This window comes from Nostoc sp. (assembly GCF_036917315.1).
GTDB lineage: Bacteria > Cyanobacteriota > Cyanobacteriia > Cyanobacteriales > Nostocaceae > Nostoc.
Genome location: NZ_JBALDR010000067.1, coordinates 1 through 57671, shown reverse-complemented (window position 1 = coordinate 57671; position 57671 = coordinate 1). Strand labels below are relative to the sequence as shown.

Below are 57671 nucleotides of genomic sequence, written 5' to 3'. Positions count from 1 at the left end.
TGACATTAGCCAACTAGATAGATGCGGGTATATTTGCTGAAATTCGTTGAGAAAAGCTGGTTTTGATGTCGCAAAAGCTGGTTTTGAAGTCACAAAAGCTGGTTTTGAAGTCGCAAAAGCTGGTTTTGAAGTCGCAAAAGCTGGTTTTAAAGTCGCAAAAGCTGGTTTTAAAGTCGCAAAAGCTGGTTTTGATGTCGCAAAAGCTAGTTTTGATGTCGCAAAAGCTGGTTTTGATGTCGCAAAAGCTGGTTTTGATGTCGCAAAAGCTGGTTTTGATGTCGCGGAGCTTTATCTCATGTAGAGACGCGATAAATCGCGTTTAAAAGACTGACACGTTAGAGAGACGCGATAAATCGTCGTCTCTACAATGAATGTAATCGCCAATTATTCTTTGACAGACTACTAACTAATAGTAACAACAGCTACCATTGCATCGGCTAGAGAGGGATGAGAAGAAGCACACTAAAAATTTATTTTTATAACTGAAAATTTTATTTTATTTATGTGTTAAGTAGCTTTCAGGATGTTATCTGTATAATCTATCATTCAATTTAAATTATCGAATGTATAATCTATCATTCAGCCTTATTGGTTATTTACCTCTGTTACTTATTGATAGGTTGAAATTTGGGAATTAGGGTATCTCTTTTTAAGACAGAACATACCACTCACCTAGTAGTTATTTATTAACGGAATTTCAGAAGTTATGTAGGCATCCCCTATCCTAGACATGACCTAAACTTGTGCTTCAAAAATCATGAGCCATTATATGAATAGTTAGCACGTTAACAGCACTATCCAATGTCTCAAGACTTATTAAACTCCTTTCAAGAAGCATACAGCAATCTCGAACTGTTTCCGTTGATGGAACGGAACGAAATGGAAAGATTTCGAGTCGAATATGGTGATGATTTGATTGCAGACCTAAACCAATTAGTAGAAGATAGTCCTAATGGAGATGGCAAAATTGTCTTTACAGGACATCGGGGATGTGGTAAGTCTACTTTGTTGGCTGAATTTAGCCGACAAATTCAAGATAAATATTTTGTAGTTCTGTTTTCTATTGCTGACAAAATTGAAATGTCGGCTGTTAATCATATTAATATACTGTTTGCGATCGCAGTTAATTTAATGACAGAGGCAGAAGCACGCAAAGTTGATATTCCTCAATCTACGAAAGAAGCTCTTTATAAGTGGTTCGCTACCCGTACTCGCACTGAAGAATCCAATTTGCAAGCAGAAGTTAGTATAGGTTTTGACCTTTTAAAGTTGATTAGCTCTAAATTAAAAGCTGATGCTAGCGTTCGGGATGAAATTAAGCAAGAATTTGAACGCAAGTTATCAGATTTAGTTGCCAGAATTAACGAAATCGCTGCTCTAATTCAAGCTGCAACTAAACAAAACGTTTTAGTAATTATTGATGATTTAGATAAACTTGACTTAGGCAGAGTGAACGAAATTTATCGAGATAACATTAAAGCTCTTTGCCAACCTAACTTTCAAATTATTTACACTATCCCGATCGCAGTCCTTCGGGAAACATTTATCAGCACAATAATTGCCACTGAAACTAACGATCAAGTTGTGGCAATGCCTGTCTTAAAAATATTTGACAAAGGTAAAAATCGCTTCCCAAATGCCCACCCTCGCCCGGAAGCAACAAAGATTCTCGGTGAAGTTTTACAAAAGCGGATTCCCAGTGAATTAATCGCGGCAGAAACTGCTGAAAAAATTGTAATTTACAGTGGTGGCGTATTGCGAGAATTAATTCGGATTTCTAAGGAATGTTGCCGTATATGTTTGCGAACTATCCGGCGAAACCCTTCAGCCGAAGTTATTATTGATGATAAAATTCTTCTGCAAGCAATCAATAAAATACGCAATGATTTTTCCATACGCTTAGGAAAAACTGATATCGATATTTTGCAGAGTGTGTATGAACAATTTATGCCCAATGACCCCAAACAAGCAGAGTTTTTAGATTTGTTACATGGGCTATATGTTCTAGAATATCGCACTGATGAAACTTGGTATGATGTTCATCCAATTATTATCGAAAGCTTAAAAAGACAGGGAGCCATTAATGTTAAATGAGGAATTATTAGATGATGAAGGAAAAAATCAAGATGCGTATGATGATTTAATTGTTTCTATTGAAGCTCAAAAGCGGGGATTAAATTTACTAATTGCGGTTTGCGATGATGCTAGCTTTCGCGATGAAATTATTGCTCAATATGAAGCTGAACTACAACCCGCCTTCGGTGCATATCGAGTAACTTTAGCACGTCAAGAACCAAGCCTGAAAGCTGCTCTTAATCAACTGGTACAACAAGAAGAATATCTCCGTCAGCAAAACCCGGCGGTAATCACTGTGACGGGTGCTGAACAATTGTATTTTCTCAGGTTGGGAAATGAGCAATCGGAACAGGAGAAATTTTTTGGTTACTTACAGTGGACAAGGGAAGGATTGCGCGAATTTCCATTTGCGATCGTGCTTTGGGTAACTAATCAAATTTTAGTCAACCTAATTAAAAAAGCTCCTGATTTTTGGAGTTGGCGCAATGGTGTATTTCGGTTTGAATCTCAAAAGACAAATGCTATTCCTGGTAAAGAATTAGAAAATATCCGCTTTGTTTTTCGAGATACAGAATTAGCTAGTACAGATACTAATGAAACTAATCGCTTTTCCTTACCCATTCAAGATTTACAAAGGTTAATCGAGAAAGTAGAACAAGAACGGGGAACTAAAGACCCCACCTTGGCTACTTTATACTCAAGATTGGGCGATATTTACCACAGCAGATTAGATCGGGGTGAATCTCAAAATTATCAAGAAGAACAGGAATTAGCAATTAAATATTGGCGTCAAGCGAGTGAGTTACAAAATGAATTGGGTTTGCAGATAGACTTAGCTAATAGCCTCAACAATTTAGCAGGAATATATCGTGCAACGGGAAACTACAGCGAAGCCGAACCTTTATATAAACAAGCTTTAGAACTGAGAAAACGCCTGTTAGGAGAAAATCATCCTGCTTTTGCTACTAGCCTGAATAATTTGGCAGGACTTTACAAATCTACTGGACAATATAGTAAAGCAGAACTCCTATATCAACAAGCTTTAGAACTGAGGAAAGGATTGTTAGGAGAACACCATGCTGATGTTGCTGCCAGTCTGAACAATTTGGCATTACTATATGATGAACAAGGACGTTATGACGAAGCAGAACCTCTGTATTTGCAATCATTAGAACTCGAAAAACGTCTGCTGGGTGAAAATCATCTTTCTTTTGCTCTTATACTGAATAACTTAGCGCTACTTTATTATCATCAAGGACGTTACAGTGAAGCTGAACCTTTGTCGCAACAAGCAATAGAATTAGATAAGCGATTTTTGGGAGAAGAAAATCCTGATGTTGCCACAGATTTGCACAATTTAGGTTTAATATACCGCGCTCAAGGACGTTACAGTGAAGCGGAATCTTTGTTTTTGGAATCATTAGAACTCAAGCAGCGTGTATTACAAAAAGCGCATCCGCTATTAGCAGATACGATCTATGCTCTTGGTTATATGTACAGAGAGCAGGGACGTTACAATGAAGCGGAACCCTTATGTATAAAAGCCTTAGAACTTGATAAGCACCTATTGGGAGAAAATCATCCCAATGTTGCCGAAAGTCTGAATAATCTGGCAGAAATTTATCGTGCAACGGGGCGTTACGGTGAAGCCGAAGCGCTGTATTTGCAAGCTTTAGATATTTGTGAACGAGTTTGGGGTGTAAATCATCATCGTAGTATTACTGTTCGTCAAAATTTAGAGAAACTTGCCACAGCAATGCAGAATAATGGAGAGTGCGATGTCTTGTCTACGACACGCTGCGCGAACGACAACCCCTTTGGGGAACGCACTGCATAGAGCAAAAATCTAATTTTGGGTTCAGCTAAACGCTAAAATATCATAAAAATCGAATATTTTCATTTTGAGACTCTAATCTAGAGATAGCAAAATGGCTAAAGATGTTTTCCATCAACAGGTAAAAAAAGCATTAATCAAAGATGGGTGGATAATTACTCACGACCCTTTTACAATTCGTGTTAGTGAGGCGATTAAACTACAAATAGACTTAGCCGCTGAAAATGCCATTGCCGCAGAACGGAATACAGAGAAAATAGCTGTTTAAATTAAGAGTTTTATTGCAGATTCAGATATCAGTGAATTTCATACTGCACTCGGACAATATCTCAATTACTGCCAAGCTATTGAAGAGAAAGAAGCAGACAGAGTGCTTTATTTAGCTGTTCCTATCGAAACATATCAAGACTTTTTCCAACTTTCTTTTGTCCAACGCACCCTTCATCGTTACCAAATTAAGTTGATAATTTACGACCCAAAACGTGAGGAAATTCGGCTATGGATAAAATAGAACGCTATCGACAATTTATCAAACAAATTCTCAGCGAACATCAACAAATCGCGTCTAACACCGATACTGTCAAATCACAATTAATTTTAGACAACGAAAACAACCATTATCAACTAGCTTACGTTGGCTGGCAAGAAGATAAGCGGGTGTTTGGCCCGGTCATGCATTTTGATATTCAAGATGGGAAAATATGGATTCAGTATAACGGTACAGAAGAGTCTGTTGCTGAACGATTGGTTAAATTAGGTGTACCCCCTTCTGATATTGTTATTGGGTTCCATTCTCCTTTTAAGCGCCAGTTTACTTCTTATGCTGTCGAATGAAGAGTGCTGAGTGCTGATACCAATTCTGTATGAAGATGCGCTTATGGTGCAAGAAATAAAGAACGAACCGCCATCGCGCAGCGTCTCGTTAGAGAAGAGCGCCAAGTACGCCAATAAATAAGAAATTAAGAGATTTGGCGCAGCTTCACAAAGAAACGGTATGAGTTGAAAAACCGCACACAAGGGCCGGGCTTCTAACAAGTAAATAATTATTGAGTAATTCTTAATTCACTCAAAACTCAGTATTCAATACTCAGCATTAAGTAGGGATAACTTCAACTCAAGTGATGAATAAATGAATATTGAACAAGCAGTGAATAAATAGAAAAGCGATCGCTTCGCTTCCCCTAGATCCCCGACTTCTTAAATAAGTCAGGGTATCTGTGGGAAAGGAAGCCTGATTGTCCTTCAAATCTACTAGGGAACGCCAACAAAACCAGCTTGCTCAATTGCTCTTTGCCCTTGGTCAGTTAATAAAAGGTTGGCATAAGCATTTCCAATCTGCTGTTCCCTACCTTTATTCTGCTTAATAATCACAAACAAATTAGCAATCATCGGATAGCTGCCATTTTTGATTGCCTGAGTATTTAGCTGGTTGCGCTGACGCGGACATTGCTCAGGCGCAACCATCGGTTCCCGATAAGCGGGAATTAGCTGACCAGAAGTGTTACCCAATGGCAAAGCCTTCACACTACATTGAAAGACTACCGAGCGGGCAGAAGCGTAATACACGCCACCAGGGGTTTTACTGAGTTGGCGCACTGCCTCTGTAGCAGAGTAGACATATTGCACATTAGAGCCAAATGCTTGCCCTTTTAACTCGCTATTGCTAGGGAATATTACTGTATCTGCGTCCTCTGGGCGTTGCGAAAAAGCTGTGATGGGTAGATTTGGCCCGCCGACTTGATTCCAGTTTGTAATTTTCCCCAAATAAATCTGCTGTAATTGATCGACAGTTAAACCAGGCACATTGAGTGATGGGTTGACTACCACTGCTATCCCATCCATACCCACTTGACGTTGCTCAAGGGTGAAGCCTCGCTCTTTTGCCGTAGCTTTTTCTTCATCTGTGAGGGGACGGGAAGATTGAGCAAAGTCTAGTTTCCCATCAAGCAACATCCGAATGCCGGAGCTAGAACCAGGACTAGCATTAACAGGGTTTACATAGCGTAATTGTAGTTCCGGGCGATCGCTCTGGATCTGAGAATCTACCAATTGCCGAATAGATGCCCAAGCCGTACTACCTCCGTAGTTGAATGAGGCAGGGGGAACATCAGCAACTGTCTGAAAAGTTGATGCATTATTAGACGAGACGCGATTGAAATTTTGATTGGAGGAATTAACGCTGTTGCGGGACAATAAATTTGGCTTCAATAACCACCAAAGTAATCCGCCAATAACCATAAGTGTGAGAACTTTACCAATAATCAAACCTCTGAGAAAGAGGGAGATTTCGCTGTTAATTAAAGCTCTTCTCTGATTTGTATTGTCCATATTTTTAAATTTTCTTTAGTTGTATTTATCTTACAGGAATATCTAAGTATTTATCCTACAGTAATCTTGAAATATTTAAATTTACAGTAAATTTGTAATAGCTAGTTAATAGCCAGTCTGATGATTGCTGCTAGATGATTAACTTTTCTAATTTAGTGAGATTAAATTTGCTATTTAGTTGTTTTTGTAATGGTGCAATTTCTTTGACACATTCTTCTGTTAGGTGCTGATTTAGCTAGTAGACTACTTGTATTAGTTAATAACGGGAACTCAACCTTTCTATAAAACTCTTTAGTGGAGTAGGTTGATTTGGAAGCGATGTCCCCGTATTAATAAATGTGTAGATTAAAACTATTACTATTAAACTAGTGGTTGCACCTAGACCAATGCCCAGCAGCAAAATAAAGTTTCTATAAGTTAGCAAGTAGGTATCATCAGCCTTGTGGTTGATGTCAGCAGATTGTGAAGACTGTGACAACGCTACATCAGAATTAAGTGCTTGAAAAGCTTCTGTGGCAGACTGATAACGCTGGTTGTAGCGATCGCGAACCATTGTATCTAAAATATTTGCCAGAGCATCACTTACCTCTGCCTTGTCGCGCCAGATAACTTCTCCAGTACTGGAATCTTCTGGTAATTGCTCAGGCATTAAACCTGTTAAAGCTTGAATGCCAATCATCCCGACTGCATAAATATCGCTGCAAAGTTTTGGCTTTCCCTTACCCTGTTCGCTTGGCATATAGCCAGGAGTCCCAACCGCAATTGTTAAGCCTGCTCCCAAAGCACCAATTCTCTTAATACTCCCGAAATCAATTAGCACAATCTTTTGATCGGAGTACCGCCGCATTAAGTTTTGAGGCTTAATATCTCGGTGAATAATATCGTGTTGATGAACGAAAGCCAGTACTTCTAGGATGTCTTTTAATAAATTTAAGACTGTATTCTCGTTAAGACGCTGACCTGGGAGAATTTCTTGAGTCAACGCATGACCGTCAATAAATTCCTGGACTAAATAGAAATCCCCATCTTCATCAAAATGGGCAAACAGTCTCGGAATTTGATCGTGGTCGTTGCCTAGCTGGTATAAAACTTCCGCTTCTCGATCGAATAGCTTTTTAGCGATGGGTAGAACAGCAGGGTTGGAATCTTTCGGGTGGAAATGTTTAACGACACAATGAGGTTGTCCTGGTAAATCCAAGTCAATAGCCAAGTAAGTATCACCAGAACCGCCACTTCCTAAGTGTTTGACAATCTCAAAGCGATTCCGAAGTGTTTTTCTGTTGAGAGAGTATCTATGTCTGTTACGTATAGCACCCCCTACTAAGTAAGTATTACCAGATTCTCCGCTTCCCATCACTTTGACAGTTTCAAAGCGACTTCGGAGTGTTTTTCTGACTAGAGGGTTTTGGCTCATGTGGCGTATACTACTTCTTAATTTACTGACCATTCAGAGCTTGAGTGAGGTTATGGATAACTGCTTGCTGCTAGATTTACTGATATTTGCGGCAGTTAGCCATCGCGCGACCTATGCTTTAGATACGTTTGTTGCTTAGTTGCTTGATTGCTTTGTTTAATACCCTTATAAGTATCTTAATACAAAATTAATTTATGAAATACTTCTGTAATATTATCACTTAAGTAAATTTAACACTAGTCCACAGGATTTAAACTGTGGGCAGAGAATAATTGATATTGTATGAGTCAGTATGGTTATTTGTTTTAACTGTTAAGTCTGATTACTGACAAAACCTTGAAGAGTGAAATTTAAAGGCAGAAATACCCTTATAGTGTTCGCCACAGTTTTGTTACCATATTTGAGTCATCGCCAACTGCGATCGCGTTGTCAGATCAATGTGAGTTTGACGAAAAAACTAAAAAATATCGGGTAAGTTTTTGAGTTAAATATCGAGTGATGGTTTTTGAGATAATACCAATTTAATGTGAAGTTGCACATATCTTCATCCCCCTAAATCCCCCCGATATTTTGGGGGGAAACAAGAAATTTAGTTCCCTCACGCCACATGCTTTAAGTCGGGCGTTGCCCGCCCAACGCAGTGGCTCCCCAATATATCGGGGAGGGTTAGGGTAGGGTAAAACCTTGGTTAATCAGCTATTTCAAACTTGTGTGTACACCGTAGCTTATTAAGGGGGGCTAGGGGGGATCGAATTCTATGCAGCTTTATAAAAAATTGGTATAAATTAGGTGTAACTTTCCAATCACTCACACATTTTACGATCTCGATCTACTCATAATTCTGGCAAACCTGTAATGCGTATTCGCTTCAACGAAATACCACAATTAACACGTGTGATACCAATTGTTAAAAAAGAACCCATCCCCACCTACCCTTAGGAAGGCGAGGGTACGCGTCAGCACTGGTTGGGTTATCTGTCGCAAACATTTTTTGAATTGGTATCAATTACTTAAATGAGAAAGCAAAATTGCGAATTACAATACTTGCAATCTCTTCAATAACTTCAAGTTTCTACTTTTATGACTAGAGGAAATATTAGGACTGCATTTCCTTAAATTAAATCCGCATAAATTTGCGAACTTTCTTTATTTATTGGTTTACTCAGTCCTTAGGATATCAATTTACAGTATATTAACTGGTTCTTCAATACTTTCTCCAAAACATCCTACTTTTCCGACCTTTCCCACCTTTTACTTTACTTGCCTCAATATCACTTCCAATAAATTAATTGCATCTAGCAAAAGTAATAGTGGGAATAGTCTTAGCTTGTTTTTATATATTTTTTATTTAACTTTTTTAGGAAAGCGATAAATATGCATTATCTGTAACCATTGTATTAAGAATAGCACTGCTACGTCCCTACAATCTTTTTCACTGAGATTTTTATTCTGTTAATTAAAAAAGCCCCCTAGTGGGGGCTTATTAAGTTGTCCGCGTGGATTGAACAACTAATTAATTAATACTCACAGTAGATACAGTAATCCGAACAAAATAATCCAAATCACGTCAACGAAGTGCCAGTAGATTTCGGCTGCTTCAATACCAAAGTGCTTTTCGTTACTATAGTGACCCGGAACGCGCGATCGCCACAACACAGCAACAATTGCCAAAACGCCGATAGTAACGTGTAATCCGTGGAAACCAGTCAAAACGTAAAATGCACTAGCAAATAAATTGGTAGTTAAACCAAATTCTAAATGGGTATATTCATATACTTGACCCACCAAGAAAATAGCACCCATTGCTGCGGTAATTGCTAACCAGATTTGCGCACCCCGCGCATCGTTCTTTTTAATAGCAGTGTCGGCATTGTGCATGACAAAACTACTAGAAATTAGATTGATGGTGTTGACTCCAGGTAACAAAAGTTCTAATTCTGGAGTACCTGCTGGCGGCCATGCAGGTAAGGTAGCACGGAAAGCCAAATAGGCTCCGAACAACCCCATAAAAATCATCCCTTCAGCAACCAAGAAGACAATTAGCCCAAACATCCGATGGTCTGGATGTTCTTCGTGATGACCGACGGACGCTTCCGCTGCATGGTGATGATTTAGTTCGGTTTTAGCTGGGTCAATAGTTTGACTTTGCATGAATTTTTATAAGTGGGGAGTGGGGAATGGGGAATGGGGAGTTAGAAGTTAGGAGTTAGGAATTGTCATAACTCATAACTCTTCGCTCCTAACTCATAACTCTATTTACGATCTTCGGGATTAGCAGCAACCGCTGGATCGGGTTCTGCTCTTAATACTGAGTTCGGCCCGCCAGATAAGATGGGATTGGGGTCGGATAAGGGTACACCTTGATTAGCATTTTCCAAACCGTAGTCGTAGGGGCCTGTAGCCAGTACTGGGGTTCGATCGAAATTCTCGATCGCTGGTGGTGAGGTTGTCATCCACTCTAAGGTAAGTGCCCTCCAAGGATTATTACCAGCTTTTTCGCCGTATAACCAACTCCAAATCGCATTGATGATGAAGGGGAATGTCGAAACTGCTAGTATGTAAGCGCCATAAGTGCAGATTTCGTTGAGAAAGGTAAATTTGGGGTCATACTGGGCGATACGGCGGTTCATGCCCATTAATCCCAGCTTGTGCATTGGTAAGAAGGTCATATTTAGACCAACTATTGTTAAGGCAAAGTGAACCTTACCCCAAAATTCGTTTACCATCCGTCCCGTCATTTTCGGGAACCAGTGGTAAATCGCCGCATAAATGCCGAGAACACTACCACCAAAAAGAACGTAGTGCAAGTGTGCCACCACAAAATAGGTGTCGTGAACGTGAATATCAAAGGGCACTGCTGCCAACATCACGCCACTGATCCCGCCAATTACAAAGGTGCCAACAAAGCCGATGGCGAACAGCATGGCGCTGTTAAGCCGGATTTTCCCGCCCCACATGGTTGCTAACCAACTGAATATTTTAATTCCCGTGGGTACGGCAATGATCATGGTGGTGATCATAAAGAACATCCGCAACCAACCGGGAATACCGCTGGTAAACATGTGGTGCGCCCAAACAATTAGCCCCAAAAAGCTAATGGCAAGAGACGAATAAGCGATCGCTTTATAGCCAAAAATCGGCTTGCGGGAATGCACGGGGATAATTTCTGAAATTGCGCCAAAGAAGGGCAAAATCATGATGTAAACCGCTGGGTGGGAGTAAAACCAGAACATGTGCTGGTATACCACTGGGTCGCCACCGCCAGTCGGGTTAAAAAATGTTGTCCCGGCAATTAAATCAAAGGCAAGCAGAATCAGACCTGCTGCTAGCACTGGTGTAGATACCAGAGTTAGTGCCGAGGTAGCAAACATCGCCCAGCAGAACAAGGGCATTTGATGAACCCCCATACCAGGGATACGCATCTTGAGCAATGTGACGAGGAAATTGATTGCTCCTAAAATCGATGACGTACCTAGTAGGAGGACGCTCATAATCCAAATTCCCTCACCTACTTGACCTGTTACCAAGCTCAGGGGAGGGTAGGAAGTCCAACCCGCATCCGGTGCATCGCCTACCACTAAACTAGCGATCAACAATAAACCAGCTGGGGGAATCATCCAAAAGGCAACAGCATTCAAGCGCGGAAATGCCATATCCTTTGCCCCAATCATCAAAGGGATGAGGAAGTTAGCAAAACCCGCACCAGCTGGCACGATCCACAAGAAAATCATGATCGTGGCGTGCAGCGTAAATAAGCTGTTGTACACTTCAGGGGTGACGAAATCGACTTCTGGAGTTCGCAGTTCTGTACGAACCAAGTCAGCCATCACCCCACCGATACAGTAAAAAATGAATGTAGTGACTAGGTATTGAATCCCAATCACCTTATGGTCGGTGTTGAAACTAAAGTAGTCTTGCCATTTTCTGATCCCTGGCTCCTCAACAAGAGCAGGGGCGTTGGCAGTTTCTTGCACTTGAGCTTGGGTCATAGTCGTTAGTTATCTTTTGTCATTTGTCCCTTGTCAGTTGTCCTTTGTCATTTGTCATTTATTTAGACCAATGACTAATGACTAATGACTAATGACCAATGACTAATGGTGAACTTGATGAAGGATTTCTGGCTTAATTCCCATATCCTTGGTGTAAGGAGCAAGAAATTCATTTGGGGATAGATCGGCAGGGTTAACAGCGATCGCTTGATTTAATGTTTCTTTGCTGGCAACTAGCTGTTCTTGCATCCATTTGTCAAAGGCTTCTTGTGGCTCAACAACTACTGGCGCTCTCATTGCACCGTGGTAGGGGCCACAAAGTTCAGCACAGATTAGGGTATAATCTCCTGCTTTTTGGGGGGTGAAGCGGATTTCGCTTTGCCTACCGGGGATCGCATCTTGTTTCAAGCGGAATTCTGGCACCCAGAAAGCGTGGATGACATCGTTGGCTGTCATACTGATTTGCACTTCTCGCCCGATGGGGACGTGCATTTCACCTGTAGTTATACCAGTTTCAGGATAGGTGAAAATCCAGGCATATTGTAGACCAGTGACGTTGACTTGTAATTCAGCTGGTTTGCCTGCTTTATCAGGAGTTCCCCCAATTGTCGGAGCTACAATACCTACACCTGGGGCATTCCGCAGTTGGGGAATTTGGTCAGCATTGCGGACTTCTGCCGTAGCTGGATCTTGCATTGCCTCATCAGATTTTTCTTGATTGAGGTTGGGTTCAGTGCTGGGAGGAGTATCGCTTAAAGTTGCCGCGATCGCACTTCCAGGCATTGCCATTGACTCCTGACTCATCGGTGCTTCATGGATAGCATGGGGATCAAAGCCACCGATTTCGTTGTAGACATCAAAGCTGTAAACAGAAATACCGATAACGATAATTGCTGGGATCGCCGTCCAGAGAATTTCTAGAGGTACATTGCCCTCAACTGGGGGGCCGTCTTCATTGTCACCTGCACGCCGACGATATCTAAATGCAGAGTAAATTAAAATACCTTCAACGAGCAGAAATATACCCGTAGAAACGATCATCATCGCGTTGAACAGACCATCCACTAAGACGGCTTCATCCGTGGCTGCTGCTGGCAACAGACCGTGATTTTGACCGTACCAAAGGCTGGCGAGCGTTAGCACGATGCCAATGAGTAATGTCCAGATTGAACTTGGAATCTTCACGGCTTACTTAATTGAATTTACTACGTTATCTTAAAGCTGCTCACTTACTAAGGTAGTCTAGGCTGTCAGACATGGGGGACAAAGGTCTGAAATTTTTATTAATTTTTTTGCCTATTTCACTAATTTTGAGTATGAGTTTACTATCATACAACGCCAAAAATAGATGCAAATCAGTAAAAAAATTTAAGGAAAAATTTAGGATGTTTAAATTAATTGCCATTAATCAATTTTTCACATCTTGAAAAATACCTAAAGCTTCAGGCAAAACCTTGTTGAAGTGATTCAAAGTATAAGTGAGTGCTAATCTATAAACCCTTAGCCTATACGCTAGGGTGGAGATGGGACACTAAAAGAAAATTGAAAATTTTAAGAGATCCACCAAAAGCGGGCAGAAGGTATCCTTCATGAGCGAATTTGTCCTACAACAACAAAATGAAGCGGCGCTTCAGCAGCAAAAACCCAAGGAAATGATTCGTCGCTTGGTGTGGAAAATATGCATAGCCACCTTAATTTTGATGGCAATAGGCAGCGCCACCCGCGTGATGAATGCTGGACTTGCTTGCCCAGACTGGCCCTTATGCTATGGCGAACTGGTGCCAGCCAAGCAAATGAATCTCCAAGTGTTTTTGGAGTGGTTTCACAGATTGGATGCAGCTTTAATTGGTTTAAGCGCGATCGCACTTTTCGGTTTGTCCTGGTGGCGTCGTCGCTTCTTACCCTCTTGGCTGCCTTGGGCATCTACATTTGCCCTATTTCTAATCGTCTTCCAAGGTATTTTAGGGGGACTCACCGTTACCGAATTATTGCGGTTTGATATTGTTACCGCCCATTTGGGAACGGCGCTGTTGTTTTTTACCACCCTCCTGATTATCGGCACAGCACTCATGCCCTATCAGGGAAATGGAACTGTTGGTAAGTTGCCTTGGGTTGGTTTAACTGCCGCTGTTCTGGTTTACCTGCAAAGTTTGCTAGGTGCTTTGGTAGGCTCTCGCTGGGCGCTACACCAATGCCTCGGCGGTTCTCAACTTTGTACTGTGATGTACAGCCATATTGCTGGTTTGGTGCCGCCAACAGTGGCAACCTTGGCAATGGTATTTATCTGTTGGCGGACACCAGCACTACATCCAGCCTTACGGCGACTGGCAAATATGGCTGGTGCGTTGTTGACCTTACAAATATTGTTGGGATTTGCCACCTTCAAATTACACCTCCAAGTCGAACCTCTCACCGTCTCTCACCAAGCTATAGGAGCTACTTTGCTAGGTACTTTGGTGGCTTTCACAGTTTTATCACTACGTGACTCAGTGAGTCACGAGTGCTGAGTAGGGAGTGGAGGAAATGAGGGAGCAGGAAAAGAACTCCTAACTCCTAACTTTTGTACAGACGCGATTAATCGCGTCTCTACTCTTAACTCAGCACTCAGCACTGATGATGCGTCTGTGTTTTTGTTTGCCTAAAAGAGCCAGCTTGAGCGGGGGCTGCATATACAGCGGATTTCAAGGAAAGTGAGGTACACAAGCTCGCGTCTCAAAGCCAGGTATAAAGCCTGTTTACTTCTGTTAGCGCAGCGGGGCGCAGCCCATTCTGACTCCTGAATTCTGAATTCTGCTGTAAGTTGTTGAAAAATAAGGAACCAGAGCCAAAATGATTGAGACTAATGTCTCTCGCCACCACGAAACATTTTTCCAGGTAGTTCAAAGTTACTACCAGCTAACCAAGCCTCGGATTATTCCGTTGCTTTTGATTACCACGGCTGGAAGTATGTGGATTGCTGCTAAGGGAGAAGTAGACCCATTGTTGTTACTAGTAACTCTCACTGGTGGCACTTTGGCTGCTGCAAGTGCCCAGACGATTAACTGTGTCTACGATCGGGATATTGATTATGACATGGAGCGGACGCGCCATCGTCCGATACCTTCGGGTAAGGTACAGCCGCGTGATGCTCTAATTTTTGCGATCGCACTGGCGACGATTTCTTTTACACTCCTAGCAGTATTTGCCAATTTGTTAGCCGCTCTATTAGCATTCTCTGGCATCGTCTTTTATATTTTGGTCTATACACACTGGCTAAAACGCCACACCACCCAGAATATTGTTGTTGGTGGGGCGGCTGGGGCGATTCCGGCGTTAGTGGGTTGGGCAGCTGTCACGGGCACATTAAGCTGGTCAGCATGGTTAATTTTTGCCATCGTCTTTTTGTGGACACCACCCCATTTCTGGGCTTTAGCTCTGATGATTCGGGACGATTACGCAAAGGTGGGGATACCAATGCTACCTGTGATTGAAGGTGACACCGCAACTGTGAAGCAGATTTGGTACTACACGCTGGTGACAGTATTTGCAACCGTGTTATTGGTTTATCCCTTGGGCGCGAGTGGAATTCTTTATGCTGCGATCGCCCTAAGTCTGGGAGGATTATTTATCCACAAATCTTGGCGTTTGTTGCAAAATCCAGAGGATCGCACTGTCGCTAGAGAGTTGTTTCTCTATTCCATCTCCTACATGATGCTGTTGTGTCTGGGGATGGTCGTGGATAGCCTTCCTGTTACCCATAATCTAATTAATGCAGCGATCGATCAGTTGCATTTTATAGCTTAGGGGATGGAAAATTTAGCGATCGCGTTTGGTAAAGGGGCGCGATCGCATTTTCAGAAGTTAAAAAATATACATAATAATTAGAGTTTGGCGGCTTTGTGATTAAAAGTAAAGTTTCAGTCATATAGCAATCCTATTTGAGTTGTGAAAAATATAGATTAGAAAACGAACCGCCAAGGACGCAAAGGACGCAAAGGAAAGAAGAAAGAAAGAGAGATATAATTTTCACGAATGATTTAGGACTGCTATAGACACGAATCAAAAAGCTAAATGAAGTTGTAAGAATCTAAATGTTGACAAATTACATTCGTACAGCATTGCACAAAGCAACCTACGAGTTACTTGAGGATGGAACTTTTTATAGCGAAATTCCAGAATGTCAAGGAGTTTGGGCAAACGCTGCAACACTAGAAGCTTGCCGGGAAGATTTGCAAGATGCTCTTGAAGGATGGATTATTTTAGGATTGCGTTTAGGTCATACTCTACCGATACTCGATGGTGTTGACCTGAATTTCTCCAAAGAGGTCGCCTAATGCCACCCTTTGGTTCAATTAATCGGCGGGATCTTATTCGTTATCTGAAAGATGCAGGTTTTGATGGCCCTTACCCAGGTGGTAAACATCAATACATGGTCAGAGGTGAATTAAAGCTGACAATTCCCAACCCACATCAGGGAGACATCAGCCCAAGCTTATTAAATAGAATATTACGTCAAGCTAATGTAAGCAGAGATGAGTGGGAGGCGTTATAAATTAGATGCTTAATCATCCTAGTTTTGATGTGAGGGCAGAAAGTCTTTTTCTTCTTCCATCCAATCTCATACTCCATATCGCTCTGGGTAGTTGTCCAGCCGGAGCAGTTAATGTAAATGATAGAAATTCATAAGGCTTCCAATTATTTTTAATTCGCCAACCTAGACACTCTCCAAAATATTTCCAAGTTTTAAAATCTAAATCAGGTTTTCCCCCAACGCTGTCCCATATTTGCTTTTGAATACTAAAACCAAAGCGCCCATTACTGTATTTTACCCACAAGCGATCAATAGTTAAGAGGTCTTGACAGGGAAACTTTTCGATATCTTCTACTCTGAGATAACCTTCTTTTTCTCGATGAGATATTTTCAGCATAAGCTTCCAAGTTTCTCGATCGGCTTCTCGCCATTTACCAGATGCTAGTAACTTTTGCAAAATTGTATAATCTATCCCTACTGCTGAATTTAGATTCTCAGCATTAAGAGCTTGTATTACTTTATCAACAGATTGATAGCGTTCCTTTACATAATCCTGAATTAACTTATCTAAAACTTGCCCCAAGTCAGGAGTAATAGTTCTACCTTGTGGTAAGTATTTTCTCCAAATCCAGCAACCCCTGAGCGCATCATAAAGTTCATCAGAACCATCTGCTTTTGGTAAACATTGGGTTAATAGCCGAATACAAGTTACACCCAAACTATAAAGGTCACTTGCAGGGAAAACTTGACCACGCATTTGCTCTAGTGGTGTATATCCAGGCGTTCCTACTGTTGTGCCAACACCTACAAAAGTTTTTGTAATTTGTTTAGAAACACCAAAATCAATTAATATTAACTTGCCATCCAGACGGCGCATGATATTTTCTGGCTTGATATCTCGGTGAATTACACCGCGTTCATGGATAAACTTCAGGATAGGCAATAAGTCAGTTAAAAGCTGTTTTATCTTTTCTTCGCTAAAGGCTCCCTGCTGCTGCAACTCTTGTAATAAATTCTGTCCTTCAATCAACTCTTGCACCAGATACAGCCGTTTATCCTGTTCAAAATAAGCAATTAAACGGGGAATTTGCGAGTGTTCTCCCAAATCATACAGACGCTTTGCCTCTTGCTTAAATAACTCTGTTGCTTTCTCAAGTGCAGCCGTTCCTTCAAATTGAGGGACAAATTGCTTAATTACGCAAGGTTCGTCTATTTTATCTGCATCCCTAGCTTCATAAGTTCTGCTAAATCCACCCTCACCCAAAAGTCGTATTACCCGAAAACGGTTTCTGAATAATGGTGTGAGTATTTTTCCACACTTAATGCAAAACTTATTGTCATCAGGGTTAAAGGGATTTGCACAACTGGAATTAGAACAGTAAAGCATATTTGGGAATATATCAGCAGATAGTCTATATGTTGAGTTTTCCCAATTTCTGCTTCGTAGGTTTTACGAGTCTTTATATTTTTGAGCAGATTTACTTCTAGTGGCGGCTCCAGTCTCAAGTTACTTTTGCTAGCGTAGTCATATAGAGTTTATCGCTCCCCAGCAAGCGCCTGGAAGCAAAAGGATTAATATGGCTCATTTAAATCAGCGTCGTCCCCAAAACGTCAACGGCGATTTTTATGTAGATACTACCTGTATTGATTGTGATACCTGTCGCTGGATGGCTCCGGAAGTATTTTATGATGTTGATGACCAATCGGCTGTTTATCATCAACCAGCGAATGAGGCAGAAAGATTAGCTGCACTTGAAGCACTTTTAGCATGTCCTACTAGTTCTATTGGCACAGTTGATAAACCAAAAGATATCAAAGTTGTTCAAGAAAAGTTTCCAATATTAGTAGCGGAAAATGTTTACCACTGCGGCTATCATTCTGAAAAATCTTATGGTGCTGCTAGCTATTTAATTCAACTTCCAGAAGGTAACATTTTGGTGGATTCTCCCCGGTTTACGCCGCCTTTAGTCAAGCGTTTAGAAGAATTGGGGCCAATTCATTATATGTACCTAACTCATAAGGATGATGTGGCAGATCATCAAAAGTTTGCCGAGCATTTTCAGTGCGATCGCATCCTCCACACTGATGATATTACTGCGGATACTCGCAATGTGGAAATACAGCTAACTGGTTCTGAACCATTTACTTTGACACCAGATTTATTAATTATCCCAGTTCCCGGTCACACCAAAGGACAAACCGTCCTACTTTATAAAAATAAGTTTCTGTTCACTGGCGATCATCTCGCTTGGTCAGAAAGCTTGCACCAATTGGCTGCATTCCGCGATTTCTGCTGGTATTCTTGGTCAGAACAAATTAAATCAATGCGTAACTTGGCTAATTACTCTTTTGAGTGGGTGCTACCAGGTCATGGGCGAAGGTTTCATGCCGATCGGGAAACCATGCGCCAGCAGATGCACAAGTGTATTGACTTAATGGAATCTTTGGATTGACCAAATAATTTGTAATTATTCGGTTATATGGCAAAACCCACGAAAAACCTAACCCCCTAACCCCCTTCCCGCGTCGGGAAGGGGGAAATTTCAAAGTCTCTCTCCTAAAAGGAGAGAGATTTAGAGAGAGGTCAAACTGTATTGCATACAAACCTGAAGCGCTATAACCTAGGTTTTAACACCCTTTTAACCAAACACGGATTATGAAAAAGCTGATCAACAAGCCAGAAGACTTTGTGCGGGAAAGTCTAGAAGGTATGGCGGCGGCTCATTCCGATTTAATTAAACTGAACCACGATCCGACTTTTGTCTATCGAGCCAATGCACCTATTCCGGGTAAAGTAGCAATTATTTCAGGTGGTGGCAGTGGACATGAACCAATGCACGCTGGCTTCGTGGGCAAAGGAATGCTGGATGCAGCTTGTCCTGGCGAGGTTTTCACTTCACCAACTCCAGACCAAATGCTAGAAGCAGCAAAGCTTGTAGATGGAGGCTCAGGTATCCTTTATATCGTCAAAAATTACAGTGGCGATGTGATGAACTTTGAGATGGCAACAGAGTTAGCCCGTAGTGAGGGCATTCGATCGCTAAATATTTTGATTGATGACGATGTAGCAGTGAAAGATAGTCTCTATACCCAAGGACGGCGGGGTGTGGGAACAACAATACTGGCAGAAAAAATTTGTGGCGCCGCGGCTGAGGCTGGGTATGATTTGCCACAAATAGCAAATTTATGTCGCCGAGTAAATCTGAATGGGCGGAGTATGGGAATTGCTCTAACATCTTGTACAGTGCCCGCTAATGGAACCCCAACATTTGAATTGAGCGATCGCGAAATTGAATTAGGTATCGGTATCCACGGTGAACCGGGAACAGAACGTACAGCTATTAAATCAGTAGATGAGATTACCGAAATTTTAACGCGATCGCTCATTGAGGATGCAGCATACAGCCGCATACTGCGCGAGTGGGATGAAGATAAAGGAGAATGGGTAGATGTAGAATTAACAAATCTACCATTTGCCAAAGGCGATCGCTTATTAGCTTTTGTCAATAGTATGGGTGGAACCCCGATTTCTGAGCTGTATATTGTTTACCGCAAACTCGCCCAAATCTGCGAACAGCAAGAATTGCAAATTGTGCGAAACTTGATAGGCCCTTACATCACATCTCTAGAAATGCAAGGTTGTTCTATTACTTTGCTGAAATTAGATGATGAGATGATCCGGCTTTGGGATGCACCAGTAAAAACGCCGAGTTGGCGTTGGGGAATTTCATAATTAAGAATTATTTTAATATGGTGAGTCAGGCACAAATATTACAATGGTTGCAGGCTTATGCAACCGAGATAGAGCAGAATAAAGCATATTTGACAGAATTAGATGCTGCGATCGGAGATGCTGACCACGGGATCAATATGGATCGCGGTTTCAAAAAAATAAGCGCTCAGTTACCAACTCTTACAGACAAGGACATCAGTAGCATTCTTAAAGCTGTGAGTATGACCTTAATTTCTTCTATTGGCGGTGCTAGTGGCCCTCTTTATGGCACTTGGTTTTTACGAGCCAGTACAGCAGTAGTTGGTAAGCAAGAATTAACAGAACAAGATGTTTTAGGACTACTCCAAGCAGGTTTAGACGGCGTGCTGCAACGTGGCAAAGCGCAACTAGGAGACAAAACGATGGTGGATGTCCTGTCTCCATCTGTAGCCGCTTTTAGGCAAGCTGTAAGAGAAAGTAAGGGAACGCTGGAAGCCATGCGACAGGCTGTAGTAGCAGCTCAAAAAGGGTTGCAGGAAACTATACCAATGCAAGCGAAAAAGGGACGGGCTAGCTACCTGGGGGAACGGAGTATCGGACATCCAGACCCAGGAGGGACTTCTGCTTATTTGATGTTGAAAAGTTTGTTAGAGGTGTTGGAAAGTTCCGGCGAATAAAAAATTATCTGAAATTATTATTCTTTTTCAGGATAATTACATTAAGCTATGTGCCTAGAGTATTGACGGCGCATGAAAATGTCCTTGAGAGGTCAGCCAATATGACATCAAGTGAATCAAATGAAATTAATGCCGTTGAAGTGGATGGCATCCAGTTTGAAACTCTAGTACCAGAGCGAATGTTGTGCTTGCCAAAAAAAAATCTAGTACAGAAAATTCTGAGTATTTTGAAATTTTTATTACCAATACCGCCAGGATATTTTTCCCCTAAATATTCTGTACAGATTGGTATACGGATTACTAATAGAACCTTAACTCCTCTTAGATTTAGCTTTTATTTCACCTTATTTCCAGAACTAGTGAATGCACACGGGCCAATTCCATTGGAGGGTGGTTGGATTAGCCTTTCATCACCCTTAGAATCTGATTACCCTTTGGCTATGCCAGGAGAGAGCTTGACATTCTTTCCTGATATAAAAATATTTTGGATTTGGGGTAATGGATTTGGAATTAGCATCCCCAGTGGAAATAGTGGTGAATGGATTTTTCATCCTCTCAAGCCAGGTAATTATCAATTCCGATTTCTTTATAACAGTCAAAATGAAAAGGCGACATTGTACAGTTCTGTGAGTAGAGATATGAACTTAATAGAAGGGATTTGGACAGGTGAAGTATTAACTCCTTTTGTAGAGTTAAATTTAGCCCAGCTTTGAGCTAAAGCTTTTTTGCAGATTATCACCTAAAAATCCAAACTTATCTAATTATCTGATTCACAACAGAGGTACTCTGAATACGCCATTTACCTCGTTGTCTAATCAAATCATACCGAACTCGTAAATTATCGTTAGAAGAGTTTTTATACTGACCATTTTCATATAACTGCGTCGCTTCCTTCACCGTAGCTACCACTGCGGCACGATCTGCGAACAAATCAATTTTCTCTACAGATTCCACCTTCAGACTATGGTCGTACTTGCGGTAGCGGTTGTCAGACCTAGCTTGTTGAGCGATCGCCCGCCATTGAGACAAAGCTGAACCAGTTAAAATCTGCTCTAAATTATTAATCTCATGATTCGGTCCTAAAGCTTGGGCTTTAGTAGATAGCCAAGTGCGAATGATTTGCTCTGCCGCTGCATCTGTTAAAGAACCATCTAATCCTTCTGGTGGACTATTTGGAGGGGGAATAGATATTGGTGGTTGATTTATTTGTACAAACAACTGTGAAGGAGGTGCAGGTCGTGTCGGAAAAAACAGATTTTTTAACCATCCAAAAGTTGTTGTGGCTAACACCCAGAAAACTAAAATACTCACTAAAGAAATAAATACTCTCCATACCAACCGTGTTTTCCCTTCGATGGTGTTAGCAAAAGTTCGCCGCCGCCGAGGACGACGAGAATGGGGGCGATTATCCGGTACACGCTCCCGGATAGTAGATGGAGTAGGTTTTCTGCGCCGACGCTTTTGGTTATGAGCAGGTGTAGCACTTTTAGCTGAACCGTTCAAATTCTGATTAGTGCCTCTGCTCGTTCGTTCAGCAGCAGGAATCTCTGATTTTACACTTCCAGATGAATTCCACATCGGTGGTGAGAAGTTTAAATGTTCTGATGTTTCTGGTAAATCTAGGTCAGGTGGTCTGCTGTGGTTAAATTGCTTTGGAGTCCTAGTTGAATTTTTAGGGAAAGGCGAATTATTTGTCTGTGGCTGGGGAAAATTTTGGGGGTTAATTACAGCCCACTCATTAGTTGTTTCTGCATCCGTTGGCAGTGCTTCTAAATAAGCTTGTACCTGTTGGTTAGCAAAGTAATCTTTTAGAAAAGCTTGCTGGTTGGCTAAATCTCGAAAATGGGGAAATACTTCGTGTTGCAACCACTGTTCTGCATATAGACACAGCCCTGGTAGCAAATCGGGAGAGTCTTGAGATTTTTCGCGAATAAAAGCTAAAGCTTCGTACTCTTGACTAAGTTCTAAAACACGAGTCGCTTCTTCAGTTTGTCCTAAGAGTAAAGCACATAGCGACTGTTCTAAATGTACATCTTGACGCTTACCCAGACGTATGAGCATTTGCCTTGCTTGACGGATTAAAGCCGGTTGCCGTTGAGCAAATCCCCGTGCTATCAAAGCATAAACAGCTAAGTAAGTGGCAACAGCAGAATTACGTTTGCTTTGGGCTTCAAATAACTTGTGCTGTTCGGCGACTGTTAAGTGGTTGCGTAACTGCTGAATAAACCGCAGAAAGTCATCTATATTTAAACCAGAGTCATCATTGTTCGTGCCATCAATTCCGCCACGATCTTCTAAGAGGTTTTGCAATAATTCTAAACCTTGGCTTCGTTCGGCAGTCTTCTCTTGAGGTAGTGCCAACAACTCCAAAATTCGATATGGCCGCAATTTATAAAGATCCGCCTGAATTTCTGCCTGGACACTGGCGAACAATCCTTCGCGTACTAACAGTTCTTGACCAGTTTCTAAAGATATGGCGGCATTTTCATAGTGACCTTGCTGCCACTGTTCGCGACCTAATTCTAGACAAGCAAGGGCGACAGTGAGAACAACATCAGGATGTTCAGCATTTTCGTGTATTTCTTCGTCTGCTAAATTATTGCCCTTTCTTGCACTTGTAGCACCATTTTTATTTACCAGGTACGGGCGACCTAGTTTTAATACAAGTTCGTATTCCCCCAACTCCTGCAAAATTAATAAAGCGCCAACTAATTCGTCTTGGGTAATTTCGATACCCAGACTTTGGGTGTCACTACCCCTTTTAGTGCTTTCTGGACGATTTTCCAGTGCTACTGCGGCAGCAGCAAGGTTATCAGGATCGTAGGCGTGAGCAAGATAAAGCTGATCGTAGGTACTGCGTTGTTTTGGATCTGATAAAACCACGTAAGCTTCTTCTATGAGTTGTTTACGAGAAGAAATTGCTGCCTGAGAATACTCACGTCGCGGCAATTGTACAATGCGATCGCTGTATGCCTGTCGCAATTGTTCTTCACTTGCCGCTAACGGTAGTCCTAAAATTCGGTAGTAATCTAGCGGAATTCGCACAGCCTACTTCCCCTTGCACCGCGATCAACATAATTCACCTAGAGCGTTCCAGGCTTGTAAAACCGTGCCATAAAAATGCCGTATAGAATTTACTCTACAAGTGTATATTGCAACAACTTGTTTTGTACCTTCCCGAAATTTTGAGTCACATTTTAGTACTAATTTTTTGCTTTCGCCTAGAAAGCCTCAATTGTTTGTTTTAATTCTTAGTATTTTTGTTTAACACAACTATTATCAGCCTTCGATACCACAAACCACAACTACCGCTTTTAATCACGGCATAATTGTTGTGGCTGGAAGAATCTATTGATGATTGATTTTTTTGGGACTTTCCCACTAGAGCGGTAACAAAAATACCACTATTGGGGATTTACCCTGATAACAAGAGAATGAAACTATATCATAATTTACCTTTAATTACAATTACCTATTTGGGTATTATAAGTTTTTGTCTCCTTTTTTTTAAATTGTTAATGGATATGCAGAAAGCAGTCTATCTTGATTGCTAGTCTATGAAGGGGAATATTCGGGAGTGCTGAGTTTTGAGTTCTGAGTAAGAAGTAATGAGTAAGAAGTAATGAGTAAGACGTAGTACTTGTGAATCTTTTCCTAAGTACTCACTACTCGTAACTGATTTGATGCCTAATCGGTCTAATTTTACTTTTTACTCAGCACGGGCTAAACGCCCCGCTAACGGTACTCAGTACTGTTTTGGTGAGAGAGAAAAACCCAAAGCGGTAAATATTGCCGTTAGAGTCAAATCCTCACGGGGCATCAGCTGAAAAGTTAAAAATCAAAAATTAAAAATTCAGCTATTCCCTAAGACCCTTTTTTGGTGCATAAATAAAGTTTGTTGAGTCTTACAAACGCTAGCCTGTTAAAAGCTGAGGTGTTATCAGACCAACTTATTTAAGACCGTAACTTTAAGTTGTACAACAGGGATACTCAAAAATAATGGTTCAAGAGCGTACTTTACCCACATTTAATCCTGCTACTACGCATATTACAAAAGAAGAAGGATTACGGTTGTATGAGGACATGGTATTAGGGCGCTTGTTTGAAGACAAGTGCGCTGAAATGTACTACAGGGGCAAAATGTTTGGTTTTGTCCATTTGTACAACGGTCAAGAAGCCGTTTGCAGTGGTGTTGTGCAGTCAATGCGACCGGGTGAAGATTACGTTTGTAGTACTTACCGCGACCACGTTCATGCTCTAAGTGCGGGTGTACCCGCAAGAGAGGTAATGGCAGAATTATTTGGCAAAGCCACAGGTTGCAGCAAAGGGCGCGGTGGTTCTATGCACATGTTTTCTGCCGAACATCGCTTGCTGGGTGGCTATGCTTTTGTGGCTGAGGGAATTCCTGTAGCAGCTGGAGCGGCTTTTCAAAGCAAATACCGCCGCGAAGTGTTGGGAGATAAAAATGCTGACCAAGTGACAGCTTGCTTTTTTGGCGATGGTGCAGCTAATAACGGTCAGTTTTTCGAGACACTAAATATGGCAGCCCTTTGGAAATTGCCAATTCTGTTTGTGGTCGAAAATAATAAGTGGGCCATTGGGATGTCTCACGAACGAGCCACTTCCCAACCAGAGATTTATAAAAAAGCCAGTGTCTTTAACATGGTGGGCGTGGAAGTAGATGGCATGGATGTACTAGCAGTTCGAGCCGTGGCTCAAGAAGCTGTAGCCCGTGCCCGCGCAGGTGAAGGCCCAACATTAATTGAAGCACTTACCTACCGCTTCCGGGGTCATTCCTTGGCTGACCCAGATGAAATGCGAAGCAAAGCTGAAAAAGAATTTTGGTTCGCCCGTGACCCAATTAAGAAGTTGGCAGCTTATTTGCTGGAGCAAAATCTGGCGGATGAGGGAGAAATTAAAGCGATTGATCGTAAAATTCAGGATGTAATCGACGAGGCTGTTAAATTCGCCGAAAGCAGCCCAGAACCAGACCCCAGCGAGTTATATCGTTTCGTGTTTGCAGAAGACGAATAACAAAGTTAGGAGTTAGGAGTTAGGAGTTATGAATTGTTAACTTCTAACTCCTAACTTATAACTCCTAACTATCCCTATACCCAGGACTAAAATTTGTGTTTAGCATTGCAGTTCAAAAGCAACAATACAAGACCTATATTCTTTCGGACGAAGCCGCTGGTTCTCAATTGGAGGTCGTACCCGAACGCGGCGGTATCATCACCCGTTGGCGCATTCAAGGACAAGAAATTTTCTACCTGGATACTGAACGCTTTACTCACCCTGAGTTGAGTGTCAGAGGTGGGAATCCAATTTTGTTTCCCATTTGTGGCAATCTACCAGATAATACTTACACTCATAACGGTCAAAAATATACTCTCAAGCAACACGGTTTTGCTCGTGAATTGCCGTGGAAAGTAACAGAACAAGAAACTGGAGATAAAGCTAGTCTCACTCTTGTTCTTGATAGTAATGAGCAAACTAAGGCTGTTTATCCTTTTGATTTTCAGCTGGCTTTCACCTACAAACTTCAAGGTAATACCCTAGAAGTGCGTCAGCAGTATAAAAACTTGTCATCTACATCAATGCCCTTTTCGGCTGGTTTCCATCCTTACTTTTTGTGTGGTGATAAAACTCAGCTAGAGGTTGAAATTCCCTCTAAGCAGTATCAAGATAATCAAACTAAGGAAATTCACTCTTTTGACGGCAATTTTGACTTTAGCCGTGATGAAATTGATTTTGCCTTTGGACAGCTAACGAGTCAATCAGCCACCGCGATCGATCGTAGTCGGAAGTTAAAACTCACCTTGGATTATGATGATTTCTCTACCTACCTAGTATTTTGGACAGTCAAAGGCAAAGAATTCTACTGTCTAGAACCTTGGAGTGCGACTCGTAACTCTCTCAATACTGGTGATAACCTGACTGTATTAGCGCCAGGAGCTAGCCACACAGCATTTGTAAGGTTGACGGCTAATTTTTTCTAAACCCCTTTACAAATCTACAGATGTATATGCTATGATTGCAAAGTTGCGAAATGCAGCGAAAGGGTCGCTAACTCAACGGTAGAGTACTCGGCTTTTAACCGATTAGTTCCGGGTTCGAATCCCGGGCGACCCATATAAAGGTTTAAGTAACACTCGCCTCTGCTTTTTATATCAAAACCAGAGGCAAGTTTTATTATTAGTAAATTTGTTAGGACTAACGCAAATAATAGCCGAAACCCTAATTTTCAGGTAAGGGCAATACCCTGTAGGAAAGCGCTTTGCGTCTACAACGTTTAGTTTTGCATAAGTCCTATTTGTGAATGCGATCGCTCTGGATGCTCCCAAATTCTCGGATAAGCGATCGCTTATCTTACCCAAGGAAGTGCGATCGCCCATTATAAAATCTGTTAGTTAGCAGATGTATAAATTTGGTCATTTGCCCGCGCTTTGGGTTTTTTTATTAAATTCAAATTTCACATCGGTGAGTTTTTCTGATACCTCCCATAGTTTTTTGGCGATCGCTTGATCTTTGGATAACTCGTTTGATTCGACTTTGATTGGATAGCCGCGGATCTCCATAAACCCATTGGGGCCGAAATATTCTCCACCTTTTAAGCCTGCTTCGAGTGCCGCCCGCAAAGTTGGTAATGCGCCCATCGTGATGTCTTGAGCAACGATGCCGTTGAGATATTTCACAATGCTACCCCCAGTTCTCTGCAATTCGGTTGCTGTCCAGCCCGGATGCGAGGCGGTTACAAGTGTGTCGATACCATTATCTTTTAGTTTTCGGTCGAGTTCGTAGGTAAACAAGAGGTTGGCAAGTTTGCTGTCGCCGTAGGCTTTCCATTTGGCATAACTTCTCTTTTCCCAATTCAAATCATCGAAATCTATTTTGCCTATACTATGTGCGCCGCTCGAAACATTAACAATTCGTGAGCCTTCGGTATCGATCAAACGTTCCAAAAGCTGTCCCGTCAAAGCAAAATGTCCGAGATGATTAGTGCCGAACTGCAATTCAAAACCGTCCGTCGTTTTTGAATACGGCGGAATCATCACACCCGCATTATTAATCAGTAAATCCAGACGCAAATAATTTTTCTGAAAGTTTTCAGCGAAATTTTTAACTGATGCTAAATTCGCCAAATCAAGTTCCATCACCTTTACGTCGGCATCTTGATTCTGTTGAAGAATTTTTGCCAATGCCTTGTTTCCTTTGTCCAAATTGCGAACCGCAATGATTACAGACGCTTGTTTATTAGCTAAAACCCGCCCCGTTTCATAACCAATGCCGCTGCTCGAACCCGTTACAATTGCTACTCTTCCTTTTTGACTCAGAATATTTTCCGCGTTCCATTTTTCATTTTTCATTTTATTTACTCCTAATTAATCGAACGTTCGTTTAATTAATTCTCAAAAAAAGAATTAATTCGTTACTGCATCCCACGCAATTTTATAGGTGGTCTCTAACATTTTTTCATCCAAAATTAAAGCACCACTAAAATGCTCTTTTATCAATCCAGTCAGAGGCGCAAAGGTAAAAGCGGTAAAAATTTCCAGAGAAATATCCTTAAAAACTTTCTCCTCTTTACCGCGATTGAACAAATCTAGCATTGGCTTGAAATAGCTCGAACTTTCATCTTTACAAATGCGGTCAACCATCGGGGAATTAGCAAATTGCTCCGTAAAAGCAAATCTGACTGGATTTTTAATCGCGTATTGATAATAATTATTCCAGACCATTTTAAAGGCTTTCTCGACCGATAGGTTCTGGTTGACACCTTTCAAAATTTCTGCACTCATTTCTTGCTTCACGAACAAATATATTTTATTGAGAAGGTTTTCCTTGTTTTCAAAATAGACATATATTGTCGCAGGCGAAACATTCGCGGTTTTGGCAATTTTCGACATCGAAGTATCAGCAAAACCATTGGCAGTAATCAGTTCGATTGCCGCATCACAGATGGCTTGATTTTTTTTATCGTCTTTGTGCCTCATAAATTCTATAATAAACGAACGTTCGATTATTAATAAGCGAATAATTTTGATGATAGCAATGCCGCCTGCGGTGGTTGCCATATTACCTCCCTGACGCTACGCAAACGTAGAAGCAAGGTGCGCGCAGCCTCTCGTAGAGAAGTGCGGGCTACACCTACACGATCTACGCTATATTGAACGTGAGTCTCCGTTGGACATTCACGTGAATTTATGTAAAGTATGCATAATTTAATCCCAAATGCAATAGTCAAGGAAAACACCCTGATAGTATTTGTCAGTACTTAGTGTGTTTAAGTTGAAGCGATCGCTTTGAGATGACCATTTGGGATACTAGGCTACCAGAGCTACTAGCTGTAGGGTAACTAAATCTACAGCGATACAGAGCAACGATGGTTCATAGTACAGGAGTACAGAACATAGTTATAGTAACGATCGCATAAACTTTTTCAACATAGACACACGACACTAGTTATAATTTCCTATAAGTTGAAAAAACTCTTAAGATTTAGCGTAATCAACACGCTTCTCTCAGACCGACTAGCTGACAACCACATTAGGAGGACTATCTATGGCGCTTGTACCACTGCGGCTGCTGTTGGATCACGCAGCTGAAAACGGTTACGGCATCCCAGCTTTCAACGTTAACAATTTGGAGCAGATTCAGGCGATCCTGAAAGCTGCTGTCGAGACAGATAGCCCCGTAATTTTACAAGCTTCACGCGGCGCTCGTAATTATGCAGGAGAAAACTTTCTCCGCCACCTGATTTTGGCAGCGGTAGAAACCTATCCTCACATTCCCATTGTCATGCACCAAGATCATGGTAATGCGCCTGCTACTTGCTACTCAGCAATTAAGAACAACTTCACCAGCGTGATGATGGATGGTTCTTTAGAAGCTGATGCTAAGACCCCCGCTAGCTTTGAATACAACGTCAATGTTACCCGCGAAGTTGTAAATGTAGCTCATGCTTTGGGTGTCAGTGTTGAAGGTGAACTCGGTTGTTTGGGTTCTCTAGAAACTGGTGCTGGTGAAGCTGAAGATGGTCACGGGTTTGAAGGTACACTCGACCACTCACAACTGCTAACCGACCCCGATGAAGCTGTTGACTTCGTAGAAGCAACCCAAGTAGATGCTTTGGCTGTTGCCATTGGCACAAGCCACGGTGCTTACAAGTTTACCCGCAAGCCGACTGGTGAAATTTTGGCCATCAGCCGCATTGAAGAAATTCACCGCCGTCTGCCTAACACCCACTTGGTAATGCACGGTTCTTCCTCTGTACCTGAAGATTTACTTGCACTGATTAACCAATATGGTGGTGCAATTCCTGAAACCTACGGTGTACCTGTAGAAGAAATCCAAAAAGGTATTAAGAGTGGTGTACGTAAGGTAAATATCGACACCGACAACCGTTTGGCTATTACTGCTGCTGTACGTGAAGCTTTGGCTAAAAAACCAGAGGAGTTTGACCCCCGTCACTTCCTCAAGCCTTCTATTACATACATGCAGAAGGTTTGTGCTGAACGCTATCAGCAATTTGGCACAGCTGGCAACGCAAGCAAGATTAAGCAAATTTCTTTGGAAGATTTTGCTGCTAAGTATGCTAAAGGTGAACTTAACGTTGTTACCAAATCAGCTGCTAAAGTTTAATTTTGACAGCAAATAAATATGGGCATAGTTTTTCTATGCTGCTAAAAAACTGAAGATTTTAATGTTGTCAGAAACCGGGTGTTTACCCGGTTTTTTATTTTATTCATCAGGGTTGGGAATGGGGCATTGGGCATTGGGGCATGGGGCACAAGAGGCAGAGGTGCAAAGGGGCAGAGGGGCAGAGGGGAAAGAACTTGTACAAGAACTCTCCTCTGCTTCTCTGCTTCTCTGCTCCTCTGCTCCCCTGCTCCCCTGCTCCCCTGCTCTCTACTCCCTAGAACACCCGATGTTGTAAAGAGGGCATTTGACGCCGGACTTGTTCCAACCTAGTCGGTTTGATTTCTGCGATCGCAATTCCTGGTTTTTCTCCAGCATCGGCTAAAATTACACCCCAAGGGTCGATAATGACCGCGTGACCGTGGGTTAGACGACGGGCGTAGTTATTCCCCGTTTGGGCGGGAGCAATGACGTAGGCGGTATTTTCGATGGCTCTGGCTTGTAGTAGTACTTGCCAGTGGTCCTTACCTGTAAAGGCGGTAAAAGCGGCGGGAATAAAGATAACATCGGCTCCCTTATCTGCCAAATGACGATACAGTTCAGGGAACCGGACATCATAACAAATAGAAAGTCCTAGATTACCGAGTTTTTCTGAAAAATAGACGGGGGGTAATTGCGTACCAGCCACAACAGTGCTGGATTCCCGATAGGTGTTGCCGTCGGGGACATCAACATCGAATAGGTGTACTTTGTAGTAGCGGGAAAGTTCTTGACCGCTGGGGTCGATAAGTAGAGTGGTGTTATAAACTTTGCCTGTATTGTCTACCGGAACTGGAAAGCTGCCGCCCAAGATCGTAATTTGAAAGCGTTGAGCCATTTTTTTGAGAAATTTTTCACTTTCAAGAGCGATCGCATCACCTTGTGCGAGTTTATCTTTTTCTTCTCCCATATAGGAAAAGTTTTCTGGCAAACCTACCAATTCAGCTCCTTGACGCACGGCAAGCTCTATTAATTCTTCTGCCTGTGCCAAATTTTTATGTAAATCGGGCACACTGGTCAATTGAATAGCGGCGGCTAAATAAGACTTCATAGATTCAACAACAAACAGTTGATTTATGGAAGATAGATTATCAAAATATATCGCTACTTCAAAATCTGTGGAACTTAATTAGAAATCCATCAGGGTTCCTTTTCTTTAACAGACTTGTTTTATTGCTGCTGTTAATCTTCCTCTGGGTTCTAGCAAACTGAGCAAGATAAAGATTAGGTTTGCGATCAAACCCTGATAAAGGCTACCTCCTGTGGATATTTCTATTCTCATTCAAACATTTATCGCTGTGTTTGTCTTGGCGGATGCTGTAGGCAATATACCGATTGTTTTAGTTTTGACTAAGGGCATGATGCCAGACCAAAGAAACAAAGTTATAGATAAAGCAATTATCATTGCGATCGCAGTTCTTTTGCTATTTGCCTTTGCAGGGCAAATAATTTTAAATTACTTGGAAATCAGTATCGGCTCTTTGCGAGTAGCAGGGGGAATACTGTTGCTGTTAATTGCTTTGCAAATGCTACGGGGAGAATTAGACCAGCCAATTCTTGAAGAAGGACGCGATGTCGCAATTACTCCACTAGCTTTACCACTGTTAGCAGGACCCGGTACTTTGACAACGGTGATGTTGCTGATGTCGAAATCACAGAGTCCGCATATTGCTGTGGCGGTGGGTATCTTAGGGGCAATGTTTATCACTTGGTTGATTTTGCGTTTAGCAAATCTGATTGACCAGTGGATTGGTGCAGAAGGTGGAGTAATTGTGACTCAACTTTTGGGTTTTCTGTTAGCGGCGCTAGCAGTGGAAATTGGTAGTACTGGAATTAGGGAGTTGTTTTTGAGCTAGAAAACTCCTAAAAATATTCTGAAAGTGTATACAAATGTAAACAAGTTTGATAGACGACAAATTCGCGCCTCTCAAACTTGTTTATGAAAATTAACTTAAAGTTAGAACAAAATGGATAACTCAAGAGGATTTGATTGCCGATTGAGTTTCAAAGATGCTTTTCGAGAGTGGAAGCTAATGTAGTTTTAGGCACAGCGCCAACCACCATATCGACTTTTTGTCCACCCTTAAAAATCATTAATGTGGGAATGCTGCGGATGCCATATTGACTAGCAACATTAGGATTTTCATCTGTGTTGACTTTTACGACCTTTATTTGACCTTTGTACTGTTCGGAGATTTCATCGACAACAGGAGCTACCATACGGCATGGTCCGCACCAGGGTGCCCAAAAGTCAACTAAAACTGGTACATCGCTGTCGAGTACTTCTTGCTTGAAACTAGAATCGGTAACTTGTGCGGCTGTTGACATGCCTAAAACCTTCGCCAATAATATCTGAGCTTGGTGAAAATTCTACCATAGCAAAAACCTCAGCTTGGGAGTGCGAGGATGTACATTTGCAAAGAAGCTCTAGAATTTGTTTATATTATTTATAAACATAAGGAACCGCCCGAACAGTAGTCCGGGCGGAGTGTGGTGTGAGGAGTGAACGGAAACATGCGTCTCCGCTATCTCTATTGTAAGCGACATATCGGATTTTTCCAGCAATTGTTTAGGGGGCCAGAAAAATTTATTGAAGGATTATTGGGGATAAGGGATTAGGAATTAGGATTAAAATAACTCTTTTCCATTACCCAGTCCCCAGTTCCCAGTCGCAAATTCTATTTCCCCATACCTAATTGTTGAGCTTTTTGGTAAACTTTGCCCTCGGTTAATAAAGAAGGTGCGATCACAACTTCCACTTGCTGCATTTCTTTAATATTTTTGGCTCCTAAAGTGCCCATACTCGTCTTTAAAGCTCCTAAAAGATTGTGAGTGCCATCATCTAGTCCTGCTGGGCCAATGAGTATTTGCTCTAAGCTACCAGTGGTGGCAACGCGAATGCGGGTGCCACGAGGCAAGACTGGGCTGGGAGTCGCCATACCCCAATGATAACCTCGTCCTGGGGCTTCTATGGCTCTGGCAAAAGGGGAACCAATCATCACACCATCTGCACCACAGGCGATGCATTTGCAAATGTCGCCACCGGTGATTAAACCGCCATCAGCAATAATGGGGATATAGTTGCCAGTTTCGTTGTAGTAATCATCTCGTGCTGCGGCACAATCTGCGATCGCAGTTGCCTGTGGCACACCCACACCCAATACCCCACGAGAAGTACAAGCCGCACCAGGCCCAATTCCTACCAATACCCCAGCCGCCCCAGCTTTCAACAAATTCAACGTGACTTCGTAAGTCACGCAATTCCCCAACACCACGGGGATGGGCATGGAACGACAAAATTCTGCTAAATCGAGTGGTACTAAAGACTCTGGTGACAGATGTGCAGTAGAAACTACCGTAGCTTGGACAAAAAATAAATCTGCCCCAGCCTTGGCCACTGCCTCACCGTATTTACTTGCACCGGCTGGAGTCGCACTCACCGCTGCAATGCCACCTTGTTGTTTAATTTCCTGAATACGTTGTTCTATTAATTCCGGTTTTATTGGTTCGGCATAGAGTTCTTGCATGAGGGCAACAAATTCATCTTTCCCCACAGAGGCAATCCGATCTAATATTGGCTCTGGGTCGGCATAGCGAGTTTGAATACCCTCTAAATTGAGGACACCTAATGCTCCTAACTGTGACAAACGTACAGCCATACGAACATCTACTACGCCATCCATAGCACTAGCAATTATCGGGATTTCTCGCTCAATATTGCCAATACGCCACTTAGTATCTGCCAAACTGGGGTCTAGTGTTCTATTACCAGGGGCTAGAGCAATTTCATCTATTCCGTAAGCTCTGCGAGCTGTTTTTCCCCGCCCAAGTTGAATTTCCACGCTTTAACTTTACTCAAATCTGTTTAAGCTAGGGTATCAAATTGTGGGGAAATTTGGGGCGTTTTTTTCCCGAACCATATAAGTGACTAGTGACGGTTGTCATTAGTCTTTTGGATTTTGACCGATTAAAAATCCAAAATTAGTTGGATTTACCGTTTATTTTTAGCGGCATCCACACCAGTGTAACCAGTTGCTAACCAAATTATCGCTCTAGCTCCATCACGAACAGATTTTTCGATAGATTCAGGGGGTTTTTCGGAAGGAACTGGCACTGGTTTTAAATAAATACCCCGACTACCTAAAATAATTTCGCCGATGACACAAGCCCGGCGCATGTGGAAGTCGGAAGTAATCAAATAAACGCTCTTAATGCCGCGAGCTTGCAAATCATCTACCAAAGTAGTAAAATTAGTAACTGTATCTACTGCTTCATAATCCAAGTGTAAACGTTGAGGATCAACACCAGCTTTGGTAAACACTCTTTGGGTGAATGTACGTGGACTGCCGCCTGTAATCCAAATGGGTATATTTGGATGCTCCCGAACGAATTTTGCTGTAAATTTTTCTCGCTCTAAATGTCTCGTTGAACCACCTAACACTACAACTGCTTGCGGCTGCACAAATTGGTTTTGTACTTCTTTGTATCCCCACCACATAAATATTGGTAGGACAAAAGCCATAAAACGAAAAGATTTATTTGTAAAGAGTAGCTTATTCAAGGCTCAATAACTTAATTTACTTAGTACACAATTTTCTCTGGCTATAAGAAAAAACAATTGATAGTAGAGTAGCAAACTTCCAAAGAATTTGCCCAAATTCTGCCCAAATATAAATTTGGTTGGTTTTCGTGTAGCAGCGCGATTAAACGTGCCTGGAGTTTTTCCTCTAATTGATGGATTATCCTAACCGATATCGAACGATCCATCAAAGAGTTCTAACCACTTTATATAGTAGTTCTCAATTGCACAGAATCAGCAGCCAGTCGCGTGGACGGATATCCCGACTTGGGCGAACAGGTGTACCACTGTTAGGGGCACAGCAATGCTTTTACCATATTAATTGCTGTATATATGAATTGTCTAAAGATAACGGGACTGGTGCGACTTGAACGCACGACCTGACGCTTAGGAGGCGTCCGCTCTATCCAACTGAGCTACAACCCCAACTGCGAAGCATATATAATTATAGCAGTAGTTTTAGGTAGACTGCCAAAAATTATCCCAAGAGCCGCCGCCTACTTCTAAACCACAAAGAAAACTTTCGGCTTTTAGAATTATTTTAGATTTTCTCCCATTTAGTTCTCGTAACTCTAAATTTAGTTTTCCTTGCATGGTGTCCCGGCAACAGTATCTTAAACCTTCTGCTGTCGGCGCACGTAGAGGTGTACCAGGTAAATCTGTGGTTCCTGTTAATTCAATTTCATAACTAGAGTTGCTAGCTTTCATTTGCCATCTACCCCAAGGCTGAATTTCCCACTCTACTTGGGAATTCCAGGGAACAAATTCATAAAACTTGCCTTGATAGTGCAGTCCAATCATCGCTACAGATTCCATCCACCACAGCACACCCCGCCGTCCACCACCAGCAGTTAATGCTAAGTCGGGTTCGCCCTCGAAGCAATTACAGTTTATCCAAAACCATTTCTGAGGAAAAGCACCACCCCAATTTTTCTCGCCGTAGGCTGGGGCGTTAGTGAATTCGTAGATTTTGCCATTCCAGTCAATCTTCCCACTGGCTAAACCGTGAGCCATCAAAATTTGCCATCCAGGTTCAAAAATCTGCAAGAATGACAGCCAGCCTGCGGTTGATTGCTGAATGCCATTTTGATTACCCCAACCATATACTGGTTGAATTTCATACTGCCAACGGCAATAATTATTGGTGGCGCGTTCGCCCTTGGCGTTGGCGAAGCCATCGCGAATTATTCCCTGATTCAAGGTGGCTGTAGCTTGATATCCCTCTTGAACGTGATACTCAAACTCTGCTGGCAGGAGGTATAGGGGAGAAACTTGCAAATTATTTTTACCCCAATGACCTAAACCCAAAACATCCCGACTACCCCAAAATTTGTTGACATCAGGAAAAGTACGGCAGAGGTACTCATCATCAGGGCCGAGGATTTGGGCTGCACCGCCGCTGTAAGGTTTACCGCCGATGGGATCTTCAATGGAGTACATAAAGGCGAATGTTTGCCCAATTTCCGGCAACGTGACGCGGTAATACCAGCCTTCAAAGAAACGACGGCTACTGCCATCCCAGTGATAACCAGAATGGGGCGTTTGGGTTGATTGGAGAGGATTTATGGGAATAGTTAACATAGATTTATCTAATTGCCGATTTTTTCAGTATGCGCGATGTCTTTGATATCAATGATGCTTATGAAATTCTTGGGCTGAAACCCGGTGCTTCTCAAGCACAGGTGAAGCGAAGTTACCGTAAACTGGTGAAAATTTGGCATCCCGATCGCTTTGTCGATCAAAAGCAAAAACAGGAAGCTGAGGAAAAAATCAAATCAATCAACGCAGCTTACAACAGGCTCAAATCTGAAAATCCATCTGAGCCTCCTATTCCTGAAAATCCATCTTCATCTTCGCCTAAAAATCCCCCAAAAATATCTGTCAATCGTTGGGATGCAGAAACTTTCTATACTTTAGGAGTAGAAAATGCTACACAAGGAAGATATGAAGATGCGATCGCAGATTTTACCCACGCAATTCGTCTCAATCCTCACTATATTGACGCGTATAAATATCGTGGGCTAGTTTGCTCTCAACTAGGATACGAATATAGAGCCGCTTCAGATTTAAATAAAGCTGCACAAATAGAAGAAGAGTTAAGAAATCCGGGGAGTACGCGTAGATCGCGATCGCCTAGATATGTATCAAAACCTAGACCTCTGGTAGAAAGATTTTGTCAAAGGATAAAAAGTTTACTGCGACTAAATCGGCGTTGGAGATAAGCAGCAGATATAGTTTAAGACACTTCAGGCGACGACACCAGACCTAGAGTAACTCCAATATGGTTCGATTAAGGCAAGAGACGCGATGAATCGCCGTAAAGACAAAAGACTGATTATTGTAGAGACGGCGATTTATCGCAATTAAGCTTTGGCGATGCGATATTTAACAACAAATTAAAAATTTAGAAAATTGAAGCAAATTGCTAGATTTTTCGATCGATGCATTAATTGACAGTTTGATAACATCCATCTTTGGGATACTCTTTCTCTTGATTAAGTATTAACTCTCTAAAGATTAAGTATTAACTCCCTGGAGATAGAGCCACTTGTTTGAGGGCAGAGGTTATTCTGATATCACCAACAGTTGAGTAGCAAATAAGACTCAATATTTATCAGCAACATATATTTTCAGTTCATTAAAACCTTTTGTTTTCTACAAAGCTTTAGTTCGTCAATATTTTAATCTGAGGAGTTAAATCAACGGCTATGTCTATTCCCAATGAACGCGAAATCAAAAACAGTGAAGTCAAGCAAGAATCTTACACTGATATTAATGGTAATATTCACACTGACTTGACGCGAACCACTGAAACGGTTAAGAACAATACAACTAATCCCAACTCTTACACTAACGGTTACGTACAAGGTCGAAATGTTGAGCGTAACTACCAGCAAGCAGATTTAGCCCAGCGTGATGAAAACAATGCTAGTGGTGGTTTGTTGTTGGGTATTATCATTACTTCCTTGCTTGGTTTAGTTATAGGTGGGGTTTGGTACTTCAACCAGCAGAATAACGCAGCGGTTAACAATGCTGTGCCGGTCGTGGTTCCTGTTCCGAGTAAGAGTAATCCAACTCCCAGTGCATCTCCTCAACCACAAACGAAGATAATCGAAACCATTAAGGAAGTACCTGTACCTGTTGCTGTTCCTGTTCCCCAACAGCAAGTTACACCTCCCTCTGCACCTCGCCAACCGGATATTAACATTACTATTCCACCCCAGCAGCCTGCGGCAGAAAAACCACCTTCTGTAACCCAGCCAGCCCCTCAAGCTACACAAAGTCCGGCGACGAGTCCAACTACTAATACTCCGGCTTCGCAGAACGATAGTTCTACTAATACTGTTGCTCCTGGTACGAAAAGTGACACTTCTAAAACCACTACACCTCAAGGAGTAGACCAGTCAAACAGTACATCTAATAGCGGTTCTTCTACCGCAGGCGGTTCTGGTCAATAAAGGCTTCTGAACTTTCAGCCCACTTGGTAATGTTGGCGTGAATGCCAATATTACCAAGTGGGACAAATTTTAAGCAATATTTCTGAATTGTTGCGATAAATTAATGGTATTCAAGTTTAGTAAAGGTGTCTTGTAGCTAAACAAACACAATGCTAGATTAAGACCAAGGTACAAACAGGTTAAAAGTTAAACAAAAACTTTCAAGTTAGAGCCTGTGCCTCCTGCTCTAATCTTCTCGCGATCGCTATGATTGGTTGTGGCATCCGTTGAATGTGTTTTTGCCTTAAGTTCAATGAGTTGTTTTGGAGGTTTTAGAACGCACAGCCAGAAAATGCCTGCCTAGTTGGAATGTAAGGATGTGCAATTCTGAGGAAAGCGATCGCGAATACTGTCCACCTTATTTTGAGTTAGTCATTTCTGAATTCTCCAATCTTCAAGAAACCGCCCCAAGCTATTGAGATTTATCCATCGTAGCTTCAGGCGGTTTCTGCTTTTAGTTTATGTATTTAAATTGCACTCTGACCTGTGGGCTGTCATTTGTCTTTTGTCCTTTGTCATTTATTTCGACCAATGACCAATGACTAATGACTAATGACCAATTAAAGTAATTACAGTCACTTCAGGCGGACAAAATAAACGTCCTGGTTTATAAGTTCCTAAACCACGATTGACATATAGTTGATTTTCTTCTACCTTGTGAAACCCTTGCGCCCACTCCCAATATCGGACTACTTTCGAGCAGTCTCCTAATAAAAATGTTACCCAACGCCGTAATTTTTTGGGAATTTGTTTGAGTAGCTTTTTGTAATAGAGTACTAGAGGGCCAATGCCCGGAATGACAATGTGACCACCGTGGGTATGACCAGATAGTTGCAAATCTACGCGCCATTGTTGCAATATCTTGGCTGTATCTGGATTATGAGATAAAACGATGCGCGGTGTAAGCGAGTCTAGTTGATTCATCACTGGTGCGGGGTAAAATTCCCGCGACCAATAATCAGCTAGTCCTACCAATGGTAATTCTTTTCCTAATGGATAGGCGATTTCATTCCAAAGTACGTGAACCCCAATGCTGGTTAACGCTTGTGTAACTTCTGCTTTGGAGTGGCTGTAATAGATATCGTGGTTCCCAAGTACGGCGTAGATACCACAGCGACTTTGCAAATGTTTCAGTCGATGCACCAATTGATGAATTGGTGTGGGATCGTCAGTTACGTAGTCACCAGTTAATAGAATTAAATCTGGTTCAGCTTCATTAGTAAGTGCGATCGCTTTTTCTAACATCTCTTCCGACAGTCGCAAACCATCGTAGTGAAAATCTGACAACTGTACTAACGTTGTACCTTGTAAAGATGCAGGAAGTTCCGCAATCTTAACCGTTATTTTATCTACTCTTAAATGTCCCGTAAACAACCAATGCATAAGTTAACCGATACTCCTCATACCAGCGCTTACAGCTTACCAAAAATAAAAATGTAACTTGATAAAATGCAATAATTTATGTCATCTATTTCAGATACAATTAATTCATTGATTTAAATTTTGGAGATGAAAGTAGCAGGTTATGCCTGAGTTTGCAGGCACTCATTAGTCAGAATACCTGCTGAAATTGCGTTCTTTTTTGTTAAATTTGGAATTACCTACTCACCTTGTAGAGTGATTATAGTAACTTCTGGAGGGCAAAATAAGCGTCCTGGGAGGTAAGTTCCCAAACCACGATTGACATATAGCTGATTTTTACCTAGCCGATGCAAACCCTGCGCCCATTCCCAATGCTTGACTACAGAAACATTTACTTCTAAAAATGGGAATCGACGCCTCACTTTTCTGGGTATTTTTTTTACAAGCTTTTCGTAAAACAACGCCGCAGGGCCAATTCCGGGAATCACGATTTGACCACCGTGAGTATGACCAGATAATTGTAAATCAACTCGCCATGCTTGTAATATCTCCGCAGTATCTGGGTTGTGGGATAAAACAATGCAGGGTGTGTCGGGGTTTAGCTGGTTCATAACTGTTGCGGGGTGGAATTCCCGTGACCAATAATCAGCCAGTCCAACGAGTGGTAATTCTTTTCCTAGTGGATAGACAATTTCGTTCCAAAGGACGTGAATTCCAATATTAGTAAGGGCTTCTGTAACTTCTGCTTTTCCGTGTTTATATATATCGTGATTGCCAAGAATAGCATAGATACCACTGCGACTTTGCAAATGTTTGAGTCGAAGTACCAGTTGGTGAATTGGCGACGGATCGTCAGTTACGTAGTCACCAGTTAATAAAATTAAATCTGGTTTAGCTTCGTTAGTAACTGCGATCGCTTTTTCTAACATCTCTTCCGACAGCCGCAAACCATCGTAGTGAAAATCTGACAACTGCACCAGCTTTTTACCTTGTAACGATGCAGGCAACCCTGCAATGTTAACCGTTAATGCTTCTGTACTCAACGGCCCAGATAACAACCAATGCATAAGACGTTCAATAAAGCTCAATCATAGCGTTTACAAGCTTAACTGAACATTGTTGGTTTGGGTGTAGCAACCAGTGCAACTTGTTGAAAATTTTATGAAAGCTATAGATTTTAGTGTATTTATACTCAGCTAAGTTGAATACAACTTTGCCACGAACTGCTTTTTTGGTTTGAAATTTGATATGGATGCTAAAAAAGGATTGCGTTTATATCAATTACATGTTTGAAATGGGCTGAATTGAATTCTTTTCACTTTAAACAAATTATTTATATTGCAAAACAATCAAAAAAATAACGCCTACCTGTCATTATGGTGGCGCTATTTTTTTAATTTAATTCACAGTTAAAAATAGTTAAATGAATTTGCTAAATCTTTGTCATTGATTTACCGCAATTTTTTATACAGCACTGCGGTTGGTTAATAAATTCCACAAGAAAACTGCGACAATTGCACCAAGAACTGCTACCGCAATACCTGGAATGCTAAGACTAGGAGCTGCTAGAGATAAAGTTCCCGTACTGAAGAATACACCTAAACTCCCGCCAACAAAAGCACCGATGATTCCTAACACAATTGTTCCTAGAATTCCGCCACCTTGATGACCAGGGTAGATAGCTTTTGCGATCGCACCAGCAATCAGACCTAAAACAATCCAAGCAAGAATATTCATTGTTGTTAAGTTGGTAAACGTTTTTGACTTACAAGTACATATTAACGATCTTCATTTCTAACTTAATCTACCATCAGAATTAATTATGAATATCCATTAGGAATAGTTTAATTGCTACTATAGCGTTTCCTAAGGAACTGAGGTACACCCAAATCTTTGTGAGCAAGGTTAGTAGCTTTGAAAACGTACCTCACCAGATCGGGAACCGCTATAAGCTTTTTGATAATATATTGCGGCTAACATCCAGCTTAGGACAAGTCCGTTATGGATAGCTGTGACAGTTGCTCTCTTGCGATTTGCCAATGTCCCAAGCTGTCTGACAACTGCTATATGACCCATTTGAGGCAGATAGTCAATTAAAAAAAAGCTCCTAGTAGGTCTTTAACTAGGGGCTTATATAAACTATTGCTTGGTAATTGCAGTATATGCATTTTTAATTAGCTCTCTCCTCTACTAGAAGAATTAAGCTGAGTTTTTAGAGACTGTCTCTAAAGTAATGTAAAGGAAGCAAAATCAGATAATTGAGACGATCGTCTATCTCTACCAACCTCATATATGGCTTTTAATTTTTAATCGCTTATCCCACGATCGCTGCCGATGACTCGATGGCTGATCGATGGGAACAGTCTGCCGTAAGACCAATGCATACTTATGAAAATCAGACTTACTAAAGTCAGCAGCATGACGCCCAGAATCGTTGTATATGACTTGGTGCGCCACCAAAATCCATTTGCACCTAGTCGCACCAGCTTCCATAAGCTAGCTATATCGACGCTTTCGGAATCGTGAATGGTGATTGCTAAAGATGCTGCTGTGTTTTGTCGTGCAATTGTCATTTTAATTACTCCTTTAAACCCAAATGCTAAGGTATTTAATCTTAAACTACGGCAATACGATAGATTTACTGTTATTTATATCTAATATCTCATAGCTTAATGCAAGAAGCAAGTTTTAAGGGGATTATGAATCGGGGATTGAGCATTAGTATTAAAAATTAGGTATTTACTAGATTGAAAACTATTCTCTAGTCCCAGTCCCTACTCCCAGTCCCCAATTCCCAGTTAAAATGCCTAATCAAATTTGGTTATCACAGTTGGAAAAACACCGAGCGATCGCAGTCATCCGCGCCCCCCAAATCGAATTGGGACAGCAAATGGCAATGGCTGTAGCATCTGGGGGAATGCAGCTAATTGAGATTACCTGGAATAGCGATCGCGCTGGGGAATTAATCAGTCAACTACGTTCGGAATTACCAGCCTGTATCATTGGCACTGGTACGCTATTCAATGTGCAGCAGCTAGAAGAAGCGATCGCATCTGGGGCGCAATTCCTCTTTACACCCCACGTCGATTCGGCAATGATTCAAGCAGCACAAGAAAAAAATGTCCCTATCATACCAGGAGCTATGACTCCTACAGAAATTGTTACCGCTTGGAGTCAAGGCGCTAGTTGTGTAAAAGTATTTCCCGTGCAGGCAGTGGGAGGAGCTGATTATATCAAAAGTTTGCAAGGGCCACTAGGTCAGATTCCCTTAATTCCTACTGGCGGCGTGACTCTCGAAAATGCCAAAGAATTTTTGCAAGCCGGAGCGATCGCTGTCGGTTTGAGCGGGGAATTATTTCCTAAAAAGCTTGTCATAGAGGGAAATTGGTCAGCGATCGCAACTCAGGCAAAAAACCTAATGCAACAGTTAGGTTAACTTAGAATCAAATCATCAAAATTCACGTCTATTAAAGTAATAGATAGGGAAATAAAGGTGAAACCTGATAAGTTTCTCAAGACCCCATGATTTGAGTGTGAGTGTATCTAAAATGAAAAGACAAATTTCTACTGACTGGGTGCGTCGCTTACAAATAATCCTCACTGGTACAGTACTGTCCCTAAGTGTTTTTACTACTACTGGAACCAGTGAAGTTTGGGCGAATTCCAAAACTCAAGTGATTGCACAAAAAATCCAGACATTACAACAATCAAATCAGCGCTGGATTCAAATTGATCTTTCCAAGCAAAGATTAATAGCTTGGCAAGGTGACAAAGTTGTTTATGGAAGTGCTATTTCTTCTGGTAAAAAAGCCACTCCTACTCTTGTCGGTACTTTTAAGGTTCAATCCAAGTTTAAAACTACGCGGATGCAGGGAGAAAACTACAATGTTCCCAACGTTCCTTATGCGATGTTTTACCAAGGTAATTACGCTATTCACGGAGCTTACTGGCATAAGAGATTTGGTACTCCGGTGAGCCACGGCTGTGTGAATATCGCACCTAAACATGCAAAATGGCTATTTGAGTGGGCATCTGTAGGGACACCAATAGTCATTCATCAATAGTCGGTGAACAGCCAAAAGGCAATTTAGGTAAAATTATAAATAACAACAAATCAAGACAATTAAGTGATTCCCAGCAATATTTTATGCTGGGAATCTTCGGAGTCGGAATTACTGAAATTGCAATAAAATATAGAAAAGGGCATTAAAGATTTGCCTGAAAAATAAGCGGAAATCCTGACAATTCCTGTGTGAAATTACAAATACAAATATACTTCGGGGAAAGTTTGCATTTAGACATTTAAATGACAGATTTTTTGTAAAGGTTGTCCTTTGTAATTACTGATTGGTCATTGGTTAAGACTCATCATTTAATTAAGGACAAATGACAAATGTACCAATTGAATGCGGATTAGCTTAGGACTTGTCTTGAGAAGCCTTAGCGGATGAATTGCGTAAATCCTCCACAGAAAACAAGTAGTCACTCTGGAAATTTGTAGTTTTCCAGAAAATTACTTCATTTCATAATTTTTGCGTAGTTTAAAAGGTGAGGCATAATGCAAACTTGGATTCGCCGTGGTGCGATTCGTTCTTCAGGAACTTTTTGTACAGGCGTGGCACTGATAGCGGTGACTTTATTCTCTTGGTCATCACCGTTAACAGGTACACCCAACTCGACTACAGCAACAGCTACTTCAGTCGATGATAACAGCATTACTGTATCTAATAATATTAGCCAACCTCGCTGGATTGAAATTGATTTGTCAGAGCAACGTTTACGTGCATGGGAAGGCAATAAACTTGTTCATTCATATCGCATTTCTGGAGGGAAGCGAGCAACTCCTACACCCATAGGTAGATTTCGGATTAATTCTAAATATCGAACTCACCGGATGCGAGGCAGAGGCTACAACATTCCTGACGTTCCTTACACAATGTATTTCTACAAAGGTTATGCCATTCACGGTGCTTATTGGCACAACCGTTTTGGGACTCCAGTCAGTCACGGTTGCGTAAATTTACCTGTTAAGCAAGCTCGTAATCTTTACAGATGGGCTTCAACGGGAACTTTAGTAGTGGTGCGGAAATAATTCGTAATACTCGCCTCTGACGAGAAGCAAGCTACGTAATGACGCTCAAGGTCTCGCTAACGCTGCGCTAACGTAATTAAGAGTTGCAATTCTGCCTTTGACAGGTGCGTTTACCGAATGTAACGCACCCTACATCACTGCTAGACTAAAAACACATCTTCGAGGGATTTAGGAGCTATGAGCTACCCAACTACTCAACTACTTACCCTGGATGAGTTTCTGAAGCTCCCAGAAACAAAGCCTGCAAATGAATATATTAACGGTGAGATTATTCCTAAGCCAATGCCGAAAGGGAAGCATAGTCGATTGCAGCTAAGACTCTGTAATACTATTAACGAAGTAACAGAAAGCCAAAAAATTGCTTATGCATTTCCAGAGTTGCGTTGTAGCTTTGGTATCCGCTCAATTGTGCCTGATGTAGCAGTTTTTAACTGGTTACGAATTCCATTTGATGTTGATGGGGAAGTTCCCAACGATTTTTTGTTGTGGCCAGATTGGACAATTGAAATCCTCTCTCCAGAACAGAGTTCAAACCGAGTAATTGGCAACATCCTTTACTGCTTACAACATGGTTGCCGATTAGGATGGTTAATCGATCCAACAGATCGCTCAATTTTGGTTTTCCGTTCGGGCCAACAACCAGTATTACTCCAGGGAGAAGATTTTTTGCCTGTATTACCAGAAATTCAACTTGCACTAACCGTCAATCAAGTTTTTGGATGGTTAAAGATGGGTGGTTAGAAATAACTCGCCTGGAATGATAAGGTGCGGCGCCAAATAGCCCATCGTAGACATCGCTCTCTGGCGAATAGCAAATATAGATATAAATCATGTCTATATATAGACATGATTATGAATAACCAACTTATCCCACTGTCAAAAAACGCGCATCTAGAAAAGCTAAAGCCGAAGAATCACTTAACAAAGCTGACTCAACTGCTGCTTAGTTTCGGCTGATTTTCTCATGATTCAACTTGACTCACTTTCTCCTGGAAGTCGGGTAACTTTGTCTTGCTGTTCTCTTAATTGCTGGTTGAATCCAAATTAGTCCAAACTCCAGTAGTAACGCGCAACATCCGAGATTTCGATGGCTGCGGTATCCCACTTTTAAATCCTTTTAGTTAATTAACTCAACTGTGCCACAAGTTGATTCTCCAACAGCGTGTCATTAGTTAACAAATCCTCAACGGTGATTCGCAAAAAGCGTTGCTCATCAACTTGAAAGAGAATCTTGATACGATCGCTTCCAGGATATCCGGCTGGTGTCAGTTGGGCAATTGTCTTCGCACCTTCTCGATCGTTGAGGGGTTTGACGCTGGTTTCACTATTGTCCATACGGCGCGTAATTAAGCGATCGCCATCAAAATAAACTTCAGTACTACCTGTATCTGCTCCCAATTCTCCCATAATTAGTTCAATACTGGGTTGATTTTCTACAGAAGCGCCTAAGACTAATTCCACTGCTTGACTCATTGGATATGCCTGTCCAGCTTTAATTAAAGAATGCCATTTGTGACGCTGATTGCGGCGATCCCAGTAGCGGATACCATAACTATGGTACAGAAAGTCTTTGATTTGTATCCCTTGTGCTAACTGTAATGCACCTTGAGCGATCGCTTCAAATGGACGTTCGCAACGGATTTTTTCTGGCTCAAAATACTGTTTGATCCATGTCTGCACTGCTGGCAATTGCACTGTCCCACCAACTAACAAAACTGCATTAATATCTGGAAGTTCTATTCCTTGGCGTTTTGCTTGCTGCAACAGTGTTGTCATCGACTCATCCAATAACTCAAAAAATGCGTGTTCTTTGAGGATATTATCAAAAGTATCGCGGTTTAGTTCCAGTTCATAGCTTTCAAATGTTTCATCATCAAAATAAACTTCACTAGCTTGATTTTGGGTTGATAGCTGAATTTTTACCCGTTCTGCCAATCTTGTTGTCAACGGACTTACCGCCAACTCTTGAGTTTTAGCGAAGTAATCTACCAACCAATTATCAATATCGGTACCACCCAGATTTTGCCCAGCTTTCGCCAGGACACGGGCAGTTTTGACTTTTTGTTTTGAATCTTCAGCCAAAGACTTATTACCCCATTTGAGGAGAAACCCCAAGGGCTTTGTACTTGCTTGCACGCTTTGATCCAACCGAACAAGGGACAAATCCAAAGTTCCACCGCCGAAGTCAATCACCAAAAGATTTTCTCGATCTGCCAAACCATAACCCAAGGCGGCTGCTGTGGGTTCATCCAGCATTCGCACTTGTTCGACAGGGAGGCTTTGACATACTGCTCCCAACCAATGACGATAGGCTTCAAAACTGTCTACGGGTACGGTTAACACCAGAGAATCTAACCCACCTTCCAGAGGTGCTAGCTGTTCAATTACTTGAGTGAGGAACCATTGCCCGACTTGTTCAAAGGTAACAACTTGCCCATCTAATTCGGGTAAAAAACCTTGGATATCTGCACCAATACCGCGTTTGAAACTGCGGAAAAATCGCGTTTCGCCCTTGAGGTCAAAACCGCGATCGCGTACTTGTTGCCCGACTAAGACTTTATTTTGGGCTGCGTCTTCAACATACACCAAGCTGGGAATCAGTGGCGGATTGAGACTTTGTTTAATTGATAAGCCTGGTAGAGTCAGGGTTTCTGGCTGCTGGGTTACGGGGTTCCAACGAGCAATGACTGTGTTGCTAGTACCAAAATCGATTGCGATCGCCATATTTTATATTTATTCTCTCGCACAAAGATGCCAAAGCTGCTTTATTTGTGATTATTCTCTATAAGCTACCAAGAATGCAAATGCGCCCATAGGCTTACTTCTTTGCATCCTAACCCAGATATCGATTCAGTCTGTTGCAGCGAAGTGTTAGCACAGTTAGACAATTGGCTTGTCAGAAAGCATGGAAATCATTGGCTGTAAATGTATAAAAGGAGCAATAAACTCAACAGCAGGCTTTATCATAGTTCCAGTCTTTTTCTTATTGGCATGAGGTGCTTAAAACTAACTTTACACGCAGATGCTGAAATGTCATAAATCGCCCCAATCAAAAGAGATCGCACCTCAGTTGATGTAAGGTATTCTCTAGATATGTAATGCTTGTTGGGTAGACGAGTTGGGGATGGCAACCTCATTTATTCGCAGGGGTAGTGTCCGGTGTACGCGACTTATTATGGACAGTCTACTACGCCACGATCCCTATTCTCTCGTTGAGAGTCGCGCCACTTAAGAGTTATTGCTAATAGCTATCAACTAATAATTACGTCAGCTTTTTAGATAAGAAGCGAGTCTTAACTTCAATTAGTATGTGGATGCATCTAAAGTTTTTGCTTCTTTACCACGGTTAGCATACATTTGTATACTGCTTTTATGTGATTCAGAATCGTAAGGGCCTTCAGCAAATTCAGCTTCAACTACAATTTCTCGTGTTCTGCCACCATTATCACTATATTGAAGATACCACCATGTCCTGCGAACTATAAAACAGTCCTCTCCTGGATGCCCAAATTCTTTATCGTCACGCATTATTCTAATATAATCACCTGGTTGTGGAATTGCTGGAAGGTCGAATTCGAGAGAATAGTCTTGTTCTCCTCCACCAGGCGGTACAAAGCTAAAAGTAACTTTCATATAAAAAACCCCAAAATATTTGTATTTAATATAACTACTTTTGATTAATAAAAAAATACATTGCAGGTTTTGGAACTATGCCGGAACAAAGCGGGATCGGGGTCATTGTCTAAGCCATGACTAAAAATTAGCTGTATCTCTGACTGCGTTAGAACTTTGGCGCGTCCTTGTCGATTAATTTTCATTGTCAGACTGTTGACCCTACGATCCACAGCCTACAACGATTTGACACCTGATAAAAATGCATGACATTTGGGATACTATACTTAAGCCAGTATTAGCTCAGATAACTTACAAACAGCCTTATCTATAAAATCTGTTTTAAATATGGAAAGAAAAAAAATTTTAATTGCAACCAAAACGTACCCTTCAATTAGTAGAAAATATAGGGAAACTGTATGTACAGCGGGAATTTTACTAGATGATGATGAAAAACCAACGCAATGGATTCGTATTTATCCTATTAGTTTTCGTCTACTAGATTTTGATAGGCAGTATCCTAGATGGTCTATTATAAGTGCAAATATAGAAAGAAATGATAAGGATTATAGAGAAGAGAGTTTTCGGATAGATACTTCTTCCATTCAAATAGTGCGAAAAATTGATACAAAGAAAAACTGGGAAGAACGAAAATCATTAGTTCTTCCGTTAGAATTTAAATCTATCCGAGAGATAAAAGAGCAAGGGAAGTCGCTCGGAATTATTAAACCAAAAAGTATAAAAAAATACTTTTATAAACTAACAGGGCGAGAGTGGAGTCCTCGTCAACAAGCTATTTTAGATCAGGGCGATTTGTTTGAACCTTCAGTACAGTTAGATAAAATTCCTTACAGCTTTGGTTATGAGTTTTTATCTAAAGATGATGACAGACATAGGTGTACAATAAGCGATTGGGAAATCCAACAGTTATATAGAAATTGTAGAGACAGATCAAATGAAACAACTCAAGAAAATAAAGAAAAAGAAGCCTTAGAAAAAGTACGCCAAAAACTAGAGGATGAATTTTTAGTTAAAAAAGATTTATACTTTATAGTAGGTAACTTAAAAAACCACAAGAACAGCTTTATGATTATTGGAATATTTTATCCAATGTTAACAAAAAGCAATTAGTTGATAAAGGTAAGGAAAGATGAATATTACAGATATTTCAGGCAGATATATCCTTACATTTGGATACGGCAACCGTAAAAACTACGACGTTTTTTTAGATTATTTGAAAAGTTTTAATATTGAATGTGTTATTGATGTAAGAACAATTACACGCGCTTGGAGTCGTCAATGGTATGGGGATAGAATAAGTATTGTTTGTGAAAAAAATAATATTAAGTACATTTCTAAAACTGCATTAGGTAATACATCTGGCAATAAAAATTGGGTTCCTGCAAATCAAGAAGCTGCCAATGAAGATTTAAAAGAAATTGCAGAAATTGCTCAGAAATGTAATGTTTTAATATTGTGTGCCGAAATGAATGCAAATCGCTGTCATAGAACAGAAGTAGCTAGTTGTTTAGAAAATTTAACAGCAATTCCTGTTAAACACTTAGAATAATACAATGAAATTTAAGTATAGAATCAAAAAGCTTGCTAAAAGCTTAACTGACCTCATACTGTAGTTGTCTAATTTTTTATAGGAATATTGCCCCTGTATACATCGGGGCATAACTCTTATTTCACAAGCTAAATGCGGGTTTAATTTGTATTTAAATGCTCTACTGCCTTCATATTTACTTCTTTAATTTGAAGTATAAAATCTTTTAGCTGATTATTTCGTTCACCAATCCAGGCGATTAACCCAGACTTATGAATAAGACACATGGCAAACCTACTTACGTAGATTATATTGTGAGATTGCCTGAGCGATCGCTGGAGGAGTTTTGTCGCTGGGTGTACCGCTTCATGGACAATGCTCAGTTTATCTCTCCTCAATATCTAGCTGAACAACACCAGAAATCTGCTCGTGCATTAATAGATCGGTATTCTTCCAAAGCCATATAAATTAAGATAATTGACCCACATAACTTTAATGCTGGGCGACAGTCAAAGTGTAGGCACTGGCTAATTAGTACAAAAATCTAATCTAACCCGAAGTTTCGGGTTAGTAGTAGTTCATACTCAATCTTCATTCCGTAACTGCCAGACTGCACCAAAAGCTGCCCCAGCCCCAGCTAACAATCCAGTACTCATTCCTTGGATAGTTTTTTGGAATGGATCTTGAGTTAGGCACTCACTTGTAACCTTACTGTCTTCCAGGCAGAGACTACTTTCTGCCCAACCAGCAGTACCTCCTAAAATTACACCAGTGATACTACAAGAAACAATTAGCAGCAAAAGACGTTGTGTTTTTCTAGCCATAGATGGATGTTTTACTCAATTTTGTATTTTAGACTTTAGATTGGATAGGTATGTAAATACACTTGGATTTAAATCAAAAATTTCAGATTTTTCCATACTTGAGCCACTATTTAAGCGGGCTGCTTCAGTAAAATCCAAATCTAAAATTCTGTCAAAGGTTGGAAATTGTAGTTTACTCTCAACTACTTTACACATCCAGGCAAAAAATGTCAGCTGGTTTATGGCTGGCGAGGCCAACTCATGCGCCTCGCCGTAATGAGCTGTCAAGTTTAAAGTGATGGGTAAACAATTTCATAGCAAGGACTTTAGTCCTGAGAAAACAAGGACTAAAATCCTGACTACAAATCCTCAAAACTAGTTTGACGTAGTATTGCGTGAGTTGTTGCTCACTGATGCTCAAAAAAATATCTACTCAATCTTCAAGTTGAAAGGCAAGTGGGCGTATACCCCCTGTGGATAGTTCATCTTTTGCAGAATCTCTACTTCCTGTTGTAATTTCTGAAATTCAGCGGCGAGGGGATTAGATTGTTTGAGTTGCGTCCCCTTAATTCCGAAAGCAGTCCGCGCTTCTTGTGTTGCCCGCCCAAAAAAGCGTTCTCCTGATTACGACCTTGGCAAGGCCAACTCATCCGCCTCGCTGTTCAAATTAGCCTATTTAGGCAAGGCTGCAATAAAACAAAAAAATCTGTGTATTTAGATACTTTTTAGAGATTTTTTTCCTAAATGTCATGTTATTGTAACTTAAGCAAAGCCTTGCTCAGTCAATTCAAGGAGTCATGAGTATCGAGTGGTTGATTCATGATCGATAGTAAAAAAGTTCGGTTGAAGTGGCAAAATTATTGGTTTAAAACCTTTGGTAGATGGCGCTCGTGTCCGCTAACCTGTCCAATAGAAAGACCTCATCATCGGCATGTTTTTTGGAGTTGGATCGGTAGTTTTTTAGCCATCACAGCAACGTCCTACCTTGCTGTCAAAACTAATTCTCCTTTGCTGATGGCTCCTTTTGGTGCTACAAGTGTCTTGATCTTTGGTGTCCCTGACAGCCCTTTGGCTCAACCTCGTAATGTCATTGGGGGTAATCTTTTAGCTGCTATAGTGAGTCTGATAATTCTGCATTTTTTCGGTTCCTCTCCCTTGGCAATGGGAATGGCTGTTTCTAGTGCGATCGCAATTATGCAGTTTACCGGAACTGTACACCCACCTTCAGGTGCTGTTGCATTAGTCGTTATGATGACGAAACCGGACTGGCAATTTCTGCTAACACCTGCCTTTGAGGGATCGATGATTCTAGTGCTATGCGCTGTGATCTTTAATAATTTAGCAGCAGAAAGGACGTATCCAAAGCACTGGTTATAACATTAATCTCTAGAGCAAAATTAATTGTATTAAGTACAAAATGTAGGGGCAATTCATGAGTTACCCCTACAAAAAATTACTCAATCTTCAAGTTAAAAGGCAAGCGGGCGTAAACTCCTTGCGGATCGTTCATCTTTTGCAGAATCTCTACTTCCTGTTGCAATTTCTGAAGTTCAGCGGTGAGGGGATTGGCTGATTTTAGTTGCGCTGACTCAATCCCGAAAGCAGTCCGCGCCTCTTCTGTTGCACGCCCAAAAAAGCGTTCTCCGAAACTGCTAGTGCGAGGATATTCTTGCACTTCCCAATCGTCTCCTAATTTCGCCTCCTTGACAGTGTATGCGATCGCAGTATTCAAACCGCCAATTTCATCCACCAAACCAATTTCTTTGGCCGCCTCACCCGACCAAACCCTTCCTTGGGCAATTTCTGCTACTTTTTGTTCTGGGAGTTTCCGACCTTGAGAAACTTTATTCAGAAACATATTATAAATCCGGTTAACACTGCGCTGATAAATTTCTAACTCTTGAGGCGATTTCGGACGCGAAACTGTTTGACTATCAGCATAGCGTGCGGTTTTCACCGAATCCCAAGTAATACCATTATTATTAGCCAGCTTTTCTCCATTGAATAAGAGTCCAAACACCCCTATGGAACCTGTAATGGTATTTGGTTCTGCAAAAATGCGATTAGAGTCGCTAGCAATCCAATAACCACCAGATGCGGCGACATCACCCATTGATACCACAACTGGTTTTACCTCACGAGTTAGTTTCACTTCTCGCTGCATGACTTCAGCTGCGGTAGCGCTACCACCAGGACTATTAATTCGTAATACAACAGCCTTCACATCTTTATCTTGTCGCAGCTTGTTGAAGATTTTCGCAAAGCGATCGCCTCCTACTTGCCCATCTTCTCCTTTACCATCGACAATCTCGCCCTCAGCATAAACAACGGCAATTTGATTTTTGGAGTTACGTTCTACACCCAAAGATTTACCAGAAACTTGTGCGTAGCTATTCAGGCTAATTTGTCGGAATGTTTTGTCTTCTTTATCGCTATTTGTCAACTTTTTCAAGTCAGCGACAACTTCATCGGGGTATTGTACTAAATCGACTAAACCGTTAGTTTTGGCTTGTGTGGCTTCTAGTAAAGACTGATTATCTGCGATCGCTTGCAACTTATTGGGTTCAATTTTCCGACTTGCGCCTATAGCAGTACGCCACTCTCCCCAAACATCATCCAACAATTTCTGAGTTTGTTCGCGGTTTTCTGGACTCAATTTGTTGAGAATAAATGGTTCAACGGCTCCTTTAAATTTCCCGACTCGCACGACTTGAACGCCAATGCCATACTTCTGTAATGCTCCCGCTAAGAACATTGGTTGTGAACTCAAACCGTTGACTTCCATCATTCCCAGAGGATTAAGGACAATGGAATCTGCCACTGAACTAACGTAATATTCCTTTTCACTCCAATCACTGCCGTATGCCACAATCTTTTTCCCCGCAGCGCGAAACTCTTCCAGCGCTTTCCGAATTTCTTTCAGGGAGGCATAACCGACGTTACCAGCTTGGCTGGCATTTGTTGCATCTATATAGATTCCGACAATGCGAGGATCGCGCCGCGCCTTTTCCAAAGTTTCCACAACTTTGCGGAGTGCCATTCTATCTTCATCAACACCTGATATTGTGTTTTGAAACAGTTGGCCGGAACTAGGTTCGCCATCAGTAATTTTCATTGACAAGTCAAAAACCAACACTGACTTATTTTTCACATTTGGCCCAGTATCTTTAGACGAGCTAGCAGCCAATATCAGCAAGAACAGTCCAGTGGTTCCCAAACCAGCGAAAATAATTAGTCCTAGTAAAGTGCCAACTAAACTAGCAAAAGTTTGTTTGATAAAATTACGCATTAGTTATTTAGTTATTAGTTATTGGGTAAAACAGTTTCGTTAGCGGTAGCGGGGCATTGAGCCAGTTCCAAGTAAAAAAGTGAGATTCCCCACTCATTACTCATTACTCATTACTCATTACTCAACACCCTTGAGGAGCATTGGGCATTTACAAATGACAAATGACCTATTTACCTATTCTATGCGCTGTAAACTGCCAGAGTGCTTTAACTGATACAAGGTAGCATTGCCAGTACAAAATAAGACTGTGGTGATTTCAGCGATTAATACCTCAGCGAGTTCCGCAACTGCTGTTTCTGATGTTGCTGCTGCTTGTAAGAAAGGCATTGCTAAACCAGCTATATCTGCTCCCAAAGCGATCGCAGCTGCAACATCCAATCCATGCCGCAAACCTCCTGAAGCAATTAAAGGCACATCTTTGGCGATCGCTCTAATAGTTGTAATGCACTCTGCCGTCGGTAAACCCCAATCGGCAAAAGTCATCCCTAAGCGGCGTTGTAAAGGATTTTCTGCCCGTTCGCTTTCCACCTTTGCCCAAGAAGTACCTCCCGCACCTGCGACATCAATTGCTGCTACTCCGGCGGCAATGAGTTTGTTAGCGATCGCTGCTGAAATGCCGTTACCAACTTCTTTCGCAATTACTGGCACTGGCATTTTATTGCATAAATCAGATATCTTGTCAAGCAAACCTCGAAAATTAGTATCGCCTTTGGGTTGAATGCACTCTTGTAAAGGGTTAATGTGTAAAATCAAGGCATCAGCTTCTAAAATATCAACTACGCGCAAACATTCATCCAAACCGTACTTATAGTTAAGTTGCACAGCCCCCAAGTTTGCAAATAGCAGAACGTCAGGGGCATACTTGCGGACAGCAAAAGTATCAGCCACCTGGGGTTTTTCCACCGCTACCCGCTGAGAACCGACACCCATTGCAATTTTGTAGTGTTGCGCGACTTGCGCCAAACGTTGGTTAATCATTGCGGCTTGTTCTGTTCCGCCAGTCATGGAAGAAATTAACAAGGGTGCGCCAAGGTGTTTCCCTAAGAAAGTTGTACTGATATCAATATCATTGTGGTTGACTTCGGGTAAGCAAGAATGGGTAAAACGATAACGTTCCAGTCCATTGGTGATTTGATGAGACTGAACATCTTCTTCTAAACAGATCCGAATGTGATCGGCTTTGCGATTCTGAGTTTGTGCAGAGATGTTGGTAGGGGCGTTCACTGGTGGGTATGGCTAAAAGTATTGGCTTGCGATCGCTATTGTTACATTGTCTGCAACCGTATTTGTATAACAAAAATATTTATTTTCGCTATCTTTCGGGTACGTTACGCTATTGATAACAGAACCATTCCCCCATTTGGTGAGTTAATTCATATGGTTTTACAAACAGAAAAGCGCTACACCCCAGAAGAATATTTGGAATTAGAAGAGAACGCTGAATATAAAAATGAATACAGAGATGGAGAAATTATACCTATGACAGGGGGAACAACTAACCACAACAAAATTGGAGGTAATTTTTATAAAAAGTTTCCTCTGACTGTGCAAGGACAAGATTATGAGATTTACATAGGCGATGTGAAATTATCAATACCCCGTTATCGCCTCTATACTTATCCTGATATTATAGTCATTAAAGGTAAGCCCATTTATGAGGGAACTGGTACAACAACTATTACTAATCCCTTATTAATTGTTGAAGTCTTATCAAATTCAACTAAAAATTATGACAAAACAGATAAGTTTAAATATTATCGTTCAATTCATGGTTTTCAGGAATATATTATGATTGACCAGTATAGTTTTGCTGTAGAACAATTTGCAAAGCAAGCAGAAGGTCAATGGATTTTTAAGGAATATGAAGGTGAAGATGCAGTTTTAGTCTTAGATTCTATCGACTTTCAAATTGCCTTGCGTGATATTTACGAACGAGTGAATTTTGAGTTGATTGAGGAATAAAACAGCAGATAAATCTCGTGAGAATTACGATCGCCAATTAAAAGGGATCGCCTGAGATTAGTGAAAGTATCGTAGGTAAAAGTTAGCAGACGCGATCGCGGCAGTTCGTCTTTAAATGGCTAGAAGGCAATAGTGCAACATCTGATGACTCAACAAAATGGCGATCGCAGAGCAAAATAACTTGTATTGATCGCTATCGTTTGCGAAGTGCCTAAAATAGCACCTCGCAACCCATACTTGGAATAATCGCAGAATGCTAATTATGATTAAACTAACACAAAATTGTTTTCAGTTAGCGACAATCCTGCTGATAGTTGGGCAAATTTTACCTGAGTAAACCCAGACGCACTGCCATCTTGGTCAAAGAATAGTCCACCTGTAGCACTGTTGTAGATAAATCGTTGAGCGATCGCAGTTGCAGATGTTCCGATGGTAAACTGACTTGTCTCAAGTGTACCTATTGATAACCCGCCACCAAAACTAGCAGCCGATACCTGAATGATTTCATTAGTGGCATTAAAGTTATAAATACTGTCAACACCTTCATTGTAGCTATTGAAAGCAAAGGTATCAGGACCAGTTCCTCCAACTAGGCTATCATTGCCATTCCCACCTGTCAGATAGTCGTTGCCATTACCACCAATGAGTGCATTATTACCAGAGGCACCAGAGGCTGTAAGAGTATCATTACCATCACCACCAGAGAGGAGATTAGCACCTAATGAATAATCAACAATCAAGCGATCGTTACCAGCACCACCGTTAAGCGTGTTATTGCCAGAGACAGTATAAACTTCATATAAGGAGTATAAGGAGGCTGAACCAGAAACTGTGAGAGTATCATTGCCATTGTCCCCATTCAGTAGGTTATTACCTGATGAATAGTTAATAACTAAGTTATCATCGCCAGCGCCACCATTGAAGGTGTTATTCCCAGAGATAGCAAAGAGAGAGAAATTACCTTGGTAGTCATTGTACTCGCCATAGGCAAAAAGAGTATCATTGCCATCACCACCATCCACCAGGTTATTACCATCTGAAAACTTAGCGCTTAAGTAATCGTTACCCGCACCGCCGTTGAGAGTGTCATTGCCACCATAATTGCTATACAGTTCATCGCCCGCAGAGAGCGTATCGTTGCCATTGCTCCCCACAATATTGTCATTTAAGGATGTACCTGAGATATTTAATTGTTCGATATTCTTGTAACTAACCCGATCTTCTGTGCCTGCCGTAATCAAGCCAATGTTAGTAGTAGCATTGAATGTCGTTGTGATTCCTCTAGTAGGATTGCCGAAACGCACGGTCAGTAAATCTTCACCTATCCCCCCATTGATCGTATCATTGCCACCATCGCCCCCAGATAGCGTATCGTTGCTATCGTTCCCCACAATGTTGTCATTTAAGAATGTACCTGAGATATTTAATCGTTCGATACTCTTGTAACTAACCCGATTCGTGCCTGCCGTAATTGAGCCAATGTTAGTAGTGGCATTGAAAGTTGAATTGATTCCACCACCAGGATCGCCAAAACGCACGGTCAATAAATCGTCACCTATCCCCCCATCGATCGTATCATTGCCACCATCGCCTCCAGATAGCGTATCGTTGCCATCGTTCCCCACAATGTTGTCATTTAAGAATGTACCTGAGATATTTAATCGTTCGATACTCTTGTAACTAACCCGATTCGTGCCTGCCGTAATTG

54 protein-coding genes, 2 tRNA genes and 2 pseudogenes are annotated in these 57671 nt (G+C 41.4%); 29 read left to right on the top strand and 29 right to left on the bottom strand.

Translation table 11 applies throughout. The features are described from left to right. Positions 1 to 46 precede the first annotated feature (46 nt). The 5 genes and pseudogenes from V7K84_RS31820 (at position 47) to V7K84_RS31800 (ending at position 4744) form a co-directional block, all read left to right on the top strand. Positions 47 to 301, top strand: coding sequence for a hypothetical protein (locus V7K84_RS31820; RefSeq protein WP_334844197.1), 255 nt, complete (start codon positions 47 to 49; stop codon positions 299 to 301). A 500-nt stretch (positions 302 to 801) separates the two neighbouring features. Beyond that, complete coding sequence (locus V7K84_RS31815) at positions 802 to 2094, top strand: ATP-binding protein (RefSeq protein WP_334844195.1); 1293 nt, start codon at positions 802 to 804, stop codon at positions 2092 to 2094. Next, positions 2084 to 3913 carry a tetratricopeptide repeat protein gene (locus V7K84_RS31810; RefSeq protein WP_334844193.1) on the top strand — a complete coding sequence of 610 codons (1830 nt, stop codon included), beginning with the start codon at positions 2084 to 2086 and terminating at the stop codon, positions 3911 to 3913. The genes V7K84_RS31815 and V7K84_RS31810 overlap by 11 nt, the downstream gene beginning before the upstream one ends. A 91-nt stretch (positions 3914 to 4004) precedes the next feature. Further along, positions 4005 to 4421, top strand: a pseudogene (locus V7K84_RS31805) (XisH family protein). Continuing rightward, positions 4409 to 4744: a XisI protein gene (locus V7K84_RS31800; RefSeq protein ID WP_334844191.1), complete on the top strand. Its 336-nt coding sequence runs from the start codon at positions 4409 to 4411 to the stop codon at positions 4742 to 4744. Before V7K84_RS31805 ends, V7K84_RS31800 begins: the two are co-directional and overlap by 13 nt. A gap of 417 nt (positions 4745 to 5161) precedes the next feature. Here the strand turns inward: V7K84_RS31800 and V7K84_RS31795 are convergent, their stop codons facing one another. The 5 genes from V7K84_RS31795 to V7K84_RS31775 form a co-directional block, all read right to left on the bottom strand. Beyond that, positions 5162 to 6238, bottom strand: a complete 1077-nt coding sequence (locus V7K84_RS31795; RefSeq protein ID WP_334844189.1) for a PstS family phosphate ABC transporter substrate-binding protein — start codon at positions 6236 to 6238, stop codon at positions 5162 to 5164. A 256-nt stretch (positions 6239 to 6494) separates the two neighbouring features. Continuing rightward, positions 6495 to 7652 carry a serine/threonine-protein kinase gene (locus V7K84_RS31790; RefSeq protein ID WP_334844188.1) on the bottom strand — a complete coding sequence of 386 codons (1158 nt, stop codon included), beginning with the start codon at positions 7650 to 7652 and terminating at the stop codon, positions 6495 to 6497. A gap of 1524 nt (positions 7653 to 9176) precedes the next feature. Then, positions 9177 to 9803, bottom strand: coding sequence for a cytochrome c oxidase subunit 3 (locus tag V7K84_RS31785; protein WP_334844187.1), 627 nt, complete (start codon positions 9801 to 9803; stop codon positions 9177 to 9179). Between the two features lie 101 nt (positions 9804 to 9904). Beyond that, positions 9905 to 11641, bottom strand: coding sequence for a cytochrome c oxidase subunit I (ctaD, locus tag V7K84_RS31780; protein ID WP_334844185.1), 1737 nt, complete (start codon positions 11639 to 11641; stop codon positions 9905 to 9907). Positions 11642 to 11743: 102 nt separating this feature from the next. After that, a complete protein-coding gene (locus tag V7K84_RS31775) occupies positions 11744 to 12826 on the bottom strand; it encodes a cytochrome c oxidase subunit II (RefSeq protein ID WP_334844183.1) in 1083 nt (360 codons plus the stop codon). Positions 12827 to 13230: 404 nt separating this feature from the next. On the opposite strand from V7K84_RS31775, the gene V7K84_RS31770 reads away from it, so the two are divergent. Together V7K84_RS31770 and V7K84_RS31765 are read left to right on the top strand one after the other, a co-directional pair. Beyond that, positions 13231 to 14148, top strand: a complete 918-nt coding sequence (locus V7K84_RS31770; protein ID WP_334844181.1) for a COX15/CtaA family protein — start codon at positions 13231 to 13233, stop codon at positions 14146 to 14148. Positions 14149 to 14470: 322 nt separating this feature from the next. Then, a complete protein-coding gene (locus V7K84_RS31765; protein WP_334844179.1) occupies positions 14471 to 15424 on the top strand; it encodes a heme o synthase in 954 nt (317 codons plus the stop codon). Here the strand turns inward: V7K84_RS31765 and V7K84_RS31760 are convergent. Beyond that, positions 15414 to 15545 (bottom strand): hypothetical protein, encoded by a 132-nt coding sequence (locus V7K84_RS31760; protein WP_334844178.1) that lies wholly within the window; start codon positions 15543 to 15545, stop codon positions 15414 to 15416. The genes V7K84_RS31765 and V7K84_RS31760 overlap by 11 nt on opposite strands. 166 nt (positions 15546 to 15711) lie before the next feature. Here V7K84_RS31760 and V7K84_RS31755 point away from each other — a divergent pair, with 166 nt between their 5' ends. Next, positions 15712 to 15954, top strand: a complete 243-nt coding sequence (locus V7K84_RS31755; RefSeq protein ID WP_334844176.1) for a type II toxin-antitoxin system HicB family antitoxin — start codon at positions 15712 to 15714, stop codon at positions 15952 to 15954. Next, on the top strand, positions 15954 to 16172 hold the full coding sequence (locus tag V7K84_RS31750) for a type II toxin-antitoxin system HicA family toxin (RefSeq protein ID WP_334844173.1): 219 nt from the start codon (positions 15954 to 15956) through the stop codon (positions 16170 to 16172). Before V7K84_RS31755 ends, V7K84_RS31750 begins: the two co-directional genes overlap by 1 nt. A gap of 13 nt (positions 16173 to 16185) precedes the next feature. Here the strand turns inward: V7K84_RS31750 and V7K84_RS31745 are convergent, their stop codons facing one another. Further along, positions 16186 to 17538 carry a serine/threonine-protein kinase gene (locus V7K84_RS31745; RefSeq protein ID WP_334844170.1) on the bottom strand — a complete coding sequence of 451 codons (1353 nt, stop codon included), beginning with the start codon at positions 17536 to 17538 and terminating at the stop codon, positions 16186 to 16188. Positions 17539 to 17728: 190 nt separating this feature from the next. Here V7K84_RS31745 and V7K84_RS31740 point away from each other — a divergent pair, with 190 nt between their 5' ends. The 4 genes from V7K84_RS31740 to V7K84_RS31725 all read left to right on the top strand — a co-directional run bounded on the left by V7K84_RS31740 (position 17729) and on the right by V7K84_RS31725 (position 21253). Next, a complete protein-coding gene (locus tag V7K84_RS31740; RefSeq protein ID WP_334844168.1) occupies positions 17729 to 18604 on the top strand; it encodes an MBL fold metallo-hydrolase in 876 nt (291 codons plus the stop codon). A gap of 203 nt (positions 18605 to 18807) precedes the next feature. Continuing rightward, a complete protein-coding gene (gene dhaK, locus V7K84_RS31735; RefSeq protein ID WP_334844167.1) occupies positions 18808 to 19884 on the top strand; it encodes a dihydroxyacetone kinase subunit DhaK in 1077 nt (358 codons plus the stop codon). A 17-nt stretch (positions 19885 to 19901) separates the two neighbouring features. Then, a complete protein-coding gene (gene dhaL, locus V7K84_RS31730) occupies positions 19902 to 20540 on the top strand; it encodes a dihydroxyacetone kinase subunit DhaL (RefSeq protein WP_334844165.1) in 639 nt (212 codons plus the stop codon). Positions 20541 to 20641: 101 nt separating this feature from the next. Next, complete coding sequence (locus V7K84_RS31725) at positions 20642 to 21253, top strand: hypothetical protein (protein ID WP_334844163.1); 612 nt, start codon at positions 20642 to 20644, stop codon at positions 21251 to 21253. A gap of 40 nt (positions 21254 to 21293) precedes the next feature. Here the strand turns inward: V7K84_RS31725 and V7K84_RS31720 are convergent, their stop codons facing one another. Next, a complete protein-coding gene (locus tag V7K84_RS31720; protein ID WP_334844160.1) occupies positions 21294 to 23585 on the bottom strand; it encodes an IMS domain-containing protein in 2292 nt (763 codons plus the stop codon). A 954-nt stretch (positions 23586 to 24539) separates the two neighbouring features. On the opposite strand from V7K84_RS31720, the gene pdhA reads away from it, so the two are divergent. From pdhA to V7K84_RS31705, 3 genes are all read left to right on the top strand, one after another. Beyond that, a complete protein-coding gene (pdhA, locus tag V7K84_RS31715) occupies positions 24540 to 25574 on the top strand; it encodes a pyruvate dehydrogenase (acetyl-transferring) E1 component subunit alpha (RefSeq protein ID WP_190940265.1) in 1035 nt (344 codons plus the stop codon). 95 nt (positions 25575 to 25669) lie between these two features. Next, positions 25670 to 26539 (top strand): aldose epimerase family protein, encoded by an 870-nt coding sequence (locus V7K84_RS31710; RefSeq protein ID WP_334844157.1) that lies wholly within the window; start codon positions 25670 to 25672, stop codon positions 26537 to 26539. A gap of 61 nt (positions 26540 to 26600) precedes the next feature. Further along, positions 26601 to 26672 (top strand) — tRNA-Lys (locus V7K84_RS31705). Positions 26673 to 26971: 299 nt separating this feature from the next. Here the strand turns inward: V7K84_RS31705 and V7K84_RS31700 are convergent. Both V7K84_RS31700 and V7K84_RS31695 read right to left on the bottom strand, forming a co-directional pair. Next, the gene (locus tag V7K84_RS31700; RefSeq protein WP_334844154.1) at positions 26972 to 27907 is read right to left on the bottom strand and encodes an SDR family NAD(P)-dependent oxidoreductase; all 936 of its coding nucleotides are present in this window, start codon (positions 27905 to 27907) and stop codon (positions 26972 to 26974) included. Between the two features lie 54 nt (positions 27908 to 27961). After that, entirely contained in the window at positions 27962 to 28615 is a 654-nt protein-coding gene (locus V7K84_RS31695; protein WP_334844152.1) for a TetR/AcrR family transcriptional regulator, read from the bottom strand. Between the two features lie 487 nt (positions 28616 to 29102). Here V7K84_RS31695 and fba point away from each other — a divergent pair, with 487 nt between their 5' ends. Further along, positions 29103 to 30182, top strand: a complete 1080-nt coding sequence (gene fba, locus V7K84_RS31690) for a class II fructose-bisphosphate aldolase (RefSeq protein ID WP_012411833.1) — start codon at positions 29103 to 29105, stop codon at positions 30180 to 30182. A gap of 274 nt (positions 30183 to 30456) precedes the next feature. On the opposite strand, the gene V7K84_RS31685 is transcribed toward fba, so the two are convergent. Then, complete coding sequence (locus tag V7K84_RS31685) at positions 30457 to 31269, bottom strand: carbon-nitrogen hydrolase family protein (RefSeq protein ID WP_334844146.1); 813 nt, start codon at positions 31267 to 31269, stop codon at positions 30457 to 30459. Between the two features lie 211 nt (positions 31270 to 31480). Here V7K84_RS31685 and V7K84_RS31680 point away from each other — a divergent pair, with 211 nt between their 5' ends. After that, entirely contained in the window at positions 31481 to 32074 is a 594-nt protein-coding gene (locus tag V7K84_RS31680; protein ID WP_334844144.1) for a MarC family protein, read from the top strand. 148 nt (positions 32075 to 32222) lie between these two features. Here V7K84_RS31680 and trxA read toward each other — a convergent pair whose 3' ends face one another. From trxA to V7K84_RS31655, 5 genes are all read right to left on the bottom strand, one after another. After that, the gene (trxA, locus tag V7K84_RS31675; RefSeq protein ID WP_104909616.1) at positions 32223 to 32546 is read right to left on the bottom strand and encodes a thioredoxin; all 324 of its coding nucleotides are present in this window, start codon (positions 32544 to 32546) and stop codon (positions 32223 to 32225) included. Between the two features lie 350 nt (positions 32547 to 32896). After that, complete coding sequence (locus V7K84_RS31670; RefSeq protein ID WP_334844142.1) at positions 32897 to 34060, bottom strand: GuaB3 family IMP dehydrogenase-related protein; 1164 nt, start codon at positions 34058 to 34060, stop codon at positions 32897 to 32899. A gap of 149 nt (positions 34061 to 34209) precedes the next feature. After that, positions 34210 to 34740, bottom strand: a complete 531-nt coding sequence (locus tag V7K84_RS31665; protein ID WP_099101842.1) for a YdcF family protein — start codon at positions 34738 to 34740, stop codon at positions 34210 to 34212. A gap of 409 nt (positions 34741 to 35149) precedes the next feature. Continuing rightward, positions 35150 to 35223, bottom strand: a tRNA-Arg gene (locus tag V7K84_RS31660). A 33-nt stretch (positions 35224 to 35256) separates the two neighbouring features. Next, positions 35257 to 36378: a tocopherol cyclase family protein gene (locus tag V7K84_RS31655; RefSeq protein WP_334844139.1), complete on the bottom strand. Its 1122-nt coding sequence runs from the start codon at positions 36376 to 36378 to the stop codon at positions 35257 to 35259. Between the two features lie 29 nt (positions 36379 to 36407). Here V7K84_RS31655 and V7K84_RS31650 point away from each other — a divergent pair, with 29 nt between their 5' ends. Together V7K84_RS31650 and V7K84_RS31645 are read left to right on the top strand one after the other, a co-directional pair. Continuing rightward, on the top strand, positions 36408 to 37019 hold the full coding sequence (locus V7K84_RS31650; RefSeq protein WP_334844137.1) for a J domain-containing protein: 612 nt from the start codon (positions 36408 to 36410) through the stop codon (positions 37017 to 37019). Positions 37020 to 37505: 486 nt separating this feature from the next. Then, positions 37506 to 38255, top strand: coding sequence for a hypothetical protein (locus tag V7K84_RS31645; protein WP_334844134.1), 750 nt, complete (start codon positions 37506 to 37508; stop codon positions 38253 to 38255). 588 nt (positions 38256 to 38843) lie between these two features. Here the strand turns inward: V7K84_RS31645 and V7K84_RS31640 are convergent. The 4 genes from V7K84_RS31640 to V7K84_RS31625 all read right to left on the bottom strand — a co-directional run bounded on the left by V7K84_RS31640 (position 38844) and on the right by V7K84_RS31625 (position 42229). Beyond that, positions 38844 to 39677, bottom strand: a complete 834-nt coding sequence (locus V7K84_RS31640) for a metallophosphoesterase (RefSeq protein ID WP_334844131.1) — start codon at positions 39675 to 39677, stop codon at positions 38844 to 38846. Positions 39678 to 39895: 218 nt separating this feature from the next. Further along, positions 39896 to 40723, bottom strand: a complete 828-nt coding sequence (locus V7K84_RS31635; RefSeq protein ID WP_334844128.1) for a metallophosphoesterase — start codon at positions 40721 to 40723, stop codon at positions 39896 to 39898. Between the two features lie 397 nt (positions 40724 to 41120). Further along, on the bottom strand, positions 41121 to 41393 hold the full coding sequence (locus V7K84_RS31630; RefSeq protein WP_094348080.1) for a GlsB/YeaQ/YmgE family stress response membrane protein: 273 nt from the start codon (positions 41391 to 41393) through the stop codon (positions 41121 to 41123). Between the two features lie 569 nt (positions 41394 to 41962). Continuing rightward, complete coding sequence (locus tag V7K84_RS31625; protein ID WP_334844126.1) at positions 41963 to 42229, bottom strand: hypothetical protein; 267 nt, start codon at positions 42227 to 42229, stop codon at positions 41963 to 41965. Between the two features lie 230 nt (positions 42230 to 42459). On the opposite strand from V7K84_RS31625, the gene V7K84_RS31620 reads away from it, so the two are divergent. From V7K84_RS31620 to V7K84_RS31605, 4 genes are all read left to right on the top strand, one after another. After that, positions 42460 to 43092 (top strand): bifunctional 4-hydroxy-2-oxoglutarate aldolase/2-dehydro-3-deoxy-phosphogluconate aldolase, encoded by a 633-nt coding sequence (locus V7K84_RS31620; protein ID WP_334844124.1) that lies wholly within the window; start codon positions 42460 to 42462, stop codon positions 43090 to 43092. A gap of 112 nt (positions 43093 to 43204) precedes the next feature. After that, positions 43205 to 43720, top strand: coding sequence for a L,D-transpeptidase (locus V7K84_RS31615; RefSeq protein ID WP_334844122.1), 516 nt, complete (start codon positions 43205 to 43207; stop codon positions 43718 to 43720). 494 nt (positions 43721 to 44214) lie between these two features. Next, a complete protein-coding gene (locus V7K84_RS31610; protein ID WP_334844120.1) occupies positions 44215 to 44748 on the top strand; it encodes a L,D-transpeptidase in 534 nt (177 codons plus the stop codon). Between the two features lie 177 nt (positions 44749 to 44925). Further along, positions 44926 to 45489 (top strand): Uma2 family endonuclease, encoded by a 564-nt coding sequence (locus V7K84_RS31605; RefSeq protein WP_334844119.1) that lies wholly within the window; start codon positions 44926 to 44928, stop codon positions 45487 to 45489. 384 nt (positions 45490 to 45873) lie between these two features. On the opposite strand, the gene V7K84_RS31600 is transcribed toward V7K84_RS31605, so the two are convergent. The 3 genes from V7K84_RS31600 to V7K84_RS31590 all read right to left on the bottom strand — a co-directional run bounded on the left by V7K84_RS31600 (position 45874) and on the right by V7K84_RS31590 (position 48566). Next, positions 45874 to 47472, bottom strand: a complete 1599-nt coding sequence (locus V7K84_RS31600; RefSeq protein WP_334844117.1) for an Hsp70 family protein — start codon at positions 47470 to 47472, stop codon at positions 45874 to 45876. A gap of 579 nt (positions 47473 to 48051) precedes the next feature. Beyond that, positions 48052 to 48381: a hypothetical protein gene (locus tag V7K84_RS31595; RefSeq protein WP_334844115.1), complete on the bottom strand. Its 330-nt coding sequence runs from the start codon at positions 48379 to 48381 to the stop codon at positions 48052 to 48054. 44 nt (positions 48382 to 48425) lie between these two features. Further along, a complete protein-coding gene (locus V7K84_RS31590) occupies positions 48426 to 48566 on the bottom strand; it encodes a hypothetical protein (RefSeq protein ID WP_334844112.1) in 141 nt (46 codons plus the stop codon). Positions 48567 to 48708: 142 nt separating this feature from the next. Between V7K84_RS31590 and V7K84_RS31585 the strand changes: the two genes are divergently transcribed. The 3 genes from V7K84_RS31585 (at position 48709) to V7K84_RS31575 (ending at position 50376) form a co-directional block, all read left to right on the top strand. Then, on the top strand, positions 48709 to 49491 hold the full coding sequence (locus tag V7K84_RS31585) for a hypothetical protein (RefSeq protein ID WP_334844111.1): 783 nt from the start codon (positions 48709 to 48711) through the stop codon (positions 49489 to 49491). Positions 49492 to 49510: 19 nt separating this feature from the next. Further along, entirely contained in the window at positions 49511 to 49930 is a 420-nt protein-coding gene (locus V7K84_RS31580) for a DUF488 domain-containing protein (protein ID WP_334844109.1), read from the top strand. 251 nt (positions 49931 to 50181) lie between these two features. Next, positions 50182 to 50376, top strand: a complete 195-nt coding sequence (locus V7K84_RS31575) for a WYL domain-containing protein (protein ID WP_334844107.1) — start codon at positions 50182 to 50184, stop codon at positions 50374 to 50376. A 117-nt stretch (positions 50377 to 50493) separates the two neighbouring features. Here the strand turns inward: V7K84_RS31575 and V7K84_RS31570 are convergent, their stop codons facing one another. The 3 genes and pseudogenes from V7K84_RS31570 to V7K84_RS31560 form a co-directional block, all read right to left on the bottom strand. Then, on the bottom strand, positions 50494 to 50733 hold the full coding sequence (locus V7K84_RS31570) for a hypothetical protein (protein ID WP_104909601.1): 240 nt from the start codon (positions 50731 to 50733) through the stop codon (positions 50494 to 50496). 15 nt (positions 50734 to 50748) lie between these two features. Then, positions 50749 to 51000: a hypothetical protein gene (locus V7K84_RS31565; protein ID WP_334844105.1), complete on the bottom strand. Its 252-nt coding sequence runs from the start codon at positions 50998 to 51000 to the stop codon at positions 50749 to 50751. Between the two features lie 141 nt (positions 51001 to 51141). Beyond that, positions 51142 to 51330, bottom strand: a pseudogene (locus V7K84_RS31560) (signal peptide peptidase SppA); the annotation flags it as partial. Between the two features lie 201 nt (positions 51331 to 51531). Between V7K84_RS31560 and V7K84_RS31555 the strand changes: the two are divergent. Further along, a complete protein-coding gene (locus tag V7K84_RS31555) occupies positions 51532 to 52089 on the top strand; it encodes an HPP family protein (RefSeq protein ID WP_289799537.1) in 558 nt (185 codons plus the stop codon). Between the two features lie 76 nt (positions 52090 to 52165). On the opposite strand, the gene sppA is transcribed toward V7K84_RS31555, so the two are convergent. Both sppA and fni read right to left on the bottom strand, forming a co-directional pair. Further along, on the bottom strand, positions 52166 to 54001 hold the full coding sequence (sppA, locus tag V7K84_RS31550; protein WP_334844102.1) for a signal peptide peptidase SppA: 1836 nt from the start codon (positions 53999 to 54001) through the stop codon (positions 52166 to 52168). Positions 54002 to 54175: 174 nt separating this feature from the next. Beyond that, positions 54176 to 55225, bottom strand: a complete 1050-nt coding sequence (gene fni / locus V7K84_RS31545) for a type 2 isopentenyl-diphosphate Delta-isomerase (RefSeq protein WP_334844100.1) — start codon at positions 55223 to 55225, stop codon at positions 54176 to 54178. Between the two features lie 153 nt (positions 55226 to 55378). Here fni and V7K84_RS31540 point away from each other — a divergent pair, with 153 nt between their 5' ends. After that, positions 55379 to 55963, top strand: a complete 585-nt coding sequence (locus V7K84_RS31540) for a Uma2 family endonuclease (protein WP_334844099.1) — start codon at positions 55379 to 55381, stop codon at positions 55961 to 55963. A 266-nt stretch (positions 55964 to 56229) separates the two neighbouring features. Here the strand turns inward: V7K84_RS31540 and V7K84_RS31535 are convergent. Further along, the coding region (locus V7K84_RS31535; RefSeq protein ID WP_334844097.1) for a beta strand repeat-containing protein at positions 56230 to 57671 on the bottom strand (1442 nt) is incomplete at its 5' end.

Coding starts and splice junctions, on each gene's coding strand:
- V7K84_RS31635 (WP_334844128.1), bottom strand. CDS start 40,723: ATGCATTGGTTGTTATCTGGGCCGTTGAGTACAGAAGCATTAACGGTT.
- trxA (WP_104909616.1), bottom strand. CDS start 32,546: ATGTCAACAGCCGCACAAGTTACCGATTCTAGTTTCAAGCAAGAAGTA.
- V7K84_RS31630 (WP_094348080.1), bottom strand. CDS start 41,393: ATGAATATTCTTGCTTGGATTGTTTTAGGTCTGATTGCTGGTGCGATC.
- V7K84_RS31725 (WP_334844163.1), top strand. CDS start 20,642: ATGACATCAAGTGAATCAAATGAAATTAATGCCGTTGAAGTGGATGGC.
- V7K84_RS31740 (WP_334844168.1), top strand. CDS start 17,729: ATGGCTCATTTAAATCAGCGTCGTCCCCAAAACGTCAACGGCGATTTT.
- V7K84_RS31605 (WP_334844119.1), top strand. CDS start 44,926: ATGAGCTACCCAACTACTCAACTACTTACCCTGGATGAGTTTCTGAAG.
- V7K84_RS31750 (WP_334844173.1), top strand. CDS start 15,954: ATGCCACCCTTTGGTTCAATTAATCGGCGGGATCTTATTCGTTATCTG.
- V7K84_RS31580 (WP_334844109.1), top strand. CDS start 49,511: ATGAATATTACAGATATTTCAGGCAGATATATCCTTACATTTGGATAC.
- fba (WP_012411833.1), top strand. CDS start 29,103: ATGGCGCTTGTACCACTGCGGCTGCTGTTGGATCACGCAGCTGAAAAC.
- V7K84_RS31645 (WP_334844134.1), top strand. CDS start 37,506: ATGTCTATTCCCAATGAACGCGAAATCAAAAACAGTGAAGTCAAGCAA.
- V7K84_RS31665 (WP_099101842.1), bottom strand. CDS start 34,740: ATGGCTTTTGTCCTACCAATATTTATGTGGTGGGGATACAAAGAAGTA.
- V7K84_RS31600 (WP_334844117.1), bottom strand. CDS start 47,472: ATGGCGATCGCAATCGATTTTGGTACTAGCAACACAGTCATTGCTCGT.
- V7K84_RS31745 (WP_334844170.1), bottom strand. CDS start 17,538: ATGCTTTACTGTTCTAATTCCAGTTGTGCAAATCCCTTTAACCCTGAT.
- pdhA (WP_190940265.1), top strand. CDS start 24,540: ATGGTTCAAGAGCGTACTTTACCCACATTTAATCCTGCTACTACGCAT.
- ctaD (WP_334844185.1), bottom strand. CDS start 11,641: ATGACCCAAGCTCAAGTGCAAGAAACTGCCAACGCCCCTGCTCTTGTT.
- V7K84_RS31610 (WP_334844120.1), top strand. CDS start 44,215: ATGCAAACTTGGATTCGCCGTGGTGCGATTCGTTCTTCAGGAACTTTT.
- V7K84_RS31615 (WP_334844122.1), top strand. CDS start 43,205: ATGAAAAGACAAATTTCTACTGACTGGGTGCGTCGCTTACAAATAATC.
- dhaK (WP_334844167.1), top strand. CDS start 18,808: ATGAAAAAGCTGATCAACAAGCCAGAAGACTTTGTGCGGGAAAGTCTA.
- V7K84_RS31655 (WP_334844139.1), bottom strand. CDS start 36,378: ATGTTAACTATTCCCATAAATCCTCTCCAATCAACCCAAACGCCCCAT.
- V7K84_RS31770 (WP_334844181.1), top strand. CDS start 13,231: ATGAGCGAATTTGTCCTACAACAACAAAATGAAGCGGCGCTTCAGCAG.
- V7K84_RS31590 (WP_334844112.1), bottom strand. CDS start 48,566: ATGAAAATTAATCGACAAGGACGCGCCAAAGTTCTAACGCAGTCAGAG.
- V7K84_RS31555 (WP_289799537.1), top strand. CDS start 51,532: ATGATCGATAGTAAAAAAGTTCGGTTGAAGTGGCAAAATTATTGGTTT.
- V7K84_RS31640 (WP_334844131.1), bottom strand. CDS start 39,677: ATGCATTGGTTGTTTACGGGACATTTAAGAGTAGATAAAATAACGGTT.
- dhaL (WP_334844165.1), top strand. CDS start 19,902: ATGGTGAGTCAGGCACAAATATTACAATGGTTGCAGGCTTATGCAACC.
- V7K84_RS31800 (WP_334844191.1), top strand. CDS start 4,409: ATGGATAAAATAGAACGCTATCGACAATTTATCAAACAAATTCTCAGC.
- sppA (WP_334844102.1), bottom strand. CDS start 54,001: ATGCGTAATTTTATCAAACAAACTTTTGCTAGTTTAGTTGGCACTTTA.
- V7K84_RS31685 (WP_334844146.1), bottom strand. CDS start 31,269: ATGAAGTCTTATTTAGCCGCCGCTATTCAATTGACCAGTGTGCCCGAT.
- V7K84_RS31650 (WP_334844137.1), top strand. CDS start 36,408: ATGCGCGATGTCTTTGATATCAATGATGCTTATGAAATTCTTGGGCTG.
- V7K84_RS31700 (WP_334844154.1), bottom strand. CDS start 27,907: ATGAAAAATGAAAAATGGAACGCGGAAAATATTCTGAGTCAAAAAGGA.
- V7K84_RS31755 (WP_334844176.1), top strand. CDS start 15,712: ATGTTGACAAATTACATTCGTACAGCATTGCACAAAGCAACCTACGAG.
- V7K84_RS31760 (WP_334844178.1), bottom strand. CDS start 15,545: ATGACTGAAACTTTACTTTTAATCACAAAGCCGCCAAACTCTAATTAT.
- V7K84_RS31575 (WP_334844107.1), top strand. CDS start 50,182: ATGAATAAGACACATGGCAAACCTACTTACGTAGATTATATTGTGAGA.
- V7K84_RS31765 (WP_334844179.1), top strand. CDS start 14,471: ATGATTGAGACTAATGTCTCTCGCCACCACGAAACATTTTTCCAGGTA.
- V7K84_RS31570 (WP_104909601.1), bottom strand. CDS start 50,733: ATGGCTAGAAAAACACAACGTCTTTTGCTGCTAATTGTTTCTTGTAGT.
- V7K84_RS31540 (WP_334844099.1), top strand. CDS start 55,379: ATGGTTTTACAAACAGAAAAGCGCTACACCCCAGAAGAATATTTGGAA.
- V7K84_RS31620 (WP_334844124.1), top strand. CDS start 42,460: ATGCCTAATCAAATTTGGTTATCACAGTTGGAAAAACACCGAGCGATC.
- V7K84_RS31795 (WP_334844189.1), bottom strand. CDS start 6,238: ATGGACAATACAAATCAGAGAAGAGCTTTAATTAACAGCGAAATCTCC.
- V7K84_RS31815 (WP_334844195.1), top strand. CDS start 802: ATGTCTCAAGACTTATTAAACTCCTTTCAAGAAGCATACAGCAATCTC.
- V7K84_RS31790 (WP_334844188.1), bottom strand. CDS start 7,652: ATGAGCCAAAACCCTCTAGTCAGAAAAACACTCCGAAGTCGCTTTGAA.
- V7K84_RS31785 (WP_334844187.1), bottom strand. CDS start 9,803: ATGCAAAGTCAAACTATTGACCCAGCTAAAACCGAACTAAATCATCAC.
- V7K84_RS31810 (WP_334844193.1), top strand. CDS start 2,084: ATGTTAAATGAGGAATTATTAGATGATGAAGGAAAAAATCAAGATGCG.
- V7K84_RS31595 (WP_334844115.1), bottom strand. CDS start 48,381: ATGAAAGTTACTTTTAGCTTTGTACCGCCTGGTGGAGGAGAACAAGAC.
- V7K84_RS31625 (WP_334844126.1), bottom strand. CDS start 42,229: ATGACAATTGCACGACAAAACACAGCAGCATCTTTAGCAATCACCATT.
- V7K84_RS31695 (WP_334844152.1), bottom strand. CDS start 28,615: ATGGCAACCACCGCAGGCGGCATTGCTATCATCAAAATTATTCGCTTA.
- V7K84_RS31585 (WP_334844111.1), top strand. CDS start 48,709: ATGGAAAGAAAAAAAATTTTAATTGCAACCAAAACGTACCCTTCAATT.